Source organism: Sarcina sp. DSM 11001 (assembly GCF_900101015.1).
In the GTDB taxonomy this organism is placed as follows: domain Bacteria; phylum Bacillota; class Clostridia; order Lachnospirales; family Lachnospiraceae; genus CAG-791.
Map to the genome: position 1 here is coordinate 1 of NZ_FNFZ01000005.1, position 57,671 is coordinate 57,671.

Consider the following 57,671-nt stretch of genomic DNA (forward strand, 5'->3'; position numbering starts at 1 on the left):
GGTCGTTAATGACCTTCTAAATATAAGGAATATATTCAGGGTTGCATTTCTGTCTTGTTCTCATATAAGGTTGGAAATGTGTTCCGGAGCCTGCAGGGCAGGTCCCCGTTTTTGTTTTGCTGCCGCGCTTTTGTCTTGCGCGACAACTTCTATAACTTACCACAGCTTTTCGCTTCTGTCAACAACTTTTTTAAAAATTTTTTAAAAGTTTTTTCAGCGGCATTTCTTGCTGTGATTTGGGGAACAAAAAAATGAAACGAACCGTTCGGTTAGCTTGGATGGCTCATTTCATTTCTTTGAGCGGAGAAAGCGGGATTTGAACCCGCGCGCCGGTTTCCCGACCTACACCCTTAGCAGGGGCGCCTCTTCAGCCTCTTGAGTATTTCTCCAAGTACGTCTGAACTTCTTGCTTCCGTTTTATTTTTATCAAGCCCCCGTTTTTCAAAGGGCATATACTAATATATCAATGGTCATTCTGTTTGTCAACAAGTTTTTTCAGGTTTTTTGCCAGGCTTTTTTCAGGCTCCTCGACAGGTTTTTATCCAGAGCTTCATAAACTGTACCCTGTAGAATCACCAGTGTATTTTTCAGTGTTTAGCAGGTCTATTTTTTGTTCTTACGCTTGCATTCTTATTTATAATCAGCTATAAATAATATCAAAAATAGATACATTTTTTCTGTAATGTTTTCTGTAATGATGGTACAATGTATCTGTCGTTCGGAGTTCATGCTCTGCGGTGCGGTCATAATGTTATTTTCAGGCCGCCTTTTATCCCGTTTTATTCCCGCAGATCTCCGGCATCTCTGCCGCAGGGACCAGGAATAGCAATAATTATTTAAAGTAATTATTAAAATAAGTAACAAGTAGCATTAGGAACACTTGATAGAAACGGGCGCATCAGAGAACATCGGACAGCCTGCGCATTTAACCATTCACATTACCATTCACAAGTATTACAATTCGTTTCGGAGGTTTTTATGAAGAAGAAATTAGTCACATACCTGTTGATTTCCGCACTCGCTGTAACCGTTTTCGCCGGCTGCGGCAAAAAGGATGACGGCGGTGATGCTGCTGCAGCAGATGCTCCTGATGCAGGCGCCGTTGAGACTGTTGTTACCGAGGATGCTCCTGAGGAGACCGAGGAAGATATCGTTGAAGCAGTCGAAGAGACTGTCGAGGCCGATGCTGTAGAAGCCACAACCGCGATCGACGCTGCCGCTGCTGAGGCTGTTGAAGCTGCTGATACTGCAGTCGCGGCTGTAGCCGAAGAGTACACCGACGAGACCGAGGCAGAGGCTGCTGAAGCTGCAGATGCTGCTGTTACCGGCGAGGTTGCTGCAGACGAAACCGAGAAGGTCGTTCCCGCAAACGGCTCCCAGTACGAAGTCCGTTTCGGCGGAAACGTCTATTCCTCTCCTGAAGAGAACGATGCCAATATCCAGTACTTCGCAAATCCCGGCGATATCCTGAATATCGTTGAGCGCGTGGAAAATTCCAGCTGGTATAAAGTTACTTACTGGCTTGCCGGCGAAGGCATTGAGCATGAGGGCTATATCGAAATCGAGTAATCCCGCCTTCATTAGCTTCATTAGCAAAGATATTTCCACCATATTTTTGTGATAATTTATTTCGATTTATATCGGACTGAAGCCAAACGGCCGATGCAGCTGCCCAGAGCAATTGCATCGGCCGTTTTATTCTTCATCGCGCAATACCCGTGGCTTCAGACGTGGGATACAAGCGTAAAGAAGTTTTGTGGAACAATCCTGCCGGATCAGCAGCGGGAACTGCTGCAGGTAAAATAGATGATCTGGTATTTTCCGGCGGCTTCCTGTAAAAGCTGCAGGGCACCGGCAGTTTTTGCGTCGTCGAAGTTGGTAAAGGGATCATCCAGGATAAGGGGAGGGCATTCTCTCTGCCAGCCCTGATACATAGCGTCGGCCAGGGCAAAGCGAAGGCACAGGCCTGCGAGATCTCTGTATCCGGCGCTGAGAAGGGCTGTGTCGCGCTGTCTGCCCATTTCTTCCACGGTGACAGCTGCATTGGCATCTACCCGGATGCCTTCTGAAGATAATCCGGTGATCATCTCCCAGTATCCGGAAAAGCTCTCGCGGATCGGGTCTGCATAGCGCGCGGTCATTGCTTCTCTGGCCTTTTGCAGAAGGACAGCTGCTCTGGTGACCCGGCTGTATTTTGCGCGGTCTTCTTCCTGCTTTTTCTTCAGGGCGGACAGTCTCTGCAGGGCTGTCTCCTGCTCCTCCTGCTCTGTCCTCAGTTCTTCCAGTACATGGCTGTATTCCGCTGCCGCTTCTCTGCTTTTCAAAAGCTTTGCGTGGATTCTGTCAGCCCTGGCGCGCATCTCCGCAGAATCTCCCGGGAGCACATAATTTCCCGGCCGATCCTGCTCTCTTGGCCAATCCTGTTCTCCTGACCAATCTTGCTCTCTTGGCCAATTCGGTTCTCCTGGCCAATCCTGTTCTTCTGGTTGTTCCTGATCCTGGTTCTGCCGACATGTCTTTGCCGCCAGTTCCTCCTCAAATCCGCGCAGGTCCTCCTCTGCCTCCCTGACAAGGGAACAGGCATCCTCATAATCATCCGCGGCTTCGCGCAGGAATTCCAGCTGTGTTCTCAAATCCTCTTCCGGGGAAATTTCTTTTTGGGGAACTCCTGCTTCAAGCAGGAAAGCAGCGACAGGTCTGCGGGCTTCCGCCCACTTCGCATGGAGCTCTTCCAGCTTTCTTTCTTTTTCAAGCAGAATTCTGTACTCCCGCTCAATATTATCCCCGGAAGATAAAGCTTCAGTCCGGCAGCCGGCCGGATTCCGGCCGGGTTCTGAAGCACAATCTGAAAAAAGCCTTGAAACGTGTTTTGAACTATGCCTTGAAAAAGATTTTCTGTAAAACAGGTCAGCCGCCCCGGCTGCCGACAGGAGGCCTGCGGCTGCAATGAGTGCTCCGGCAAGCCTGAACGCAGGGAATTCCCCGGGAGAATGTGGAGCAAAGACCAGAACCGCGATTCCCGAAAGCAAAAGCACTGCTCCCACTGCTGCAAAGACAACAGCGGCCATTGTTCCGCGAAGTTCCTTTTCAGGTCCTTCCGCGAAGCTGTCCGCTCTGTCCGGTCCCTCCGCAAAGCCGTCCCGTCTGTCAGGTCCTTCCGCGAAGCTGTCCGATCTGTCCAGTCCTTCCGCGAAGCCGTCCGGTCTGTCCGGTCCTCCGCTGTTCTCGCAGATCTCCTCGAGCTCAGTCAGCCTGTTCTGTTCCTCCTCGCTGAGCATCATGTCCTCCATGCGGTCCTCGAGGCGCTCCATCTGCCTGCATTTTTTCAGGCATTCCTCCACTTCTTCCCGGGAGAGGATCCGGCCCGGAAAGAGGGATGCCGCCCGGGCGGCCTTCTCTCTGCGCTGTTCCAGCGTCCTGAGGAGCCGGTCTCTGATCTGACGCTCTCCCGCTGCGGCAGATTCTTTCTCCGCTTTCAGACGGGCATTTTCTTCCTTCTGCCGGATCCTTTCCATTTGAGCCTCGAGGTCCCGGAGCTCCGCTTCCAAAGACGCTGCCTCCCGGAGAGCGCCCTGGTGCCGTTCTGAGAATTTTCTGGTCTGTTCCCGTATTTCCTCACTGGCGGAAGCCTCTCTCTCGAGCCTTTTGATCTCTTCCTCTCTTCTGCGAATGCTCCCGGTCTGCCGCTTCGGGGAAAGTCTGTTTGCAGCTTCATGCAGGCGCTTCATGGCATCCTCATAACAGCCCATATCCCCTGCTGTATCTGTCAGATTCCCGATCAGGGCATTGATGTCATCGGTTGCTGCAGTGACACAGTCCTGCTGGCGTGTGTAGACAGTTCTGACAAAGGAGTCTCTGTCCATGCAGAAAAGCTCCTCCCCGATTCCTGTCGAATAATCAAAGCATGGGATGTTGGTATCCAGATCCCGCAGCTCAAATTCGTCCTCCGATTCGCGGCTGCCGAACATCCTGGTGATCTCATATCTCTTTCCATAGGCCTCGAAAGTGAGGCGGCCGCCGTACGCCCCGCCCTGCCAGGGTCTGTACCTGTGCCGCTCATTATCCTCCGGGCTTTTTTTCCTGGCTGCAGGAAGTCCGTAGAGCATTGCGCACAAAAAGGCGGCGAAAGTACTCTTTCCCCACCCGTTCTCCCGGCAGATCATATTCAGACCATCGGAAAAGCTGCAGTCAAGTCGGTGCAGTCGTCCGAAATTTTCTATATGGCACGAGATCAGTTTCATTGTTTTTCTATGTTTTCCTGGGTTGTCTCTGGGGTTCTCTGGGATTTTCTGGGGTTTTCTGGGGTTTTTCCGGGGTTTCTCTGGGGTTCTCTATGTTTTTCCGGGTCTCTCTGTGTTTTCCGGGTTTCTCTGCGTTTTCGGGTCTCTCTGTGTTTTCCGGGTTTCTCTGCGTTTCTCTAAAAGCCTGTCCTCAAAGTTTTTCTCCGTCCATTGCCTGGAATCCGCAGCGGATGACTTCTGTTTTTTCCTCCTCAGGAATGGAATCGTCTGCCATGACCAGGCGGACGAACTCCCCGCGCAGGGATTCGTCGTGGAGATAGTCTTCCGCGTCGATCCTGAAAGTCGTCTCATCGTGGAGTCTGGCAAAAAAGCAGCGCGCCTCCAGGTCTGTTCGAAGGTAGTCCGGATCCACCTCGCAGTCGACGTCCAGTTCTCCCCGGATCGTTATGTCCACCATGTCCTTTTCTGTACATGCCTTCGACTGGAGCGCGTCTCTGATCAGGTCATTGATCTGGGCTGTCGAGCGGCATCCTGTCACATCAACATCGACTGCATACAGGGTCCTCCGGGCAAAAGGGACAAAGCGGGCACTGAACCGGAGTTTCTTTTCATCGATGTCCAAAAGCACGAAGCCATGTGGTCCGCTTTCGTCAAACCCCCGTCCCTCCAGACAGCCTGGATAGCAATATACGCCGCGGCTGTCCAGTTTCGCGTATTTATAGGAATGAACATGGCCCAAAGCGAGATAATCTATCCCTTTTCCCTGCAGAGCACGGATGCTGATGGGGACTGCGTACGCGGAATGGCCGGAAGCCGCGGCTACGGTTCCTCCCGTCTCCTGCCCATGCAGCATTACGATATTGAACAGGCCGGGTTCCAAGCGAAGGGCGGACAGAGCATGGGAAAGGTTTTCCCGGGTCAGTTCTATACCGGTGATCATGATCCGTCCATTTGCCCCCTCCTGCCAGGATTTCCAGCGGTTCCCGAACAGAAACAGGTTACGGGGTCTGCTGCTGTCTGTATAATCTCCCTTGTCGTGATTTCCCCGCAGATAATAAAACCGGATCTGCGGATGGGCGGCGATCACGGACAAAACCGTGCTTCTCGCAAGAGCGGAAACCATATCCCTGTCGAAAAGATCTCCGGCGATGAGGACGGCTTCCACCCCGTTTTCCTCCGCATACCCGGCGAGGCGCTCAAAATTGCGCAGCAGCTCATCGCGGCGGCGCTTGGCCTGTTCCCGGCCCAAGTGTGTGTTCAACCTGGAATCCAGATGCAGGTCTGCACAGTGGATCAGTTTCATGGATCAGCAGCTCCTCCTGAACCTGCGGCGAAATTTGGACGCAGGTATGGTTTTCTTCTTTTTCTTCTTTTTCTTCTCTAAAACAGCGGACAGTATATTGAAAATAGCGGACAGTATATTGCGGGCAGTCTTATTGAACTTTTATACCGGCCGGACTGCGTCTGCAGAGGCCGTTTTTCAGACTGTTTTTCAAGCTGTTTTTCACTATGTTTTTCACTATGTTTTTTCAGTCTGATTTCAATCTGTTTTTTCAGTCTCTTATAGTTCCCGGCCGCGCTGTGACTGCTGGTACCTTCTGTCCAGCCCGGTCTCCTGGTCTTCTCCGGGAAGTTCTCTGAAAAACTTTATGACAAGGGGCGCACAGAGAAGGCAGGTCAGCATGTCGGACCACATCTGGGCACTCTGTATTCCGAGCAGGCCGATGAAGCGCGGCAGGATGATCAGAAGGGGGATGTAGCACAGGCCGCTCCTGAGGGTTGCCATAAAGGAGGCCTCCCGGCTTTTTCCGACACTCTGGAACATCATGCTGGCACACACGCTGAAGGGCAGAAAGAAGACCGCCGCGCACTGAAAGCGCAGAGCCAGGGCTCCGATCTCCACGACACGGGGATCGTCGCGGAAAATATGGACGACAGGCCCCGGTGAGATCGCTCCCAGCACACTCAGGGTCCCCAGGATCATAAGGCCCAGGCGCAGGGTGAAAAAGAAGGCTTTGCGTACCCGGGCATATTTTTTCGCGCCGTAATTATAGGCTGACACAGGCTGAAGTCCCTGGCCGATCCCGATCATGGCAGAGCCGATGAACATGGTGATGCGGCCCACAATGGCCATCGCAGCGATCGCCGCGTCTCCGTAGGGCATGGCACAGTTGTTGAGGGTCATGGTGGAAATACTGCTCAGCATCTGGCGGATCAGGCTGGGGAAGCCCACTCTGAGGATTTCCGCCAGCTCCCCGGGGTCTTTTGTGACCTTCCACAGGGAAATGCAGGTGATCGTTTTGTTGCTCATAAATATGAACAGGAGGATCCCGAAGCTGATATACTGGGAGATCGCTGTAGACAGACCGGCTCCATCGATCCCCAGCCCCAGGCCGAACATAAGGATGGGGTCGCCGATCATGTTCAGGACGCCGCCAGACACCAGGCCGATCATGGCCAGGGCAGCCTTTCCCTCATAGCGCATGACATTATTGAGGACACAGCTGCACATCAGGGCCGGGCCGGAAACGAGGATATAGGCGGCGTAATTTTTTGAGAAAGGAAGGATCGTATCCGTGCTGCCCATCAGGCGCATCAGCGGAGTCAAAGAGAGGAAGCAGACCGCACTCAGGACAAGGCTGAAAACCAGGGCTGTAAAAAAGGCAGTGGACAGCAGTCTGTCCGCCGTCTCCTTCTCCCCCTTTCCGAGATGAATACTGATCAGACTTCCGGAGCCGTGGCCGAGCATGAAGCCGAAGGCCTGGATGATGGACTGGACGCCGAGCACGATGCCGATGGCGGCGCTCGCACTGGTTCCCAGTTTTCCCACAAAAAAAGCATCCACCAGGTTGTAGATCATCGTGACCATCATACTGATGACGGTAGGCACTGCCAGAGACGGAATCAGCCGCTCCACTGGTGTCAGAACCAGCTTTTCATACTGTTTTAGCTCCTTCTGATTCATTTTCCATTCCTCTTGGGGTCCTTATTCATCGGGCATGCCGGGGGAGCCCGGCTCCGCCAGACGAGTAAAAGTCAAAGGTGATCTCCGTTTCTTTTCGTTTGCCTTTAGTCTGCCTTTGTTTATCATCCGGTTTACAGCCTCCGCAGTTCATAGAGGTCTGTCCTGCGGTGGGCGAGGAGGGGAAGCTCTCTGCGCACTTTCTCAAGATAGTCCAGATCAATTTCCACGATGCGGACATCTTCTTTCTCCTCCATCTGCATCATGACAGTTCCCCAGGGATCGACCACGATGGAGTGTCCCCAGGAAATATAAGAACTCCCGGGATCGCGGGCGGGCGCGGTGCCGATGACATAGCACTGGCTCTCGACTGCCCGCTGGCGGAACATGAGCTCCCAGTGGGCGGGTCCGGTCGTCATATTAAAAGCCGCAGGGACAAGGATCACTTTTGCCCCGTCCTGGGCCATGAGCCTGGCTGTCTCGGGAAAACGGAAATCATAGCACACGCACAGGCCGACGCGGCAGAATTCAGTGTCAAAACAACCGATCTGGTTCCCGGGCGTCAGGGTATCAGACTCTCTGAAGCACTGACCACCCGAGACCTGGATATCAAACATATGGGCCTTGCGGTGTTTGCCGATCTGCCTGCCGTCCCGGCCGAATACATAAGCGGTGTTGTAGACGAGGTCTGCCTTTCCCGCCGGCTCAGCCGGTTTCACCTGTTTCGCCGGTTCTGAAGACTCCGGGATGTTCTCTCCTCTTTCCGCAGACTCAGAACCGCCGGCTTCCCGTTTTACTGATTCCGGTATGCTCCCCGCGCTCAGATAGATCCCGTATTCTGCCGCCAGCGCGGAGAGTGCCTGCCAGGTGGGACCGCCCTCCGGTTCCGCATAGAGCGGGAAGTTTTTTGTCTCATAGGGACAGGCAAACATCTCCGGAAGCGTCACAAGATCCGCTCCTTCCGTGCGGCCGGAAGAAAGAATGTCCTCCAGCTGGCGGATATTTTTTTCCTTGTCCGCAAAAACCTTTGTCTGCAGAATGGCTGCTTTGATCTTCATAGGGTTTCCTCCTGCGGAAAATCATTTCTCTCCGGGGAACAATTCCGGACATTTTCAGGAAAAGGCTTAGGAAAAGGCTTACAGCCATCACATCCTTCTGTCCATCTGCCTGTCCATAAGAGCTTTTTCCTTCTGTTCCTTCGCGACACGTTCCATCACCTTTCCCACGACCCAGTCGTGAAAGCTGAGCGAGATATAGGCAAAGCCGAGGAGCATGAAAAGGGGCGGGATCACAAAAAGCAGAACGATAGTCAGGATGCTGTTCACGAGGCGGGACCTGGGTCCGAAGGCGCGGAGCAGAAACAGTACCGCAATATAGCCGAAACAGACCAGATACATGTAGGCGCACAGGCTCCCCACCTGTCCGACGACCCTCATGATCTCCTGTCTGCCCGTCATCTGGGGCATGGCAAGCGTTGAGTTTCCAAACAGGTAAAAGATAAATGCCGCGGCACCTGACCAGCGGGGCGGATAAAAGGAATGGACCGGAGCGGGCTTCTGGATGGGGAAACGGAGCCTGCGCAGGATGATGAGACTCAGCTGGCAGACGACGAAGCCCTCCACGATGCCCATAAAAATCATGGAAATGATAAACATGCGCATCAGGGTATCCGGTTTGAGAAGCATTTCCATTGCCTGTCTCTGCTCCTCGGGAATCCCTCCTCCCATAGCGCTCACACGGTCAAAGGCCTCTCTCATCGCGGTCTGCATGGCATTGAGGTCATCCTGGAGATCGATCCCGAACAGGGAAGCCAGGACAACGCTGCTCAGCAGATTTGAGATCGTACTCAGCACCATCACCAAAAGCATTGTCTTTGTGCTGTCCCGCTTTGCATGCAGGCAGCTCCCGTAAACAACACCGATGAAGGACTGGGAAGCCGCATAAAAGGCCGAAGTAAAAATTCCGCAGAAAATCGAGATCAAAACTGTGCAGACAAAGACCGGAATGCTGTCCTTCCATCCGTATTTCGCGGAAAAAGCGACCATGGGGATCGGAAACAGGAAGAGAAAAGTCCCCTCGAGCATTCCTCCCGTCTGACGGTTCAGAAGCAGCAGGACGCCGAAAACAGCGACGAGCAGCGCTCCAAAGGTTAGTTTTTGTGTGTTTTCATTCATATTTTTTAGGTTTCTTACAGGTTCTTATAGGTTTCTTATAGGTCTTTATTTGTTTTCCTTCTGTATCTGGCGGGTCTGGTATTTTTTTATACAGACAGCTATTTTACACAGACAGCTATTCAGTAAGCTTTTGTTTTCTGCACAGACAATTGCCCGGGCAGTTAGTTCTCCGCTTGCTGCGCAGGCAGGCATTCACGCAGCCCTCTGTCTTTCAAGGTACACTGAGGGTTCAGATCCTGGCCACTCCGCTGTCTCTGGCCGCCTGTGCCACTGCCGCTGCGACGGCGTCCTTGAGGCGGGGATCAAATGCCGTGGGGAGGATGTATTCGGCACAGAGTTTATCCTCTGTAACAAGACCTGCGATTGCTTTTGCCGCTGCGATCTTCATGGCATCATTGATATCAGAGGCGCGCACATCCATCGCCGCGCGGAAGATGCCGGGGAAGCACAGAACGTTGTTGACCTGGTTGGGATAATCGGAGCGTCCTGTGGCGATGACAGCGGCGCCGGCAGCTTTTGCCTCGTCGGGATAGATCTCCGGGACAGGATTGGCGCAGGCAAAAACGATGGGGTCCTTTGCCATGGAGCGGACCATGTCCTGCGTCAGCATACCGGGCGCGGAGACGCCGATGAAGACATCCGCTCCCTTTATGACATCAGCGAGGGACCCGGCTCTGCGCTCAAGGTTTGTGATCTTTGCCATCTCTTCCTTGATGGGATTAAGTCCGTCACGGCCTTCATAGATCGCTCCCTTGCGGTCAGTCAGGATGACATTTTTGAGGCCCATGGCCATGAGGAGGCGGATGATGGCGATTCCCGCAGCTCCAGCGCCGGAGGTAACGATACTGATGTCCTCGATCTTTTTGCCCACGACCTTGAGAGCATTGATCAGGGCGGCCAGCATGGTCACTGCCGTGCCGTGCTGGTCATCGTGGAAGATCGGGATATCGCATCTTTCTTTCAGTTTTCTTTCTATTTCAAAACAGCGGGGCGCGGAAATATCCTCCAGGTTGATGCCGCCGAAAGATCCCGCCAGAAGGGCTACTGTGTCCACGATCGTGTCCACATCTTTCGAGCGGATGCAGAGGGGGACGGCATCCACATCGCCGAAAGCCTTGAGCAGCACGCATTTGCCCTCCATGACGGGCATGCCCGCTTCCGGACCGATGTCTCCGAGCCCCAGGATCGCCGTGCCGTCTGTCACGACTGCAACCGTATTCCAGCGTCTCGTATAGATATAGGATTTATCCACATCCTTCTGAATCTCCAGGCAGGGCGCCGCGACTCCCGGCGTATAGGCAATGCTCAGGGCATCCGCGCTGTCCACGTTTGTCCGCAGCGCAGTCTCGATCTTGCCTCTCCACTCTTTATGCTTTTCCAATGCAACCTGAGTATAATCCATCCTGTTCTCCTCTCTGATATTAATAAAAATCTTTCATAAAAATCATTGTTCAAAACAATCATCCCTGAAACATCATTCTCAAAAATGATCATTCTCAAAAACTCTTATGAATATAGCACCTATTTTCTGACTGGTAAAGAAAAAACCAGTGGCTTCCGGAGGTGCAGAAGTCAGGAGTATTCATTCGGACAGAAAAATTGTCGGTTTCTGACAGAACAGAAATCAAGAGCTTTCATCCGGACAAAAAAATTGTCGGTTTCTGGCAGAGCAGAAATCAGGAGCTTTCATCCGGACAAAAAAATTGTCGGTTTCTGGCGGAGCAGAAAAAACCAACAGCTTCCGACGGGGCACTGATCATCCCCGGCCGGAAGCTGTCATTTTTAAAATAATTATCTCATCTCCAGTAAATTCCTGTGCGTTTTCTGCGGGATCCTTCTGCCAGATACAGGAACAGGTTTTTCCAGAGGATTATCTGGCTTCGCCCAGGACGTCGTCCGCGATGGATCTGACCGTCGCGGCAGATTTGCGGATCTCATCCAGCTCATCTTCATTCATGGCTACAGGGACCAGGCACTCGACACCATCCGCTCCTACTACAGCAGGCATGGAAAGGGCAATGCCATCGATATCAAAGGCGCCGTACATCAGGGACGAGACAGAAAGCACTGCCTTCTCGTCGCGGACGATCGCCTCGCAGACCCTGCGGGTAGCCATGGCAACGCCGTAGAAAGTGCTGTCTTTTCTTCCACTGAGCTCACCGGCATCCTTGCGCACATCCTTTATGATCTCTTTCAGGAAATCATCGGGGTCCTGATAGCCGCGCATCTCGAAAAATTCGCGGAGCGGCACACCGGACACGCGGGCGCTGGACCAGATCGGGACCTCGGACCGTCCATGCTCACCTACGATAAAGGCATGCACATTGCGGGCATCCACGTTGAGTTTTTTGCCCAGGAGATATTTGACACGAGCCGTATCCAGAATGGTACCGATACCCATAATACGGCTTTCGGGGATCTCGATATATTTCAGTGTGGAATAGGTCAGGATATCGTTAGGATTTGTGACGACCAGGAAAATCGCCTCGGTGTTGCGCTTTGCGACCTCCGGAATGATCGATTCAAAAACATTGACATTTTTGCGGATGAACTCCATGCGGGAATCGGTCTTGAGCCTGGGCTCACCGGCCGCCAGTATGACAATGCCGGCATCGGCCAGATCATCGTATCCGCCCGCGTAGATGTTCATGGATTTTGTAAAAGAGATTCCGTAGGCAAGATCCAGAGCCACCCGGTCCGCTCTCCCTGCAAGGGAATCGATCAGGACCATCTCTGAAAATAATCCGCTCTGCATCAGCGCAAAGCTCACAGCCGATCCGGAACGGCCGCATCCGACAATTGCCACTTTCCTATTATTTACTGCCATCGTATCTGATCCTCCTTGCATTCTCATTCGAATGAATCACAGGGACAGCATGCATCCCGGGCATGCCGCCATAGCACAGATTTTCCACCGGAGCGCCCTGCTGCCGGTATATACCCAGGTATAGTTACAATCTACAGTTTCTATGGAATGTGTACAGTGACTGTGTATATTTTATTATAGCAAATTTTAGTGAAATAGCATAATACAAACGCAGATTTCCTATATTTTTTGTGAAAAATAATCCATTTTCTGATGATTTCACTGTCTGTTCCTGAGTTATTTCAGAGTTATTCCAGATGGCGTGAAGCCATTTCTCCCCCCTGTCTGAAAGAGGCGGCAATGAAGGCCATAAAGACGATGCTGTTACCGCCCGGGGACTTAAAAAAGGCCGAAAAAAGGAACCTGGGCAGCCCCGGTTCCTTTTTACATCACTTATTTACATTGCTTATTATCCGGATTCTTATCCAGATCCTTATTTATATCAGACATGCCCGCAGATCAGATTACAATCAGATCTCGATCAGGCCAAGCTCGACATTGAGGTATCTGGCAACTTCCTCAGCGTCCAGGCCGTGTACCGCGCAGGCCTCGGCGAGGGATTCCATCTGAGAAGCGGGGCAGCTGACACAGCCCATGCCGCAGTTCATCAGAAGGAAGGTTGCATCGGGATATTTCTTGATGATGTTGGCAATCAGCATATCACCGGTAACGGGTTCTTTATTCATTGTTGTGTTTTCCATTGTTAACCTCCTCAGGAATTGTACTCTGTACGTAAACTGGCACTATTTTGTAAGATTATTCAGTCAGTAATAAGATGACGGCTGCCCCTGCCTGATCGGCCGGCTGCCTGATCTTATTTATATAAAGCGCTATACGCGAATGAAATTCTATCAGTCTATATACGTTTCTGTCAAGTCCCGGCCGGGAGCCGCGGGAATTCCTGGGCTGATCTACGCATGGCCGGCGGCCTCAGATCCCGTTTCCCAGAACAATAAGGTAATAGAGATAGTAGATTCCTGACAGCAGGTGCAGACCCAGCACTGCGCCGCACAGGGAAAAGGTCATTATTGAAACTGCCTTCTTCACGCCTCCTGCTCCCTCATTCAGGGAATGGGCCCACAGGGTAAACAGCCGGATGCCGGAAAACCAGATAAAGTACAGACCCAGGATATAGCCCCAGTTGAAATTGCCGTGGGTCATCCTGGATCCGCTCTCGGCAAGAAGGAATTTTTCCGCCATGCCGACGAGAAGCATGAGCCAGGCAAAAAAATCCGTCCAGTCAAAGGTGCGCCGGAAGATACTGAACAGGCAGGTCAGGAGCGGGAAAGCTATCACCAGCAGGGTGGAGACTGCGATATTATCCGTATATAGTCCCGCTACCTTGAAAGGGGCAAAGACCACCCCGGCCGCGTCGCTGTTGGAACCGCTGTAAAAAGCGGAAAAGAACTGGGCTCCCATCAGGGCGCAGGACGGCAGGCAGCAGACAAGGAGCTGCATGCCCAGCGGGAAATTGCGTCCGCGGTAAACAAAGAGCCAGAGGAACATCAGCAGGAAAATAGCGGGATAAAAAATCTGTACAAAACTGGGCTTGGAAAGGTTGGAAAGAAGCAAGAGGACTGCGATCAGCACTCCCTTCCAGACCCGCAGGCCGTTCTTTTTGCGGAAGCCCCCGCGCTGCACGCGAAGGCACTCTCCCATTACAATCATGACGATAAGAAGGCCGATCGGCCTGACGATCAAGGTCGTCGGATTATGCCAGGGATTGGGAGACCCCTGCCCGAGGTATGGTTTGGCATTAAACCAGGGCACATAGATGGCACTGGCAAAGCTCAGCGCTGTCGCGGCCAGGGCCGCACCCAGAACGGTGATCCTGCCTGTCCGTGCCCCCTTGCTTTTCACGGCTCCCGCGGCAGCAGTTCCATCTTTCGAAACAGGACCGGCCAGTGCGGGCTGTGAAGAGAGGGTGGAGCTCCCGTCGATCTCTGCAGTGGCGGTCAACGGACCGCCGGGCAGGGAGGAGTCGTCTGACCTGGGGGAAACATTTGGCCGGGATGCGGCATCTGACCCGGGCGAAACGTCTGACCGGGATGAAACATCTGACTGGGACAGCCCGTCTGGCAAAGGGGCTTCGTCTAACCTGGATGAAATTTCTGGTCCAGGCGAAAGGTCTGACCGGGATGGAGCATCTGACTCGGGCGAAAGGTCTGACCGGGATGTAATATCTGACTGGGGCGAAACGTTTGACCGGGATGTGGTATCTGACTGGGATAATCCGTCTGTTACTCCAGTGGATTCCCCGGAAACTATAAGGGAGCCTGCGTTTGCTTTTTTCCGGCGCCGTCCGCGTATACTCACCGGATGGTACAGAAAATGGGCTGCCAGCAGGCAGGTCAGGGCGCACAGGCCTCCCGACACCAGTCCCGCCGCTTTTTCAGCGGAAAATCCCGTGACATTCATCAAAGCGTGCACCAGGATGTGCCATACCGGCTCCGGGTGCTCCCTGAGCATGCGGACAGGATCGCTCCAGTCCAGATCCCTGGCGATCCCCACGTGGATCCCGTAGTCGACCGAAACATAGCTCACCTTGTAAGCCGCATAAAAAACTCCGGCAGCCCCGGCCAGCAGAATCAGGATCCCGATCACCTTTGACAGGGTCCCCTCTTTTCTGTCCTCTCTCTGTCCGCTCATAATCCCCTCCATGATTTGAATTCCTTCAGTTCAGCCCGGTTCTGCCCTCAGTCCAGTCCTTTATGCCCTCAGTCCAGACCTTTGATCCTGGCAATTATCGAGTAGATAAAAAATGCCGCCATATTGCACAAAACAATGCTTGCGCCCGTGGGTGTCGCGTACAGATACGAAATCACCAGGCCAAGCAGGAGGCAGACAACTGAGACCACTGCCGCGCTGATCATGACACTTCGAAAAGTTTTGCACAGGCGCATGGAAGTCATCGCAGGGAAAACCACCAGGCTGGAAATCAGGAGCGATCCCATCATGCGCATTCCGATCACGATCACAAGAGCTGTCAGGAGCGCGATCAGGGAATTGTAGGTCCCCGCAGGAATACCGGTCGCCCGTGTAAAATTCTCATCAAAGGTCACTGCGAAGATCCTGTGATAAAAGAAAACAAACAGAGTCAGGACGACCAGCGAAACTGCCACTGTGATCCACACGTCACTGCCGGACATACTCAGTATACTCCCAAAAAGGTAATTATACACGTCTGTATTCATCCCGGTTGTCATGGATACGACAGTCACACCTACCGCCAGAGCCCCCGTAGAGATCAGAGCGATGGCAGAATCCCCCCTGACATGGCTGGTCTCACGCAGACGCAGTAGAAAAAAGGCGGCGAGGACGACCACCGGAATCGCTATAACAAGCGGGGCCGCGTTCATCGCGGAGGCAATGGCAAGCGCCCCGAACCCTACATGGGACAGGCCGTCTCCGATCATCGAATAGCGCTTGAGAACCAGAGTGACCCCCAGGACCGCGGCGCACAGGGCGATCAGCGCGCCGACCAGGAGCGCGCGGACCATAAATGGATAGGAAAACATTTCTGTGATCAGGTATAACAATGTTCAGTCCTCTTTTTCCGGTGCGGTTTTTTTATCAACTGCTGTTTCAGCTGTTTCAGCGATTGTTCTGACAGATGCAGTTTTGGCTGTTTCAGCGGTTACTTTATCAGGTGCAGTTTCAACTGTTCTATCGTTTGTTTTATCAGGTGCAGTTTCGACTGTTTCATCGGCAGCTTTATCAGTTACAGTTTCAACTGTTTTATTGGCTGCGTTATCAGATGCTTTTACGGCTGGTTTTTCAAATAACTTTTTCAAACTGCTCTTCCTGCGTTTGCCAACCGGGATGATAACCTGCTGTTCTGTCCGGGTCGGTTCCGCCGTCTCCCTCGGCGCCGCACTGCCTGAGCGGTTGGGGAAATCGTGTTTCCACATAGGCACCGCGCGGTCGCCCAGAAACTCATGGTAGACAGCGCTGCGCCGGTACTCTTTCTGCGTTCCGAAAAACAGCTGTCCCTCCTGCCCGAGATGCAGGATATGGGTGGCATAGCGAAGAGAAGCATCGATATCGTGGGAGACCATGATGACAGTGATGCCTGTCTGCTCATTGATACGGGCGATCTGCGCATACAGGCTCCGGGTCGCGACCGGATCGAGACCCGACACGGGCTCGTCCAGCAGGATGAGCTTCTGCGCTGCGCACATAGCCCGCGCCAGCAGGACGCGCTGCTGCTGCCCCCCGGACAGGTCCCGATAGCACTGGTCCTGCAGGTCCAGGATCTCAAGCGCCTCCATGTTCTCTCTGGCGCGTTCTTTTTCCGCACGGGAATAAAAAGGGCGCAGCCCCATCCGGTTCAGACACCCGGAGAGCACCACCTCCCGCACACTGGCGGGAAAATCCTTCTGAATCTGCGTCTGCTGAGGCAGGTATCCGATCTCGGATGCCCTGAGTCCCTCTCCCATTTCCACAGTCCCCGAGGAAGGCTTTTTCAGTCTCAGCAGTCCTTTGATGAGGGTGCTTTTCCCGGCTCCGTTCTCCCCGATAATGCACAGATAGTTTCCTTCTTCAACCGTGAAATTCAGGTCCTTGACCACTGTGATACCGTCATAGGAAAAGCATAGATTTTCGCATTTCAGTAAACTCATAAAAAATACCCTTTTGCGCGTAATCAATGACCCCGGTGCAGATCTGTATCCACCCGGTCAGTTCAGTGCTTCGCGCAGAGCCTCAAGATTTTTATTCATCAGGGACAGACAGGTCTCTCCGGAAGCCATTTCATCCCTTGTCACGTTGTGGCAGGAATGAAGCTGCAGGGTCCTGACCCTGGTCTGCCCGCCGGTCTGCGGGCTGTTTTGCGGGCTGTTTTGCAGGCTGCCCTGAGGATCCATTTCTTCCGCTGCCGCAGGGGCTGTGTCTCCCTGATCCGGGATTTTGCCGGACGTTTTCTCTTCCTTCCGAAGCTTTTTCTCCGCGGCCTCACTGACAGCCGAAGCTATATTTCCGTTGGAAAACTCGATCTTAAAGACTACCGGCAGTTTTTCTTCTACTGCCTTATCGATCAGAAACGCTATGGTCGCGGCGCTCGGCTCCGATTCGGCGGAGCAGCCGGAAAAAGCCGCATAACAGGTCAGGTCCAGTTCCCGGGCCAGATACAGAAAAGGAAACCTGTCCCCGAAAAGGATCGTCCGGCGGGCGGCAGAATCAGCCATTTGGCGATACTCCCGGTCCAGCTGTTCAAATGCTGATCTGTATGTGTCTCCGTTTCTGCGATATGCCTCTTCATGGGAAGGGTCTGTCCCGCAGATAATATCTGTCAGTTTTTCGATCAGGATGACGCAGTTTTCCGGAGAGGTCCAGACGTGTTCATCGGGTTCCTCTTCGAAGTGGTTATGGCCATGGTCTTCCGCATGATCGTCGGATTCGCCATCGTGGTCATCATGATCGTGGTCGTCCGCATGGTCGTCGGATTCGCCAGCGTGGTCATCATGATCGTGGTCGTCCGCATGGTCGTCGGATTCGCCGGCGTGGTCGTGGTCCCCTTTTTCTGCCATCATTCCTTCCAGATGCACTTCCGAGCTGGTTTCTACAAGATCCAGAAGCCGGACTGAACGGGGGCCTTCATCGCCCAGAGAAGACAGTATATTTTCAACCCAGACGTCGTTTTCGCCTCCGGTATAAATAAACAGATCGCTGTTCTGGATCATTTTGATGTCCTGCGGAGTCGGTTCATAAGAATGTATCTCTTCGCCGGGTTTCAGGAGCATATATACATCCGCATAATCCCCCACAATCTGTCTCGCAAAATCATATTGGGGAAAAATCGTGGCAACGATCTGCATGCGGTTCCCAGGCTGCTCCTCAATGCGGTTTTCTTCTGCCCTGGCCGCCCCTGCTGAACCGACAGGTCTCGCAGAAGTTCCCTGATTCCCGGCTCCTGTGCTCTCCTGCCCGGAGCACCCGGAGAAAAGCAGGATCGGGAGCAGAAGGAGCACCGGCAGTATCGGTAACGCCGGTGGTATCGGTGGTATCGGCAGAAAAAATGCGGATCGGGGTCTTCTTCCCGTAATTAGTTTTATTATTTTCATCTCATCAGTTTTCCCTATGCTGGCTGAATCCACCAGTCTGCGGATTTTTATTTCCCGGAATTTTCAAGAATGTCTCAGAATTTTCAAGAATGTCTCAGAATAAGATATATTCCATGACTTGTCTGCAGTACCTGCATTATCTGCATTACCTTCGTTTTCTGTATGGCGTACTGCGGCTAAAGACCGGATCAGAAGCCCTTCTCCTGGTCTGCTCTGCAGTCTCCGCACACGCCGTACAAAACTGTCTGGGCACTGTCCATTCTGAATCCGCTGCGTTCTTCCAGAAGGCGGGTCATGTCCTGGATCTCGCTCTGGTCTATGTGAAGGATCTTTCCGCACTTACCGCATTTACAGTGGATGAAGCGGGCGCAGCCCTGGCGGGCACCGATGTATTCAAAGCAGGCCGCACTGCTGCTCTCCACAACATATTTTCGCATCTGGCCTTCGCTCACAAGCTGTTCGAGCTGGCGGTAAATCGTGGCAACTCCCATGGAGCTGCCGGTCTGGCGGAAGTGGTCATGGATTTCGCTGACTGTCACATGCTCGCCTTCCCTGCTCCGGAGATAGGCCAGAAGTGCTTCTCTGTTTTTTGTCCTGTAATGCGTCACTGCCTTTACAGCCATTTTATTTCTCCAATTTCATTAAAAATCGTCATTTTGAAAATGATTATCATTTTCGCACTTGAGCATTATACCTGTGCCTTCCTGCCGTAGTCAAGAAGCAAATTATTCAGACAAAAATCTACTGAAGTAAAGGATGACCGGAACTGGAGGATTAGTGCACAAAATAAACCCCTTTCAGACAGGACACTTATGCGCATGGATGAGATCGAACTCCTGAGTGAATATTAACGTAACAGGAGCAGCTCACAGTCTTACATACAGAAATCCGGGACATGCCAATTAACATGTCCCGGATTTCTTAGCTGATCAAGTTATTGCTCCTGGTCAGGTGTGACTTATAACAGCTTTTTCAGATACTTCGAAGCCGGCGGAAGGAAACGCAGATTTTTCTCCCTGGTCAGTTTCCTCATGATCAATCCTCCGGCCCGAAAACATCATCATAAGTGGAGTATTCTCCTTTTCCCAGTGCTGCTTCCCTTGCATCTTCAAGCAAAGCTTCAATTGCAGGTCTGATTTTTGCCTGCCTGGTTTTAAACTCATCCAGCAATTTAGTTCCGGAATATCCTTCTGCAATTAAATCAGCTAATATCTGTTCAGCAAATTCCCGTCTGACTAACAATCGCCAGTCTGACCGGGGACTTGATATGCCGGGAAATCCGGGAGCATTTTCCCTACTTGGAAATCCTGTCGGCGATGGTGCTGGCCACAAAGCTGTCAGGTTTGACGCTGCAGTCATAGCCGCAGGCCCTGATCCAGCCGACCAGCTCGGGGATCAGTTCTCTGGTCTTTCCGTTTCTGCTGTTGCCCGCATCCACGTGGATGGCGATCGGGCAGTTGAGATACATCTCTTCGTATTTCTTGTCATTCTCCATGATTTCGACCAGGGTCTCGGCAACCTTCAGGCTGTCGTTGGTCTCAGTGTGGAGCTTGGTCCTGACATCCCTGATCAGGGCACGGCGCGTGATCTCATAAAAGAACATACCGCCGTGGCCCTCGCAGATCACAGCAACGACCGACACTATCTTTGTGTCGTCAAAGTTCTGGGAATCCGTGCCCACGATGATGTGGACAGGTGCGTCATATTTTGTGTGATCCAGGTAAAAAGTCAGGATTTTGTCGGGAATCTGCTCGATGTGCAGCTTCCCGTAAGTAGGACTCTTGAACATCTCGTGCCTCCCTCCTGACTGCCTCACGGCAGCAGGAAGGGCTTATTTCGCTCCCGCCGCCGGAGAAGGGAAGGCTCTTCAGCCTGTCCTCTTTCCACCGGCGGGTGCGAACTCAGCACTTATCCAGCCACCGTGATGGCTTCATATCGTTCAGAATTTATGATTTTTTCCATTGCTTCTACAGGATTCATGCCGACTGTCTGCATGATCTGGCGGAAAACGGCAGCAGACTGTCCGCTGGCAAGCTGGACTCCCCTGCGGCTCTTATCCGCGTGGAATATGTCGTGACGGCTGGCTACGTTCCAGAAAATAAGGTTGGGGATCTGATATCCGTTGATCCGGTACAGTCTCTCCATCTGCTCATAGAAGGTCCAGCTGCGGTCTCCGCAGTAGTCGATCTCCATATCAGAAATGACGATCAGAGACTTGGGCATCACATCCTGGGGAACGTGGTTGAGCAGGGCGATTCTGAGCACGTGCTTAAAAGCCGCCTGGAGATTCGTGTTGTTCTCCCAGTCGCTCATGTTGATGCTGTTGATCTTCTGAGCCAGGGTCTCACCGCGGATCATCTGGATCCGGGATGTGCCGGAAAAGGACATAAACATGTTGTGGTAAGCGCCGTGGTTGCGCTCGGCGAAGTAGACCGCAAGGCCTACAGAAGATGCCAGAGGTCTGCCGCTCATGGAACCGGACGTGTCGGCAATGACGAGGGCATTTGTCCCCGGCTCAACATAATCAGGGAGCTGGCGCCACTGGGCCTCAAGGGCGGGATCTTCGATCACGGCTGCGGAGGAAACTCTGAAGCCGGGGTAACGGGGCATAACCTTTTCCACGATGTCGTAAGGATACAGTGTATCCGCGTGGATCTTCTCTTCACCGGCGGCCGCTCTGTTGATAAACTGCCCGTATCGCTCTCCGTCATGTCTGAGGAAAGCCTTGCGGTAGATCATCATAGCCCTGGAAGGGACCTCCGGATAGCGGATCTCATCCCAGTGTCCGGCAGACATCAGTGTCTCAATGACTCCGATCTTTCTGCGCAGGGCACGCACGATGCGCTTGAACTCGTAAACGGAGTATCCCAGCTTCTGTGCGGTCAGGATACCAAGCTTTCTGGTCGCTGCGGAGGAAGCGTCTGCGGTCTTGATCCACTTTGCCAGAAGAGATACGGCATTTCCTGCCTCCAGATTCCGACGATCCTCCTCAAACTGCGCCTTCATGGCCTCCCACATTTCACTTTCCAGCCGGGTTCCGACCAGGCAGTAGAGGTCATCGTAACGGCCGTATACACCGATCAGATCAAGGTTGGGACGAAGTGCTTCCGGATGTCTCTGCGCCATGTAGCGGATAATCGTGCGGAAGGTCTGCCGCTCACCCAGGCCGCCCCTGACATCACGGGCATAGAAAGCGATCTTGGCGGCAAAAAGCGGATCCACCTTGTACGCTTCGGAGAAGAGTCGCTCGATCCTTACGGTTTCCGCGCCGCGGAGAGATCCGATCGTGCCGAACAGATCGAGCCTTGCGTCTCCGGTCGTATTCAGGGCGACTGCCCCGTTTTCTGTGCGTGTGAACACGCTGTCATTTCTTGCTGCCTGTGCAAAATTCATAGCCTCTCCTCCTTTCTTTTCAGATTTCTTTTTAAAAATTACCTGAATCCGTGAAGTTCATCATTTTTGATAACCAACTTGCCTATTGCAAGCTGGTTTAATAATAAATCGTGCTTACCAATGGTTTCCCAATAGCGAAAACTATATGTAACGCGTTGATCGGGTCAAAAATGGGTACACGAAATAAGGCTCTAAAGAATGATTGATCTGTCATATGGTGGCTACGGCATATTTCTGGCAGATATCTGCAAATGTGTGCCGCCAGGTATTACTCCTGCCCAGACCCATAATCAATTGGCGGGCATGGGTCGTTATATGGCTTGCCATCATAATAAGGTTGCCTATAACTGTACGTAACCTGCGTCGCCTGACATCGCGTTTTTGGCGGGGCGTTCTTCCGCCTATCGTATGCTGGCCGATCATGCGGAGAATATTGTATGCAATCATCCCTAATTCAAGAATGAGGGCATTCGTTGCGAACTTTCCGGAGGGAAGCCGTTCCAGATCCATGTCGGTCTTCACTTCACTGTGAAACTGCTCGCATTCCCCGTGGGCATGGTACAGTTTGATGATCTCCCTGTCCGGATCGCCCAGGTTGGTCCACCAGGTCTCAACTTCTACTTCCGGAACGAGGTTGAACTGCCCATATTTGTCAATGGTACGTTCCGTAATCTCGTATCCGGCGCGAAGTGTGAAATCCCGGTCGAAGCGCTTGCTGGAAGCTGTCTTCCAATCGCTGCCGATGTATACGGTTTTCCCGTCCCGCGGGCTGCTGATATCCTGGCAGTACTGCTTCGCCATCTCAAACCAGCCGTCCCTGCTTTCACGGCGGAGATTTCTTTTGATGATGAAGAAACAGCCTGCGTCTATAAGGACGGCAACATTGTCAATGGAATCATTTCCGGAATCCAGACGTACCAGCAGGGGCTTATCGGTCAGCCTGCGGCATAGTTCTACCGTCTCCTGAAGGAATTCTACAGTGCCGTTCTGGCAATGCTGCTTTCCTTCGCGGAGCTCGAAATTAATGGCGTATCCTTCCGTACCGATATAGGCCATCATGGGCGCATAACCGTCAAACCCTTTATAGGTTCTTGAAACGCCTTCCTTTTTGGACTTTGAATTGTCCATGGGGGTTACGTCAATATCCACGGGTATCAGACCGTTGGGAAGGGGTGTCGGCTGTATCCTGTTTGCCAGGAGCATATCGACATTCTCTTCCAGGATAGTTTTGCGGAGCGAATCGCCGATATCATCCATACGCTGGCGCAGAGTTTCCTCAGAAGGGATGGAGCGGGTAATGCCAAGGGCGGCTTTATAAAAGTCCCTGTCATCGTCCATCTCATGTACTGCTTCGAAATAAGGCTTGCCCATACACAGCATGCCCAGGTAGGTCAGGACAATATCACCATTCTTGATCTGGTGCTGTGAACGATTGGCTGTGACATCCATCCGATTGAGCTTTTTAATAAAATCGCTTTTACCGAGGATCGCACCGACAACAGCCAGACCACCGGCAGGAATGATGCGTTCATCAGTGAATTCAACGACAATGTTCTTTTTGGTGTTCAGCGTGATCCGGCGATTATTATTCATGGTAAATGACCTCACAGAAAAAGTTTTGATAAGTCTATTTTACCATGCGATACATTCACCTGACAGGTGAATGGCTATCTTAGACAAAAACATACGATAAACACTGTAACTATGGGCTTTTACGAGCCTTTGAAAGAATCAACTTCACGGATTCAGGAATTACTTTTATAAGATTACCTTTATAAGAATAAAGCCTCTGTCCGGTGCTGTCATTCAACCATGGGTATAAAGCATACTACTGCTGGTATAAAAAAGCTGGTGTAAAGCATATTAATGATGGAATAAAACAGCGCTGGTATTAAGCAGTATCGGACTTCGGTAAAAAACCCCGCCGGAAAACTCCGGCGGGGTGGTATTTTGTGATAATGCTATATGGAAAAAACTGCAAGGCATTGACTGCCCTGATTTTTGGTACTTCCCGGTATGAAAGACCGGTGGTTTGTGTGACCGGCTTCGGGATGTTCTTGCGGTTCATGAGACCGGTCTCAGGATATTATTCGGTACATGAAGCCGGCTTCAAGACATTTTTGCAGTTCGTAAATTCAAGACTCGCTCGCGAGTCTTGCGTTCTTTGAGCGAACGCCCGGGTTTAACGATTTTTTGACTTTTTACTCCAGAATCGCCATATCTGTGATCAGAGGAAGCCCTTCCTCTGTATCATAAATAACGCCTTCAAGGTCAATGACAGCATCTTCTTCGACATAGGTCACTTTGTCATAGATATCTGTCCCTTCTCCGCAAAGGTCAGATTCCACTTTAAACAGATAGACTGTACCATCTTTTTCCGCGCTGAAATAGAGGTCATCTCCCGGATCCCCGTTCCCGTCGGGGCCGTAGAAGAAGCGCAGGAGGTCGCCGCCCGCATCTTCGGTATCCACGGCTTTCAGGCCTTTGAAGGATACTATATGGTTTTTATAGGCGGCAAGGTCATCCTTTCCGAGCAGGTCAGACGCATCGTCCACCTCGGGGGCATAACTGCCGTCCGCGATCATGCCGGTTGCATTCACGATCCTGACCTCCCCGGCTTCTTCATTTTTATCTCCGCTGACCCTGATCTTCTGTCCGGCCTCAAGAGTGTCGTACTGTTCCTGAGTGATCGGCAGATCACAGATCAGGTATGCGCCTTCCTCGTCCTGAGCATACAGTGTCACGGCAGACTTCTGCTCATCAAAAGCATTCTTTACCTGAACATAACTCTCGATCGTAACAGGGCTGCCGGCCTGAGCCGCCGCAAATTCCCCATAGGTCATCAGGGGTGCGAGCTCATTGTACCCGGTGCCCAGCGACTTATCCTGGTTTTCGGCAGAGGGTTGATCTGTATTACCAGGAGTCTCGTCCTCTTGTGCTGCCTCACCGCCTTTTGCAGGTTCTTTTGAAGCACTGGAACCGCCTCCGCAGCCTGCTATAGCAGCTGCCAGAGCGAAGGTCAGCATCAATGCCACTACTTTCTTTTTCATTAAAATGCTCTCCTTTTTTTCATACGATTTTATCTTTTTTTATGCCGCGGTCCGCGGTTTATGCTATGATCCGCAGCGTGATCAATGGTTCTCTCCGCAGATCTTTATTCTGCTGCGGTCTCCTCAGCTGTTTCTTCCTCCGTGGCAGCTTCTGCGGCTGTTTCTTCTGCAGCGGCTTCCCCGGCTGTTTTTGTAACCGTCACTTTTGTAATGTGAGGAAGTGCTCCCTTTTCCCAATATAGAAAACCTTCAAGATCGAAGACACAGTCTTCTTCAAGATCTTCCACTGCTTTATAGAGTTTGCTTTTGGAATCAAAAAACCGGGATTCGATCACAAAGGTGTAGGTCTCGCCATCTTTTTCCGCGCAGAAATAAAGATCATCACCCTGTTCTCCGTTTCCGTCAGGACCATAGGCATATCTGAGCAGGTCTCCGCCCGGATCTTCAAAATCCACAGACTTCAGGTCTTTAAAGCACACCTTCCGGTTTTTGTATTCCGCAAGGCCGTCTGTCCCGAGGAGGTCTGTCACATCCTGCGCTTCGGCAACGTAACTGCCGTCCAGGACTTCGTAAGTGGCTTCCGCGATCTCAATATTGCCCAGCCACTGGTGCTTCCGGCCGCTGACCCTGATCTTCTGCCCTTCCTTCAGCTTTTTATATTCTTTATTCGTCATAGGCAGCTTGTAAATAAAATAAGCCCCTTCTTCATTTTGTGTATAAAGATTCGCCGCGGAAGCGTCCTTGATCCAGGCCTGTTTTGCCTGGACATAAGTTTCGACTGTCACAGGGGCGTCCAGCTCAGCCTTCATAAACTCGTCATAGCTCATCACAGGCGTGAGTTCCCGGTAGGAAGTGGCGGAAACAGTCTCTTCTGCGAAAACCGGCGCCGATGCGCAGAAGATCGACGCGGATGTCAGGGACATCGCAAGAAAAACAGCTAAAGCTTTCTTTTTCAACTTTTTTCCTCCTATGAATAAATTCTTTTTCTGAATAAATACTCTTTTTGAACAGACTCTGCTTTTGAATAGATTCTACTTATGAACAGACTCTGCTTTTAAATGGATTCTACTTATGAACAGACTCTGCTTTCGAATAGATTCCACTTCTGAACAGGTTCTCCTTCTCAAAGAATTTTCCTTCTCTGCAGTAGTTAAGTATATATCAAAAACTGGTTTCTTGTCTCTTTTCTAATGTAGAAATCACGAAATATTCGCAAATGCCGAAGGGTTGACAGGAAGGGGACGACAGAAAAGGGACGGTTCTTTGTCTCCTCCCTGGAGCAGATAAAGAACCGTCCCCGTCTCCTGTCCCCGGGTTCACTTTCCCGGGTCCAGTGTCTTACTACGGCGAGGCAACAGCTTTGCGATAGCAAAGATGTTGTCGACAACAATCGGAAAAACAGACAAGCAAGATGTACAAGTCATTCTGTAACAAGTCCTTAGTTTCTCTCAGTTTCCGCGCAGGTCTCTCTGAGGGCTGATATAGAGTGCGTCCCAGCCGTGTTCAGTGTAATAGGCCTTAGCCGCATCGGCGCCGGCTGTGGTATTGATGTATTCGATCCCTCGGATATAGATTCCCTTGTTTTTGCACCAGTCGAGATATTCAGTCAGGTAACTGCGTTCAGATGCGGGCTGCTGCCTGTTGTTGTCATAGACAACACCCTCCTGATTGACGGTCTTAATGACTCCCGGGTATTCCGCGACGAATCTGCGGACAAAAGTGTCTCCGCCATTGGGCATGACCGTCAGTCCAATTGTATTTTCGATCGTCAGGACCACTTCGCTCAAGGCCTGGTAGACTTTTCCGGCGGAAGGTGCTGTGCGGAGCATAGCAGTTTTTTCCTCACGGAATCCGGTCTCCACCATGTAGAGAATGTCGGCGTTGTCAAGATACACTCCGGAGGCCCCTGCGGCTTTCAGTTTTTGTGCCTCTTCGATCAGATGGTCTTTCCAGATCTGGCTGGTGACGTCGACCCAGTATTCTCCCGGCCAGCCATCGTATTCAGCCAGTCTGATACTGGAAAAACGGCTGTAATAGGAACGTTCCTGTTCCAGTGAGCCGGCATTGAGGTAGGCGTAAATCTGCACACCGCGGCTCAGGGCGTTATTGATCATGTTCTGACTGGCTCCGTCAAAATCGATGACGATAAAGTCATTTTCTCCGCATCTGTTCAGGGCGGACTGGACGCTGTCTTCTTCCAGGCAGTATCTGGTATTCATCAGCGGAAGCCCCGAGGAGGAGCCGGGCTGTGATCCGGTACCGGGAGTGCCGGAGGGCGTTGATCCTGAACCCGATGTTCCGGATCCTGAACTGCCGCTGGAAGAAGAACCGGAACCGGATGTCCCGGAGGATGAGGAACCGGATGTCGAAGAGCTGGAAGAAGTACCTGACGATGGTTTGCCGGACGACTGGGGATTCCCCGACGAAGAAGCAGTTTTTCTGGATGTCAGGGAGCGGACAATGGAGACCACCCTTGCGAGGGTGCTCTCTCCGGTCGAGGCTCTGGCGACCAGCTTGTACACATATTTTTTTCCTTTGGCATTTGCCTTCTTATCCAAATAGCTCACTGTTCTGCCTTTTTTAATTGTAGTAATCTTTTTTCCGTTTCTGTACAGGACATAGCCGGTGGCTCCCGGAACCTTATTCCAGGTGATCCTGATTCCCTTCTTCTGGTTGACTGCGGTCAGCTTCTTTGTCGCGCCGGGAACAACTTTAATGGTAACATAGCAGCTTCCCGACTTATAATTCTGCGTCTCCGCAGTAGAAACCGTGATCCTGACTTTCCCGACTTTTTTCGCCGTGACGACTCCGGCAGAAGAAACGGAGGCGACACTGCGGTCTGATGTTTTATAAGTATATTTTTTTGTTTCTTTCGCTCCGGCCGCCTTCATTTTCACCGTTTTGCCAACAGAAACGCTGGATGCGGCTGCAGACAGTGTCAGTTTTTGCGGAGCTTTATTGATGGTGAATTTTCCGGATGTGCTGCCTTCATAGCTTCCTTTGCCGGTAATCTTCACAGTCGCTTTTCCGGCTTTGGTGTTGTTGCTGTAAGAGACTGTGTAATCGGTTCCTTGTTTCAGGATCCGGTTCTCATAATACACCGTAACGGCAGGGGTCCGCGCTTTGCCGTTATAGGTATAGCTGCGGGGGCTGATTTTCACATCCGCGTCCTTGATCTTTCTGGACCAGATCGCATACAGGGTCACCGAATCTGTCACTGTATACTTTTGAGGAAGAAGCTCTGTGCCTTTTTCCGACAGGCTCCACCCCTTGAACTCCTCCCATCCGGCCGGTCTGGGCTTGTAATCGCTCAGGTCGATCCTCTCGCCGGTTTCAAAGTTCACCTTTTTTTCGGACAGTCTTCTTCTTCCGATATATCCGCCGTTAGCGTTAAAGGTGATCGTCTTGTACTCAGTCCAGACCGCATACAGCGTAACGTTTTCCGTCACCCTGAAACGCCGGTCGGACACAGTCTGCACGCTGTCCTTTTCCAGGCTCCAGCCTCTAAACCGGCACGCTTCTTTTTGGGGTTTGTCATGATCACTGAGACGAATCACCTCCCCTTTTCTAACTGTTTCTGTGAGCACACTCTCCCCGCCGAAAAACTGACCTCCGTCAGCGTCAAATGTGACGGTGCACTCTGCAGGCTGATCATCGTGTTCATCATTGGATAGCGCAGAGCTGCCGGTCTCTTCAGAAATTTCCTCATCCGGATTTATTCCGGTTTCGTCTTCTGCAGGCTCTCCGGCTTCCGCTTCTGAAGGACGGGGAACTTCCTCAGCAGAATCTTCCCCAAGTAAATCTGATCCGGCTTCCATTCCCGTTGCCGGATCTGCTTCCGGATTTGTTTCCGCTTCTAAATCTGCATCATTCCCGCTTTCTGTATCAGTATCGGTATTTGTAGCGGTATTTGTTTCTGTATTTGTTTCCGGAAAAAGATTTGCTTCTGTTTCAGCTTCTGTCGGAATATCTGTTGGAATATCTATTCCGCCTTCCGGTTCTGTCCCCGTTTCGGCATCTGTCTCATTTTCCGTTCCAGTCCCTTCATCAGGCCAGCCTTCTTCATCCGGGTTCTTCTGTTTCCAGACCGCAAAAACCATCTCATCCCTGAAGACCTCGAGCCCTTCCTCAGGAATCATCTCCGCCCCGTCTTCCTGCAGACTCCATCCCAGGAATTCATTTCCATCATCCGCAAAGAGTGCAGCTGTTCCAATCTTGTACACAGCTTCCTCTATGTTTCCTGTTTCAGAAGGATCATTTCCAGAAATATCATTTTCAGGAAGATTACTATCAGGAAGATCATTTTCAGAAAGGTCATCGGAAGGATACTCGAAAGAATCCCCGGACAGATCAGTAGAATTCCTGCTGCAGATCACTGTTCCTGTTCCGACTGTCTCAGTGAAATCTATATACTGCCCGTCACTCCAGGAAGGATCTGCAAAATGCCCGCCCCCGTTTGCGGAATAGGTGATCATAAAAACTTCCTGCCCGTCTTCTGATGCCCGGTCTTCCGTCCCGGCTTCTGTCTGTGTTCCCAACCCGGAATCTGCTTCGGTATCTGCCAGGGCAGGATCTGCGCAAGCTTCTGTCGCAGCAGGATCCGTTTCCGCTTCCGGCACTGCCGAATCCGAATCTGCTCCAGCTTCCATAGCTGCGGAATCTGCTTCGGACTCCATCGCTGTAGAATCTGCTTCGCCTTCCAGAGTTGCAGCATTTGCTTCGGACTCCATCGCTGAGGGGTCCGCGTCGCCTTCTTCCAGTGCAGGCTCCGTCCAGACTTCCACCGCTGCTGCGGGATCTGCTTCTGCCGCATACGCCGCACAGACAGGCCCTGAAACGGATCCTGTAAGCATAAAAACAGCCAGTATCACTGCAAGATACCGGCTGCTTCTCCTCACCTTCATCTGTTTAAATAAGTTTCCCATTCTCTCTCCCCTGTTGAAACGCTGTGCAATGTGATACCCGGTTTATTCTTCATCGAGCAAGACTCGCGATCGAGTCCTGAATTCACACGGGCGGTTTCAGGAAACTGTCTGCGCAGATGATTCTATTTTCACAAAAACAGTTCTCCCGGTACGATCAGAAGTCACTGCCGTCATAAAATGTCAATTCCGTTCACTACGCAATTGTATATCAAAAAAGGGGTATTTACAAGGAGACAAGGGGATGGTTCAGTGGCTCCTCAATCTAATCTCTCCGGATCCGACTGCAGAAGCATGATTGCGGACGGGTCGACAGAGAGGGAGGGCGGAATGCCGCCCTGAAAATCATGGCTGTGTATATCTTTGGGAATTTTCCACCAGAGGCCGTTTCGCAGTACGACGTACCACTCAAAGGGCAGTTCAGTGAGGGCAGGTTCCTCGACGGGAATCAAGTTTACAGGTTTATTGGACGAAGGGAATGTTCCGAAAGAAGAAAGTTCCCCGGTCGGAGACCGTTCTGCTGATGCAGGAAAAAAATCGTGGGCGCGTATCCCGATATGGGTGATTTCCGGTGAGACTTCCTCCGCTACTGTCAGTTGGAGGTTTCCCCAGTCTTCGGCGCAGACGAGGTGCGGGCCGAGCGGACGGATGCGGGAAATATTTTTACAGCCGGTCAGGCGGGCAGCCTCCACGGTCCGGGGCTTAGCAAAGACCTCTTTGACCGGGCCTTCGGCGATGATCTGTCCTTCGTGCATGAGCAGGAGATAATCGCAGAGCTGATAGGCTTCGTCCCGGTCGTGGGTCACGAGTATGGAGAGGCCTTCATATTCGCGGAGGACCTGGATCATTTCCAGCCTGAGGCGCTCCTTCAGGAAATAGTCCATGGCGGAAAAGGGCTCGTCCAAAAGGACGGCTTCCGGCCGGTAGGCCATGATGCGGGCAAGGGCGACGCGCTGCTGCTGGCCGCCGGAAAGTTCATCGGGGCGGCGCTTCCCCAGTCCCTCGATCTGAAAAGCGCGCATCATTTCCCGGGCCCGGCGGAGTTTATCAGCCTTCGGTCCCTTCAGGCCCGCCATGATGTTCTGTTCCACAGTCATTGAGGGAAACAGCGCGTAATTCTGAAAAAGATAGCCCACCCTGCGTTCCTGGGGGCGCATATCGATCTTTTTTCCTGAATCAAACAGAATCCTCTCCCCCAACCGAATGCTTCCGCTGTCCGGTCTTTCAATCCCGGCTATGCTTCGCAGCGTCATGCTCTTTCCGCAGCCCGAGGCCCCCAGGATACCGATCCTGCGGGCCTCTCCTTCATAACGGACACAAAGATGAAATCCGTCCAGCTTCTTTTCAAAATCCAGTCCCAGATACATAAAATGACCCCTGCTGAAAAAGGTCTGATTCCCGGATCCTCAGGTCTGCCTGCAGGATCCTCAGGTCCCTACCACCGCTTCACTGACTTCATCGCTTTCCCGGAGATAAGATTCATCAAAAAGATAAAGACAAAGGCGATCAGAATCACAATGACAGTCCATACACCGGCTGTCAGATAGTCGCCGTCCTGAATGACCATGGCGATCCTCTGGGAGACGGTGGCCGTCTTGCCGGGAATGTTGCCCGCCAGCATGCTGGTCGCGCCAAACTCGCCGAGCGCTCTGGCGAAAGTCAGGATCGTGCCCGAGGCTATGCCCGGCCCCGCCGTCGGTATGACAACCGTCCAGAAGATCCTTATCTCCGACATGCCCAGCGTCCTGCCGGCATAGACCAGGTTCGGGTCGATCTGTTCAAAAGCCGCGCGCGCGTTCCGGTACATCAGCGGGAAGGCAATGACCGTAGCCGCAACGATGCAGCCCAGCCAGGACTGCACGACCTTGATGCTGAACTGCTCATACAGAAGTATTCCAAGCGGTCTCCTCCTGCTGAAAAGGAGCAGGAGGAAAAAGCCCGCGACCGTCGGCGGCAGTACCATCGGAAGTGTCAGCAGACCGTCTGCGATCGCTTTGACCCGGTTTGATGCCTTCACGACTTTTCTCGCCGCGAATATTCCAAGGAAAAAGGAAATAAATGTCGCGACGAGACCAGTCTTCAATGAGATCAGGAGGGGACTCCAGTCAAGTTTTCCCAGTACACGTAATACGTCTTCCATTGAACTTCCACCTTTTTCACTATCAGTTGATATTAGTGTCAAAGTAGTAAGAATCAAAGATTGCCTTCGCGGTATCAGATGTAATAAAGGACACAAAATCAGCTGCGGCGGCTTTCTGGGCGTCGGTGGCTTCATCGTTAACAACCTGGCAGACAGGATAGATTACGTTGCCGGTCAAATCATAGCTGACTTTTTCCAGAATATCAACCTGATCCTCAAAGCCGTAGGTGTCGGAGTAGTAGGTGGTTCCGACTTCGCAGGAACCCTCGACGACTGCAGTCAGGACCTGGGAGACGTTGCCCTGTTCGGAGATCTCGACGCCGCCCAGCGCGTCGGAAACCTCGGCGGTAGTATAGACGGATGCGTCCTCGACTTCCGGAAGGATGCCCAGATTCATCAGAGCGGTACGTGTGTAGCGCCCGACCGGAACAGAGCCGTCCGCGAGGGCAATACTGGAGGCCTTGCCGATATCCGCAAGACCGGTAACAGCGCTCTCTGTATCCTTGCGCTTGATCACGACCACCTGGTTGTTGACGACATCAGCCCGGGTGCCCTCCACGACAAGTCTGTCTTCTTCCAGCTGGTTCATCTGCTTCTGTGCGGCGGAGAAAAAGACATCGCAGGTATAGCCCTCTTCGATCTGGGTGAGAAGCTTGCCGGAGGAATCCGCATTGAAGGTGATCTTTACATTGGGGTGCTCTTCATTGTATTTTGCTGCCACTTCCTGCATGCTTGTGTTGAGAGAAGCCGCGATGAAGACCTGCAGTTCTACGGGTTCCTCTGAAATCGCATTTTCTGCTGCGGGGGCCTGGGTTGACGCGGCTTCTTCCGCCGCGGAAGCCTGGGTCGATACCGCTCCCATCTCCACAGCTTCAGTCTCTACTTCTGTTTCTGTGTCGGAAGGGGCTTCGGCGTCCTCCACTGCTTCTTCCGTCTCCTGCGGGGCAGCTTCTTCTTTTTTCTGTTCAGGCGCCGCACTGCCGGCTGAACTGCCGCATCCCGCGGCCAGTATACCCGCCATCATGCCTGCCAGGATTACTGCCAATACTCTTTTTCTCATCTTTACCTCCTTAAATTAAATGTAATAGTGGTTTAAATGCAGCTATACTTCTCATAAACCAGTAGTTGCATGAAACAGTGATTGTATGAAACAGCATTGTTCATAAAACAATGTTATGCATAAAACAGCGTTATGCATGAAACATTCGTTATGCATACAACAGTGCTATGAATAAAATAGTGACCGGGAAAGCTGGTATCATCGTTATGTTTTCAAAAACCGAACGGTATTATTCATAGAGGGGAGAACGCCTCTCCCCTTCCATCACAAAATAATATCAAAAACATTGCGGGAAAAATGTGGGTTGACCTCCTCCCGGCACATTCTGTATGAATTCAAAGCACTGCCACGCAAGGTCCATCTCCTGGTGCAGTCCATAGCGTTACCCCACAGGATCCTCCTCCCGGCACATTCTGTATGAATTCAAAGCACTGCCACATAAGGTTCATGTCCTGGCGCATTCTGAAGCACTGCCCCGCAGGATGCGCAGGCCGTGGTCCAGAGCATTCAGGATAAATCCAAGGCTTTCTTTCACGGCCTTTGGACTGCCTGGCAGGTTCACGATCAGGGTGCCTCCCCGGATCACGGAGACTCCGCGGCTGAGCATGGCGCGGTCTGTGATTTCCGCGGACCGCATGCGGATGTATTCCGCAATGCCGGGAGCGTTCCTGTCCGCGACTTCCATAGTTGCCTCCGGCGTCTGGTCGCGCATGGAAAAACCAGTCCCCCCGCTGGTAAGAATGAGGTCTGCCTGGCGCTGGTCTGCCAGCCGGATGAGGGCCTGTTTGAGCAGTGCAGGTTCGTCGGGAAGGATCAGGGTCTCGATGACTTCATAGCCGGCCTGCTCCAGCATCTGCACCGCCGCGGGGCCGCTCTGGTCGACCCTGTCTCCCTTCGCTCCCTTATCACTGAGGGTAATGACCGCTGCCGTGAAGGGGCGCTCCGGATCCGGAAGCTGTGCTGTCAGCACATCACCGGGGCGGATCATCCCTTCCTCCAGGACTTCAGCAAAAACACCTTCCCTGGGCATGATGCAGTCGCCGACGCGCATGCGGATCGCGCAGCTCGTGTGACATTCCTTGCCAATCTGGGTCATTCTCATGACAACTGTCCCGGCCCGGAGGATCGAACCGACGGGCAGGCTTTTGAGATCAATGCCTTCCACCAGAATATTTTCTCCGAAATCACCGTCCTGAACCTGTGCCCCGAGGGCATTGAAAGCTTCTACCTTGTCATAAGAGAGGAGACTGACCTGTCTGTGCCATTTTCCCGCGTGCGCGTCTCCCTCGATGCCGAAATCCTTTTTTAAAATTGCTTCTGGTACCGGTCTTTTCTCCGTTCCCTTCTCTGAGCTGATACAGACAGCGCGTATGATTCCTCTGATCTCAGTTTCCTGTTCCATTTCTGTTCTTCCCTGTTCTATTTGTTCAAGTTTTTTAATTTTAATTCCTGTTTCCCTTTTCTTCTCGTTTTCTTTTGATTCTCGTTTTCTTTTAACTCTCGTTTTTCGTTTTCTTTTAATTCTCGTGTCTCTTTCTGTTCGATCTCTCTTGCCAGCCGGTTTCTTTTTTGAGCCGTTTTTCTTTCTGGCAGGTTTTTCCCACTATCTGGTTTCTTTGTCCGGCAGGTTTCTTTTTATCATCCACCGATCGCGCTCATTCCTGCTTTCTCCGTAATCTTTTCCGGCACTTCAAAGCAATGCGCGTCGGGTTTTTCATAGATTGTCTTGCGCATCTGCTCCCGCAGGGTTCTGCGTATTTCTTCTTCTGAAAGTCCTGCGCGCAGCACCGCCCGCAGATCAGTTCCTTCGTTATAACACAGGCAGGTTTTTAAAAAACCCTGCGAGGTGAGACGGACGCGGTTGCAGGAATCGCAGAATTTGCCGTGGATCGCGCTGATGAGCCCAAGGCTGCCCCGGTAACCGGGGATTGAATAGTAGACAGCCGGTCCGAAACCATGGACACTGTCCTCTTTTTTCATACCGGGATACATGCGCTGAAGCTGGTCCAGGAGGGTCCTGTGATCCACGACCCCGAAACGGCTTCTGCAGATTCCCTCCGGGTCCTCGTGAAAATCCTTCGGACGGGCTTCTTTTTTTTCAGACTTTGTATTCTCCCTGTCCCCGTAAGACCTGTAACTGCTTTCCAGATTTCTGTTTTCACTGTCTCTGACAGGGAAATCTTTTCCATACCCGATGGGCATCATCTCGATAAATCGGATGTCCACCGGCAGGTCTTTCGCAAGGGAAATAAGGGCGCGGATATTGTCTTCGCCGAGTGCCAGCGATACGGCGTTGACTTTCACGCGCAGACCTGACGCGCAGGCTGCGGGGATGGCACTGAGCACTGTATCCAGTCCGTCTGTCCCGGTAATGGCCCGGTACTGTGCGCGGTCCATGGTATCCAGGCTGATATTTACGGCATCGAGACCGGCGCCGGTCAGCGCGGGGAGGTTCTCCTGCAGCAGAATGCCGTTGGTGGTCATGGTCACTTTTTCGATTCCGGGAACCGCTTTCAGTTTCCTGACCAGATCCGGCATGCCCAGCCGGACAAGGGGCTCTCCTCCGGTCAGTCTCACGCAGCGAATACCGATGGAGGCGGCCTCTCTGACGATTGCGAGGATCTCCTCGAAAGTCAGGATCTGCGACATGGGCACACTGCGGATCCCGTCCGGCATGCAGTATTTGCAGCGCAGGTTGCACCTGTCTGTAACAGAGACCCGCAGGTAGTCGATTTTTCTTCCATTATGATCTATCATGGCTGGTCTCCGGGATCCAAATCTGTATCTTATGGTGCTCGTTATGGTACCTGCAGGGGCAGACGGTGTTTTTTGACAACAGTTTTTTTGACAACAGTTTTTTTGACAACAGTTTTATTTGACATCAATATTTTTTGACATCATCAATAATGAATAATGTAAAAAACAAGGGTTCTCCCGCATCTGCTTGTATTATTCCGTAACCCCCCAAATCATTTACGGTAAAACACTAAAAAACTGTTGAAAGCCATAACAAGGAGGATTTCTCAGTGTCCCTTGCCGAATCCGCAGTTGGGGAAGATGCAGACGGGGCAGCTCAGGCAGAGCCCGCCCTCGCCGAGGGAAGAGAGATCTCCAGCAGTGATCTCATCGTCTGCCATTACGTGAGGCAGCACCAGGTCAAAGATCGTCCGTCTGGCGTACATGACGCAGCCGGGCAGGCCCATGATCGCGACAGTGCGCGGATTCGGGCCGTCTTTTACTTCATAATAAGCGAGCATGAACATGGCGCCCGGCAGGACCGGCGCGCCGTAGGAGACAATGCGGGCTCCGGTGTTTTTAATGGCCAGAGGAGTCCTGTCATCGGGATCGACGCTCATTCCGCCGGAACAGCACACAATGTCCGCTCCCGCTTCTATCATCCTCATGATCGCGGCGGTCACTTTTTCATTGTCGTCATTCCACATTTCGCGGGCAATAATCTCTGTGTCGTATTCCGCAAGTTTAGCCTCGACGACAGGAGTGAAAGTGTCCTCGATCCTGCCATAAAAAACTTCATTACCGGTCGTCACGATGCCGGCTTTTTTATGGACAAAGGGATGGAGCGAAAGGATCGGCCGGCCGCCCGTGACTGCCATGCAGGCTTCGGAAGCAGCGGCCATTTTTTCCTCTTCGATGACAAGGGGAATGATACGGGTTCCCGCCAGCTTATCTCCTGTTTTGACCGGAAAACCGCCGTGGCGGGAGGCGATCATCATCTGTCCGAAGCTGTTGACTGCTTTGAGTCCCGCGCGGTTGACCTTGAGGAGGCCATCGCAGGCAGCGGTGATCTCGATCTTGCCCTCCTTCGCCCGGGAACGTTCCATGTTTTTCACGGGAGCTTCCGCGGCCGCGTTTTCGTCGAGTGTATTTTCCTGCGGGCCCGGGCCGATGCACAGACGGCACAAAATCTCCGCTGCTTCGTCTTCGTGCAGTATGCCTTCCTGTTTCTCCCATACATAAAGCTGGTCTTTCCCGACTGAAAGGAGGACAGGGATATCTTCTTTTGTCACAATATGTCCCTTGCGGAAGACCGCGTCCTTTGTGACTCCCTTAATGATCTGTGTAATATCATGGCAGAGGACCGCGCCCTCCGCGTCTATTGTCCTGATAAGTTTCATAGCTCTTTCGTCTCTTCTCTTCTTTCTTCTATCTCTTATTCTTTCTTCTGTCTCTTATCTCTTATCTGTCTCTTATCTCTTATCTCTTTGCCGTCTCGCTTCAAGAGTCTAAGCTTTGTCTCTTCTATCATTTTTTTGATATATTTTTTATGATAAAAAAATCTCCCTGAAGGCCTTGTCCGCATCCTCCCGAACGCGTTGAACGAGGGCCTGATATTTTTTCAGAAGGTCTTTGGCCTCCGGGGTCAGTCTGGACCCGCCTCCGCCGCTGCCTCCGATCCTGCGTTCCAACAGGCGGAAGCCCAGCTGTTTTTCGGCTTTTTTGATCATCCGGCTTCCCTTGGAGTAAGACAGTTCCATCCGGGCACATGCTTCCTGGATGGAGCCCGTAGCTTCAATATATTCCAGAAGCATGGCTTTACCCGGCCCGAAAATAATATCCTGCGCCGTCAGACGAACCTGGACAGAAGTTCCCAGAGGTCCCTTTTTATTTTCACTTGAGAGGTTATCCATATCTGTTTCCCGTCTTTCTGTCAACAGCTCACGATCTTAAGTCACGAGCATCCTTCGCTAAATGATGAAAGACACCGGTAAAGACATAAAGCCCGGCCAGCTTCTTCCTGGTCTGTGCTCTGATGCCCGGTTCTTGAAGTACAGCGTTCTGTTTTTTGATACCGAACGGCTGCAAGTGTATTGTAACATATTCTCCGGGATAAAAAAATCAGGGAATTCCCTGTATTTGCTACAGTACACGCCCTATCGAGGGCGTGTACTGTAGCTTGCGAAAATCCCATTCCAAATCGCTTCGCGATGGGATTTTCGCCGTAAAACTCGGGTTTTTCGCGAAAAAGCCGCGAAAAACGCCTCGAGTTTCGAGCCGGTCTGTACTGTAACCTGTATTTTCTCTATAAGGATACAAACAAAAAAGAATGTTGTTCTGTTTCGGGCAAAATGTTAAACTATTAATATATTCAATAAATGATTCGAAGAGTGAACTCCGGGATCTGATCTTATAAAATATTGATTTTCAAAGGGGGAGAAGTAATCGCCCCGCCTGGTCCGTACTGGCGTGCCTGTGCCGATTGGACTGCGCCGGCGTGTTTGATACTGGCGGTTCAGGGAACAAGGTAAAAATCAAGGCAGAAATCATTGTTGTTTTGAGCGAGGTATAAGCCCATGGACAGGACAGACTAATCTTAGGGTAAAGAAAAAATGGAGCATGGATGTATTCAATGACGGAGGAAAAGGAGAGCATTTTTATGAAGCGGAAGAACCAAAAGACATTCAAACTGCTTGCGATGGTGTTATCTGTGGCCTTCATAGTCGGAACACTGACGAATCCTGCTTACGCATACCAGGAAAAGCAGACATCCCCGGAGTCCGGTCATACGGCCCTTGCTGCTGCATCCAGTTCCCTGCTGTCAGCATCTTCGGTCAGGACCTCGATTGCGACAGCGACCGTGACTGGAATCAAAGACAAAGCCTGGACGGGGAAAAGAATCAGGCAGAAACCCAAAGTGTCCGTCAGCGGCTATTCTCTTACCGAGGGATCGGATTACACGATCAAGTATTCCCATAACAAAAATGTCGGAAAAGCAAAAATGGTCATTACCGGCAAGGGAATATACAAGGGCTCAATTACAAAACACTTTTTTATCTATCCGAAGGCTACAAAAATCACAAGTATCAGACGTTCCGGGTCGAAGATGACCATAAAATGGAAAAAAGTCGATCATCAGGTGTCGGGATACCAGATCGCCTATACTGCTGCGAAAAGACAAGGCGCAAAGATCCGCTATGCGGACATTACTGAGATAAAAGACCGGAACAGGACATCTAAAACTATGCGGATCACATCTACCTATGTAAGATACAGGGTCTGGATCAGGGTCTATAAAAAGACCGGCGGCAAGACCTATTATTCCGAATGGAGCGATTCTGTAGAGGCCTGGCGCGACTGATCCCGCCGTTTGACTCCTATACATTCCAGTTGTTTAAAATCCTATACGACTGGAAGTCTGGCTCTGTTTATTTATAAAAAAAATCCGGCCGAAGCCGGATTTTTTTCATTTATAAGTGGACTGTAAGTGGACTGCTTGTAAGTGGATTACTGTTCGCTTAATGCGGCAGCATCGTTCAGATTTTATTCTGGTCAGGTCTGGTTTTAACCCGGTTTTGGTTGATCTCAGTTGTTCAGTATTGTACTGAATTGTTCAGATCTGGTAGCCGACGCTCTTGAGGTAGTCTACGCTGGCCTTGATGTCACGCAGAGAGGTCTCCTGGTTGCGGGGATCGCGCTCCTGCTCAATGGTGATGTAACCGCTGTAGCCGATCTCTTCGAGGGCGGTCTTGATGCCGGGATAATCCAGTGCGCCGGTGCCGACAGGGCACATGGTGCCCTTGCCGCAGCCGTCAAAGAAACGGATGTGCTCGCTCATGACCTGCTCGTAAACCTTCTGGTCGACATCCTTGAAGTGGACGTAGTCGAGGACATCAGCGTACTTCTTGAGGTAGGTCACGGGATCCATATCGCAGTAGTAGAGGTGGCCGGTGTCCAGGCAGAGGCCGGCGATCTCATAAGGCATGTCCTGTACGTAGCGGGCGATCTCATCGGAGAACTCGATGTAAGTCCCGGAGTGGGGATGGATCACAGGGCGGACACCCCAGCTGTTGGCGCGCTCGCAGACTGCGCGGACATGACCGAGGAACTGTTTCCACTCCTCAGCGTTCATGCGGGGGGCGCGGTCCACGTGGCCTGCGTTGAAGTCACGTTCATCGTGGCCCCAGTCCATGACAGTCATGTAGGGGGTGGGGAACTTCTGTCCCTCGAGGACAGGAAGCTTGGGAAGTCTGTCATCGGTGATCAGTTTGCAGATATTGTCCACTGCTTCAAGGACGGAAGGCTGATTCGCGGGATCCACAAGGTCATGGAAGATTGTGCCGGCTACGATGGCGAGCTGGTTTTTCTCCAGTTCTTCCGCAACGACAACAGGATCGATGGGCATGTAGCCGTAAGGTCCCAGCTCGATGGCGGTGTAGCCTGCCTGATGTGCCTCGGAGAGCACTTTTGTCCAGGCGGGAAGGTAGGGATTCTCAGGATTGTCTACGCCCCAGGCTGCGGATTCGTTTCCCTTAAAGAGCATCTCCCATTTATCCACCCGGTCTGATACAGCGCGGTAGGCGTGGGGCTTATGAAAATCCAGAAGCACGGCTTCGTTCTGCCTCACCTGGAGGATCTTCCCTTCATATTCCACCTCCAGCTGTCCTTCCAGGACATAGATGACAGAATAGAAATCAAGATGTTCGCGCCGGACACTGTAGATCCTGTTGCATTCATATCTCCCGCTCCAGGCCGTATAAAACATGTGCCGGACAGCGGACTCCAGAGGGCTGTGGAAACCTCCGCCGCTTTCTCTGATAATTCCCTTTTCGTTGTTGATCCTGATCCGTTCTCTCGTTTCCTGATCCATGCTGTTCCCCTGTTGATTGGCTGTCTTTGTTTTGATGATGTGATTTTAGCAAAGCAAAAAGAGCAAAAAAAGACATGTCTTTGCTTAGAAATGTTCTCTTTTTGCTCTCTGTTTTAAACTGTACGCTTTCTGCTGTTTTATATAGAATTCCGGCTTGAAAACCAGAAAAGGAATGGAAAATCCATCGTTCTCTGTCATCCGACGTAAGTATTTGTGTTAAATACATACCGGTGACTGTTCATTTTTTGCCTGTATATGAACTTCCTGTCTGAACAGGGATCTGCGTCTGCCGGACCCAGCCCTTTTTCAGCGGAGTTTTACTCTCTTTCTGCCGGGTGTGACCGCCCTCTGGGGACAGACGAGTACGCAGAGATGGCAGCCGACACATTTTTTGCCGTTGAGCCTGGGCCTGCGGTCCTCTCCAAGGGTGATCGCCTGGTGGCCGCCGTCCGAGCAGGAGATCATGCATCTGCCGCAGCCGATGCATTTGTCCCTATTGAATTTGGGATAAATCACTGTATCGCGCTCGAGCACGTCAGTGGTATCACTGACGTTTTCCAGAGCCTGACCGCGCATTTCATCGATACTGCCGGCACCTATTTCCGCCAGGTAGAGGTTCAGCCCTGACTTGAGGTCTTCGATGATGCGGTAGCCGTACTGCATAACGGCAGTCGTGACCTGGATGCTGCCTCCGCCCAGCAGGATATATTCGAGCGCATCCTCCCAGCTTTCCACACCGCCCATGGCGCTCAGGTGCATCCCGCTGAGGGCAGGGTTGTCGCCCAGCTCCTGAATGAAGCGGAGTCCAATGGGTTTGACTGCATTTCCGCTGTAGCCGCCCACTGCGGACATGCCGTGGACCGCGGGCTCCGGAACATAGGTGTGAAGCCCCACTCCGGTAATGCTCTTGATGGTATTGATCGCGGAGATTCCGTCTGCTCCTCCCCGCAGGGCCGCCTCGGCAGCAGGGCTCATGTTCGCGACGTTGGGGGTCAGCTTGGCCAGGATGGGAATGTCCGTCCCCTTTCTGGCAGATGCCGTGAAGCGCTCCACCAGCTCAGGAATCTGGCCGATGTCGGAGCCCAGGCCGCCCTCCGCCATATTGGGACAGGAAAAATTGAGCTCTATCGCGTCTGCACCGTTTTCCGCGCAGAGCCGCGACAGCTCCTCCCACTCGGCTTCGTTCTGGCCCATGATGGATGCGAGGATGACTTTGGAAGGATATTTCTTTTTCAGTTCCCTGAAGATCTCCATGTTCTCGGCCACACTGTGATCCGAGAGCTGTTCAATGTTTTTGAAGCCGATGATGGTACCGGTGTCCGACGTGATCGCCGAAAACCGGGGTGAAGCCTCATGGATGTCCAGGGAACAGATGGTCTTGAAGGAGACCCCCGCCCATCCCGCTTCGAATGCTCTCGCGCACATGTCATAGGTACTGCCGACCACGGATGAGGAAAGGAGGAAAGGGTTTTCAAGAGGGACCCCGCAGATCTCCGTGCGGAGCCTCTCCTCGTCAGCCGGAGGATCGACCTCCAGCTCCGGTTTCACCTCTTCCTGCAGCCGCAATATGAGCCTGCGGATCGGGACCTCCTGTGGTCTGACGCAGGCCTTTTCGCAGGGCGCCGCGCAGTCTCTGCAGGGAATTTCGACAGGCAGACGCGCTGCAGCCTGCTTTTCATTGTCAAACCAGATGCTGCGCAGAAGACCTGCGGGATCCAGCCTGCCGCAGGCGCTGGTGCAGGGGGCGTCATGGCAAAGAACACACCGCAGCATGTCGGAGCGATACAGTGTTTTTGTAAGCATTTCCGGGCCTCCTCTCAATTCGATGATAACTTTGATGATAACATCAATTTGTCAATGGGATGGGGGTCAAAATATGTTCAGGTCAGTTCTGTTGTTTCCGGTCACTCATTAACAAGTCTGAGATGTTTTTTCGTGAAATTTCAATGCACTGCGCGTCTGCCTTCTTCCTTTTTTCCGGACGAGGCTTCAGAGATGGAGCAGGGCAAAATGCAGGTCAATACTGTGCGCTTTTGCCTTCTCCCGGGCGCCTGATCGCAAAGGAAATAAGGAAGGACAGGACGATCGCTGCCAGCAGAAGCAGGAGGGCTCCCAGGGCATAGCCCATCATATCAATGGTAAAGGTCATGGAGAGAGTCCGGGCGGTCCAGTCCGGATACGTCGCAGAGATCGATTTCGCGATGATGGTCCAGGTATAGACCGTTCCCGCCAGAAGGATGATCATGAATCCTGTGAGTAAATAGAGTATTCTTCTGTTCTTCAAACCGCTTGTCTCCGATGTTTATGCGCTGTGTTTCTGTTGGTTCTCCGATTTTTTCCTGCTGGTTCTCCGGTATTATCCGGCTGTTTCTTCGTTGCTTTCCAGCTTTTTACGTTATTGTCCGCTGTTTTTAGTTGATTTTCTATGTTTCTCTCAGGGAAGGAGTTTCCTGCCCGCCGGCTGGTCCGTCCGGTCAGGTTTTTCCTTCCTTCCATCGTTTTTTAACCCGGGCGAGACAGATCAGGCCCATGATGATCTGCAGCGAGGAGGAGCAGGGTGTGGCCAGTCCGATGTGGAAGAGGGAGACCGGCACGCGGCGACTCATGATATAAGACACGGGAACTCGCACGCAGAAGGCGCTGACGATCCCCTGCAGCATGACAAAGCGTGTCATGCCGATGCCGTTGTAAAAACCGATGAAGCAGAAAAAGATCGGCGTGAGCAGGCAGTCAATGGCATAAGCCTTCAGATAGTCCGCGCCCGCCGCGGCCACATCCATATCCTTGGCGAAGAGCAGAGCCAGTGATGTTCCATGAAAAAATGAAAAATAAAACATGACCGTACCGACTGCCAGCGACATAAGGATCCCGTAGCGCAGGGCTTTTTCCGCCCGGTCAAAGCAGCGCGCGCCGGCATTCTGGGCCACAAAAGCGGACATGGACTGCATAAAGGCCAGGGGCACAAGCATGATGAAGGCGCAGACCTTCTCCGCGACGCCGACTCCTGCCGACGGGATGACTCCCAGGCCGTTGACGATAGCCTGAATGATCAGAAAGGAGACACTGACCATGAGATCCTGGGCTGCGATGGGCAGGCCCAGGCGGGTAATGCGGCCCATGATCTCTCCCTGGAACCGGATGTGCGACCTCTCAAGGGTAAAGGGCATCCGGCCTTGCTCCATTCTTTTTTTCATCAGGAATAAAGAGATCACAACGCTGAGTCCCTGGGCTCCGACTGTGGCGATGGCGGCGCCGACAGTGCCCATATGAAAGACAGCGACGAGAAGCAGGTCGCCGGCAATATTAAAGACACAGGCGATGGCGACCGTGACCAGGGGCGTGACGGAATCACCGATCCCCCGGAAAATACTGCCGATCAGGTTGTAGGCGATGATCACCAGCATGCCCGCGCCGCAGATCCGCACATAGGCGGTCGTGAGGGCAAAGGCTTCCGGCGGCGCATGCATAATCCCGGCAATAGCCCCGGCCCCCGATACGCAGAACACCGTGAGCACAATCCCTATGCAGGCGAAAAGCACGATACAGGCCCCGATCGTCTCGCCGCCCTTCCGAGCCTGCCCCTTCCCGATCTGCTGGCCCAGAAGGATCGTAGCCCCCATAGCAAAGCTCGCCATCAGGTCGGTCAGTGTCAGCATGATCTGCGAACCCGTCGTGACTGCCGACACATGGGCTGAGACAGCGCCGGCCTCCGTAAAGCGGCCGACGATCATCAGGTCCACCGCCCCGTACATGGCCTGCAGGAAGAGCGCGGCCAGGACCGGCAGGGCAAACCTGACCAGCGGAAGCAAAATCTGCCCCTCGGTAAAAGTCATGACCTGAGCCTGTCCCCCGCTGTGTATTTCTCCTTCTTTCTCCATCTCCGTGCTCCGTATCAATTTATTCTTCTTCGCCTGTCGGTTCTCAGCCTTGTACTATCCGGATAAACGGACGATTTCCCGTTTCATGTCTTTTCTGTCAATATTTCAAAGTTCTTCAAAATCCAGAAACATTTCAAAGCTGTGCTTATATATTATATCACGATTCCATATGTCAGGGGGATCCAATGGCGCATTCAGCACTGTACGCTTCAGCACTGTACCTTTTATGTGATTATTTCTAAAAACCTGCTTCAAGATATTTAAATATACTTAAATATTTGAATAATATGCCTTTTAGCTGTATACTTTTTTCATTATTTTTTAATTGAGAGAAAACATCCATATCTGTTTTTCTCTCGACGGTTATCCCTGTACATGTCCCCTTATCAGATATTTCCGCCGACAAAAACTGAATGCCTGTTTCCTCTCTTAATAAACCAGCTACAAGGAGGAGGACATGAATAAGCTGTTAAAGAATCTGCTTGCATTTGCCCTGGTCATTTCACTATTGTCAGGCAATGTGCTGGCCTATGCCCCCGCAGTCCGACAGAATGCAGAACATGTGAACACTGATGCATCTGCTCCATCGGAACTGTCCGTATCAGAGGGGGGACTCATCAGCGCAGATGAAGAACTCATGGCGGGAGAGGAAAATACCTACAGTTTCGTGACTGCAGATCCCGCACAGGAAGCAATGACTGCCGCGGGAGCCGCAGAATGGCTTCAGGAAACAGAACAGGGGACAACAGCACTGGCCGCGGAGGAGCAGTCCGCAGATGAAAGCGGAGGATCCTTTGAAGGCGTTGATATTCCCGGCAGTGATCTCACCGGTGAATCCTCGCAGGATCAGGAAAATGATTCTTTCGCACAGGATCCGGCTGTCCCCGGAGAGACTTTTGAAGAAGACGCGGAAGCAGACGGTCAATATGGCACCGGTTCTGAGGCCGATGAAACCGCCGAACAGTATGACGCCGGTTACGCGGCCGATGAAGCCGCCGATCAGTATGACACCGGCTACGTGGCCGATGAAGCTGCCGAACAGTATGACACCGGCTCCGTGGCCGATGAAGCCGCCGATCAGTATAACACCGAGGCCGCAGCCGATGAAGCCGCCGATCAGTATGACACCGGGGCTGCGGGCGATGAAGCCGCCGATCAGTATGACACCGGGGCTGCGGGCGATGAAGCTGCCGAACAGTATGACACTGGCTCCGCGGCCGATGAAGCTGCCGAACAGTATGACACTGGCTCCGTGGCCGATGAAGCCGGCGATCAGAGTGATACTGAATATACAGAAAATAGCGGAGAGGATACGTCAGGACAAGAGCTTCCCGGGGAAGAGGTTGCTGCAGAAGGCAGTCAGAGTGGCGAAACCGAAGCTCAGGAAGAAAGCAGCCTGAATGTAACAGCCGCTGCTGCCGCAGCTGAAAGTGCTGAGCCCGCTGAAGAGACCACAGAGAAGATTCTGACCTGGGAACAGTACCGCGATCAGTACGCCCCGGATTATGAATCGCTCTCAAAGGAGGAAATCGTCGCCCTTTATGCTGACTATGAAGCCTATCGCGCGCAGGCAAGGATGACCGCAGAGGGCGAGTATCCGGAAGGCGCCTCTTCAGGCAGCATCAGTAATGATTACCTGGATGTGTCTGTGGGCAGTGACGGTAGATTTTCGATCGGGAATATCGAAGGAAATCCCAATTACAGCAGTGATAATGGACGCAAGCTTCTATATGGATATCCGGATACCGGAACGTCCTCAACACTCTTGTATATAGATGGGGACGAAATGGTTTTTACAGCCGATTCCATTTCATATAGGAACAATGTCGCTTTGGCGACAATGCTTCTGGACAGCTACGGGATCGCAGTGACACAAAAACTGTCTTTCGTCTCGAGCGGAACTGAAATAGGGGGCTCGACAATCGATGACTGTGTGAAAATAGAGTATAAAGTGACGAATACCGGAACGGAAAGCCATCGTGTTGGTATAAGGATCATGATCGACACCATGCTTGCTTCCAATGATGACGCCCCTTTCAAAGTCAAGGGCACCGGAAATGTCACAACGATCAAGAACTATGATGCATCCACAGGAATCCCGGATTCCTATCAGGTCTATGACAGCCTTACGAATCCCACAACGATTGCTACAGGCTATCTCGTCAGCAATGGGGAAATCCCCCCTGACCGCGTCCAGTTCACGAACTGGAGAGAGATCTCCAATAATTACTGGAGTTATGTAGGTTATGAGGGTGGCTACCTGGGAGATTCGGCAGTTGGAATCTACTGGGATCCGGCTTCTCTTTCAAGCGGTAAGAGCAAAACCGTTTCCACCTACTATGGGGTCGGCGTAGGTGCGAGTATTGACTCCTCATCCAATACATCTTCTAAAATAGGGAACAAAGAAATCGGAATAGAGGTCAAAGACTCCCAGAGCGGGGAAGGTGTCAAGGATGCCAGTATTACAATGACCGGACTGACCGGCGGAACCACATCCGGAACGACCGATTCCAACGGATTTGCCAGACTCCCCTTAAATTCTCAGGCAAGCACCCAGGTTTCTATCTCCGTGAAGGCCGCTGGATATACAGATGGCTCCTTTACGAGATTTGTAAAAGGCGGCGACCGGATCTCTGTCTCGATCAAGCGCGAAGATGACGACCAGCCTGCGGTGACATCAGTCACATTGGACGGACAGGATGTCATGAACGGCACGGTCCATTATATCGATAATTCCGGAAAAGACATTGACCATGCCAAAGATTCCGATATCAAAAAGATCAAACTGATCGTGAAATCAGATACAGCGGACTGTATCTATTATCTGCTTCAGGATAATGCGGTCGTCGAGAAGAACACGACCGGTGAATTTGAGCTGAAAACAGTGGAGACTAAGAGCGGAACCGTAATCGACAAATTTTCCTCCGGAGGAATCCGTAAAGTCTACTGTGTCTCCAAAGACGGGAAAACATCCAGAAAGATCCGTCTCGGCATTAAAGTCAGCATACCTTCTGTCGCGACGACAACAATCGCGGATCTGAACCTGTGGCCGTATTCCAGCAAAAACCTCGCTACCGGAACTCTTGGAGCCCTCCTGTTGGGAGACAGCGTCAGCTTCGGTCTCAAAAACAGCGCCAAGCTGAAGGTGGAGATCAAAGAGAATGGAAAAGTCAAAGTCAGCTACAACCTGAACAGGATGCCCAACACAGAGGAATCCTACAGGATTCAGGAGGCAAAGAGAGAATTTGCAACCACAGACGCGGCAAAAGTGAACGCGAAAAAGGTTTTCGGGGGACTGCTCGAAAAAGGAGACAGAACAGCCAGTCTGGGAATCCCGAAACATATCGAATTTGATTATGGCGGTTACGGGGAAGGCATAGTCAAGAACGGCAAAGTGGATGTTTCTCTTGCCATTATGGGAACCGCTTCGGTCAGCGCTTCCTATACAGTTAATTATTACTGGGTGGTGCCTCTGTACATCACGGTCAGCGGAAAAGGGAGCATCACGGTTCAGATTTCCGGAGATGCGCATCTCACAACAGATGACGGAAGACTCGGTATGAGACTGAACGGAAGCTTTAACCCCTCTCTCTCTGTCGGGATCGAAGGCGGTGTCGGCAGCAAGGGAGTCGCAAATCTGGGCGTAGAAGGACGCGGAACTCTCTCTTATACCTTCACGCTTCCGGCCGTTCACCATCTGGCCACTCTGACTGGTGAAGCAAATCTGAAAATGGGTTTGTGGAAGTTTGAAAAATCTTTGTCACTGGCTAAAGCGACAGTAAAGCTGCTGGACAGTGAGGATTGGAACGGTTCTCCCGGAGATGAAGGAGAAAACCTGTATGAAGCCCTGGCGGAACAACCGTTTAAACTGAAATCCAGAGACTACATGAACAACGAACACCCGGTCGGTCTTCCGGAGGACGCGGATGTTTTCATTACGAACAGAAACGTCTCTGCGGACGCGGAACCGCTGTTCCTCAATGCTTCAGGCAAAAAATTCAAATTCTGGATCGATGAAAATATGGACCGCAGTGTCGCCAATGGAAGTGATCTGATGTACTCCGTCAATGAAGACGGCTGGTGGAGCGATCCGCTTCCGGTCGATGACGACGGGACTGCTGATTTTTCTGTAAATGCCGCATATGACGGAAGCGGAAAAGTATTTGTTGTCTGGGAAAACAGCAGCAAAGTCTTTGATGATAATACTGTGACTGTCGACGAAATGGGAAATGCACAGGAAATCTGTATCAAAGTATTCGACACAGCCTCAAACACCTTCGGCGAAACGGTTTCTCTCACAAATAATAACGTTGTGGATGCGATTCCAGCGGTTGCTGCTGCAGACGGCACAGCTTATGTTGTCTGGAACAGAATCGATGGAAGTATCGAAAGCGGTGATACCCAGAGCTCTCTGTGCAGCCTGAGCTATCAGAACGGGACCGCGTCGGCTGAGTCGGTCAGGAATATCGGAACAATCGATGTGGCGGAACTGAGCGCCTCCATACAGAACGGAAAGCCTACAGCTGTTTACACAGTCTTCAATCTCTCGGAAGGACTGGATGCAAAGCAGACTACCTACACCTTTGCCTTTGAAGGCGGAAGTCAGGAAAATGAAGAACTCCTTTCCGGAGACGGCTCTGTCGTGCGCGGAGCTTTGAATTCCTCGCTGAACGGCAGTGATGCGCTGTTCTGGTATCAGGATGGCAATATTTGTTACAGGCTCTCGGGAAGTACGGAAATCGGTAATGTTTTTACAGACTATACGACAGATATTTCCGAATACACCGTAGCGGATCTGGGCGACACGACATACGTCATCTGGAAAGGAAATGATGTCGGAGAAGCATATGAAGAAGAGCTTCCTGATAACAGCGCTGTACTTTATGCAGCCCATTACAGGAACGGTGTCTGGAGCAAGCCTTATGAGCTGCTCAATTGCGAATGTGATTACATCCATGGGATCCATGCGGAAAGCCAGGACGGACAGTTGGTGCTCACTTATGTAGCGATCAATTATGACGAGGAGGGGAATATCTCTTCCAGTGAGATGATTGAGCGCTCATTCTATGGCAGAAATGACGCAGTTCTGACCGGATTTGTCTATGACGCTGACCAGGCCTTTGGGTCCGAGGCACTGCCCCTGTCGCTCACAGTGGCCAATAATGGAACAGGTCTGTTGGATCAGGTAACTGTGGAAATAAGCGGATGGGGAGACACCTACAGCAGAGATATCAGCGGACTGGGTCTTGATCCCGGTGAGTCAACGGAAATCAGTATCGATGACTTTATAGTTGATGAATCTGTGGGTGATGGCACCGTTGTGGACTATGACGTCTGCGTGTATGCAGAGGATGATGACAATTATGATAATGGGCGGGAAAGAATGGTGCTCGGATATGCGGATATCATTGCTGAGCAGCTGGAGACGACCGTCAACGATGGAAGACTCTATTACCCCGTCAGCATTAAGAACTACAGCCGTATTCCCGCTGTAAATGTAAACGTTAAATTCCTGGCGGATTCCGAGGACGGAAGTATCATTTATGATACTACACTGGAGAGCCTTGACGGCGGAGAATCACAGATCATCTATATTCCGGAAACCGATCTGGAGGGTTCCGCGCAGTTCTATGTATATCTTTCCTCGGATACTCCACTGAACAATGAGGGACTGGAGTATACCAGGATGACTTGCAGCGGAGAGACCATCAGGGTCCTTTCGGATATCAATGTCAGCATTACAGCCGGTGAGGGAGGCAGCATTGAAGCCGGCGAGAGCGGTACTTATACATCGAATGATGCGATTTCTCTGACCGCATCGCCCGCCGACGGCTATGTATTTGACAGGTGGGAATCCGACTTCGGTTTCTTCGAGGACGAGAACAGCGAGAGCACAATTTTCTATGTGCCCGAAAAAGACTCCGCTGTCACAGCTGTCTTTGTCCGCGCCGATGAGATCACCGGGCTGCAGCTGGATCAGTCTGCGCTCACATTAAAGGTCGGTGATTCCGCAAAGCTCAACACTACAGCAGATCAGGCAGTGGCAAACAGCCTGTTTGACTGGAGCACTGATAACGCTGAAGTTGCGAAAGTCAATACTCGCGGTAAAGTGACCGGGGTCTCGAAAGGAACGACAGTTATCACTGCGGCTCTGAAGAGTAATCCTGAAATCAGCACGAGCTGTGAAGTACAGGTTGTTGAACCTGAAATCACCAGTATCCGCATGGTATACCCCAGGGTAAAAATGACCTCTGTCGGAGAACAGAAGCATCTGAAGGTCGACATGGTCACCTCCCCTTCAAATCTGGAGGATATCGTCAGTCTGACCTGGGAGTCTCAGAACACTGCTGTCGTAGAAGTAGATAATGACGGTGTGATCACAGCCAAAGCGCCCGGAACAGCAATCGTGTCTGTCAGACCGGCTGAACAGCAGAATGATGATGTGAGCGCCCAGTGCGAGGTCACTGTAAGCCTGGCGATCGAAGACATCACTCTTACAGATGCGGACGGAAACAGTGTGTTTTCTGTCACAGTGCGAGGCGGAGAAGGGATTGTGATCAATGCCGCACCGGTTCCGGAGGACACCGTTCTATCCGAGGATTTCAAATGGTCAGTCTCCGATGAGGACCTGATCTCTATTGAAACGGAGGGAGAAAACAAGAGGACTGCCAGGATCAAAGGACTCCAGGGAGGCAGTGCGATCGTGACTGTATCCCATGGAGACGTGGAAAAGAGCTTCCGCGTGAACGTCGAGATACCCGCTCAGGCTATTGCGCTTTCCAGCACAAACCTGTCGATCCGCCTCGGGGATTCCTCCAACTTGTCAGCGACAGTCACTCCTGAAAATACCACCGATGAGCTGACATGGGAATCCGCAGACAGTTCGATCGCTTCCATATACAACGGAGAAGTCTACGGTAATTCACCCGGGAAGACAACGATCACAGCCAAAGCCGGGAATATAAGCAAATCCTGTAAGGTAACTGTCTATACGGTACCTGCGACAGGAGTGACGCTTTCCGAGACCAGTGTGACGATCACAAAGGGCGACAGCCACTATCTGTCCGCATCGGTCACTCCTTCAGACACAACAGACAATGTATCCTGGTCCAGCAGCAATACGGAGGTTGCGTCCGTATACGACGGAGACGTCTATGCCAACAAAGTCGGAACTGCGACGATCACGGCTTCAGCCGGTAAGTACAAAAAGACCTGCAAGGTCACAGTAAAGCAGAAACAGTATGAAACCAAAACAGTCACTTCGACGAAGGGATTCGAGTCTGACTATACCGATGCTGCGACACATTATTACAGCTCGAATGTTGACAAAGTCTGGAAGCTGAGCACTGCATCCTATGTTCGTGGAGTGCGGCTCAAATTTGACAGCCGGACAGAATTTGAAAACTCTTATGATTACCTGGAAGTCCTGGACAAGGACGGCGAGCCTGTCGCCCTCAACGTAAACGGACAGACCGGAGTCACCAGACTGACCGGAACAATGCTGCAGGGACAGACGATCACAGTCACCTCACTACCGGTCCGGATCCATATGCATACCGACGGCTCTGTCAGCAAATTCGGTTTTAAGGTGTCTTCCATCAAGTACTTGTACAACATCGGGAAATCATCCGTAAGCCTTGCAAAAACAAGCTGTCCTTACACCGGCAGCGCGATCAAGCCCGCGGTCACTGTCAAAGCAGGTAACACAACACTTAAAAACGGAACAGACTATACAGTCACCTACAAGTCCAACAAGGCAATCGGAACGGCCACAGTCGTAGTGGCCGGTAAATCACCGAACAACGGCAAGAAGACACTGACATTCAATATCGTTCCCAAAGCGATCAGCGGATTAAAACAGACAGCCACAAAAACGACCTCCCTGAAACTGACCTGGACTAAACAATCCGGAATCAGCGGATACAAGGTTTACAAATACGCTTCCTCAAAATATACACAGCTCAAGCAGACCACTGCCAACAGCTATACCGTAAATTCACTAAAAGCAGGAACCGCCTATTCCTACGCAGTGGCGGCTTACAAGAAAGTCGGCTCCAAAACACTGGTCGGGCCAAAGAAACTGCTGAAGGTTTATACGGCACCGGTGATGAATAAACCTGCTGTTACGGCGGGAAGCAAAAAGGCTGTCCTGAAGTGGAAGAAAGTGACAAACGCCACGGGATATGAGATCTACACCTCCAACTCGAAATCCTCGGGTTTCAAGAAAGCGGCAACGATCACAAAGGGATCCACTCTCACTTCCACGATCAAAAACCTGACAAGCAAAAAGAAAAAATATTTCAAGATGCGCGCCTACATCAAGACCGCATCCGGCAACGTCTACAGCTCGTACAGTGCTGTGGTGTCCTGCACCATCAAATAACCCTATACCATGCCAATAAGGACAGACACTGCGGCAGGCTGATCTGCTGACAGACTCCTGCACGTAACAGGGCAGCGGCAGTGCCTGCCCGGCAACTGTTCAAAAACATGGTATGATATGTTGAACCGCAGCGAAGGAGACATCAGCTCTTCGCTGCGGTTTTCGTAAAAGAACATGAAAAAGAAGGGCAGCTTTGATTGCGATTTCCATCGACGGCCACGCAGCAAGATGATAAACTGTCAGATAAAATGGTATTTCGTGAAATTCTTAAGGAACCCCTGAAAAACTGCTCTTAAGCGCATAAATGATATACAATCTAAATTCTGTTTATGAAGAAAAAAGAAGCAAAAACGCTTGTGCTTATCTTAACTTTCCTTATGTTCGTCAGTGTGATTTTTCCCCCGATTCCGGAATGCGCCTCACTGGCTTCGGTGCTGACTTCTGCAACGGTAGCAGAAGCTGCTATGACAGAAGCAGATGAGACAGAAACGGCGGAAACGCTCTCTGAAGAAGAAACAGCACAGGAAAACACACAGCCCGAAGAGATATCCGCTCCGGAAAATTCAATTCCGACAGATGAAGTTCCGGCAGATGACATTCCGGCAGGCACAGTTCCGGCAGAGGATGTTCCGGCAGACGCAGTTCCGGCGGATGATGTTCCGATAGACGCTGGTCCGGCAGAAGCAAATTCAGCATTTCCGGAACCAGAAGAGGCTCCGGAATCGACCATAATCGAAGCTTTTGAACCCACCCCTGACCCTGCGTCCGGGGATTCCGGTCTTGAACCTTCAGAGCCTGATTATGAATCAGTGGAGACGACCGGGGAACCGGATACGTCTGAAGAAGCTGCTGCAGATTCTGAACCTGATGTAGACATGGAACAGGAAGCGGATGCGGAACCGGATGAAACCGGCGAACCGGGTTCAGGGGAAATCATAAGTCCGGCTGACTACGAGCAGCCGCAGGAGACCTCAGGACCTGCAGAAGGCCCGGAGACGGAGGAAAGCGTTGAACCGGCTGACGTGGAAATCACGGAGCCGGCTGACGACACGGAGCCGTTGGAAGCCTGCGGACCTGCAGAAGAACCAGCGTCGGAGGCGGCAACGGCTGCAGAAACGTCTCAAAATCCTCCTGCTGACTTTGAGCGCGAAACAGAAGGGATCATAGAAGATGATTTTATTGTTCCAGCTGCGGTCGCCATAAACCCGGCTTCCGGCAGGAAATTCAGGGCAAAAGTATCTCTTCCCTCTTTTTATGACAGCCGTGAAAAAGGGCTCATCACAGAAGCAAAGGATCAGGGAGATTCGGAGATATGCTGGGCTTATTCCGCTGTTTCGTGTGCGGAAACATCTGCCATTTTGAATGAAATTGACCCGGCTCCCGATTTTTCAGAGAGACATCTGGCCTGCTTTTTTTCCGTTCCCACCTATCACGAATCGGGAATGTGCGGGGACGATGCGGTCTATTACATCAGCATGGGTGATGATTACATGTATGGCGGAGGGAATAACAGATATACGACCTTCTGTATGGCCAACTGGACAGGGGTGTCGTCGGAAGAGGATTATCCGGGAGAAGGGGCCTGGGACGGGGACAGGAGTCTTCCGGACAGCCGGGCTTTGGATGACCGCGTCCATCTGGAAAACGCCGCATGGATCTCCATGACGGATACGGCCTTTATCAAACAGGAAATCATGAGGCTGGGGAGCGTGTCGTCCGCTTATTATTACAAAAAAGGCGCATATTACAACAGTGAGACACACGCTTATTATAATGATCGTTTCACGGCGACCAATCATGCTATAACGATCGTGGGATGGGATGACAACTACTCCGCGGATAACTTTCTGTCTGCTCCCGGCAAAGACGGTGCCTGGCTGGTCAAAAACAGCTGGGGAACATCTTTTGGTGAGGAAGGTTTTTTCTGGATCTCTTACGAAGATCTGGCCATGAGTTCCGCCTCCAATACTGCGTATACTTTTGAATTCGGAAGAGCAGATAATTACGATAATACCTATTTTTACGATGGAAGCTGCGGAACCAGAACATACTCTGTAGAAAATGGAGGATCTTTTGCCAACGTTTTCACCACAGGTCAGAATGACGGCTGCCGGGACGAACTGATCGGGGCAGTCGGTGCCGCTTTTTCCGAGTCCGGAATCTCTTATAAAATACAGGTTTATACAGATCTGAAAGATCCCGGTGAGCCAACAAGCGGAGAACCTGCAGGCGAGGCCATAACCGGGGTCACGCAGACAGCCGGCTATCAGACATTTGTTCTGGACGATCCGGTCAGGGCAGTATGCGGGACTTATTTTTCCGTTGTGATAACTTTGCAGGGATACAGTGATTCGGTCTCTATGTTCGCAGATCAATCGTATGAAAATGGTGACTGGATCGGATTCAGAAATGAGACGGCAGCAGGACAGAGCTTTGCAAAAAACAGTGAGGGATCCTGGAAGGATCTCCATGATGTGGGGGCCACACCCAGAATCAAGGCATTCACACAGAACCTTGACACAGTTACGATACAGAACATAGGCTTTGAAGGATCCGACAGGATCACATTGGGAAGAGGCCTCACAAAGAAGACCGCGATCACCGCGATTCTACAATGCGGCGCAGAGATGCCCTTTGAGGCAGCGTTGTCTGCTAATGATACGATTCCGGCTGGCGGGGGAAGACCTGTCTGGACCAGCAGCAATCCTTCTGCCGCGGTGGTCTCTGAAACCGGAGAAATCACGGGTAAAGGCCCGGGTAGTGCCGTCATCCGGGCAGAGATATGCCAGGGCGGGCGGAACTTATCTGCTGAACTTTTCGTCGATGTCACTGTACCTGTCAAGGAATGTAAAGCTTCACTGTCCGAAACTTCCTTTACCTATACAGGAAGACGTATAGTCCCTGCCATTTCGGTCTCCGATGGGAACATCCCGCTTACAGAAGGCCGGGATTACAATCTTGCTGTTTCTTCAAATCTGTACGCAGGAAAAGGGAAGATCACTATAAACGGAATGAAGTATTACACCGGAAGTACTTCCGTTACTTTTACGATCAATAAAGCAGCGCAGTCTCTCAAAATCAAAAAGTCCCAGACATATGTCTCAGTGGGAAAGACAGCATCCGTCACTCTTACGGGAGCCAAAGGCACGAAATCCTTTCTTTCTTCAAATGAATCGATTGCTGCAGTGTCTGGTTCAGGAATAATCACTGCGAAAAAAGCAGGCAGGGTCAGGATCACTGCAAAATCCGCGTCAACATCCAACTTTAAAGCAGCATCCGCCTCGGTAGAGCTGAATATCGTTCCGGCTGCGACTGCCTCTTTCAAAGCAGAGAACCGGCCGGACGGCATCCAATTGAAATGGAAAAAAGTGACCGGTGCCAACGGGTATTATCTGTATCGCGACGATACCAGGATCGCTGTGATCAACAATGGAGCGACCGATTCATACATTGATAAAAAAGCCGATTCAAACGGCACCAGTTATACTTACAAAATTACAGCAAAAGCGAGTTCCGGTAAAAGCACTCTTTCAAAATCAGTTTCAATCTTCAGGATAAAAGCGCCTGTACTGAGTTCCCTGAAAAACAACGCAGCCGGAAAAGCTTCCATGACCTGGAAAAAGAACGCAAAAGCAACAGGATACGAAATCCTTTACAGTACAGATCAGTCTTTTAAATCCGGGAAGAAGATAAAGAAGTTAAAAGGCGGGAATACAGTGACCGGTGTTATCACGGGCCTGGTAAAGGGGAAAAAATATTATTTCCGGGTCCGGGCAGTCAAAACAGTCGGTACTAAGACAATCCGTTCCTGTTGGAGCGGAACCAGAAGCATCATAATCAAGAGGTAACAGCAAAATAATAATTCAAAAACGAATCCTCGCTGTATCGAATTCCCTTCGAAAAGAGCGAAAAGGAACGGGCTGTCTGCTGCCCGTTCCTTTTTTATTTGCATTTTTATTCTGTATTTTACTATGCCTTTTTATTCAATACGCTTTTTATTCAATACGATTCTTATTCAATACGGTTCTCCCAGAGCTGGGGATCGGCGGGATCACATTCCTGGGGGATGAGCGGGGCCTGGATCAGGAGTGTGCGGCCTTCGTCGCAGTAGGTGTTTTCTATGACCTTGGCGGGAGACCAGAGCGCGCCCTCCTGCTCGACTGTGTCGCCGATCTCGGGAAGTGCTTTGCCTTCAAACATGTCGTGGATATATTCAACCGCAAGGATCGCCGCGTCCAGGGCAGGCTGCTCGACGACCGCGTAGAGCTTGCCTTCCTGCAGCAGGCCGATGCCTTCCTTGCCGATGCAGATGCCGGAGATGAAATAATCCGCCGGGTTCAGATTTGCATTCTCCACGGCGTTGACAACGCCGGAGCCCATGATGTCAGGAGTGTGGACATAAATGCCCAGGACCTTGTCGCCGTGCAGGTTCAGCAGGTCGCTGGCGCGCGCATAGGAATCGTCGTTGTTCCAGTTGCCCTCGCCCTGTGCGACGGTCAGCTGGGGATACTGGTCCAGGACAGACATCAGTCCGGTGTGGCAGTCTGTCGTGTACATATCGACCAAGGCGCCCGTGATCTCGATGATGACGCCCTCCGGGACCTCGCCGCCGTGGGCTTCCTTGATGCCCTCGATCATCTGGGCTGCCGCCTTGGCAGAGGACTCCACGATGTCATTGGTGATGAACATCTCGACCTTGCCGCCCTCCGGACATGTGTCCAGGGCAAAGACAGGGATCCCTTCCTCATTGAGGCGCTCGATGCCGGGAACCAGGGAGACCAGGTCTTCCGCTCCCGCCATAATGAAGGCATCAATATCCTGGGTGATGAAGTTGTCGATCGCGTTCAGGATCTGGTCTGTGTTGGCCTGGGCGTCCACGACCTTCAGTTCATAGCCATACTTGTCGCAGGTGTCCGTTGCTCCGATCACGAATG

General features: G+C 51.8%; 36 protein-coding genes and 1 tRNA gene (1 of these 37 running past the window's edge). 4 read left to right on the plus strand and 33 right to left on the minus strand.

The annotated features are described in order from the left end of the window. Positions 1–301: 301 nt before the first annotated feature. Positions 302–389: transfer RNA gene (locus BLT02_RS03385), tRNA-Ser, on the minus strand. Positions 390–978: 589 nt separating this feature from the next. On the opposite strand from BLT02_RS03385, the gene BLT02_RS03390 reads away from it, so the two are divergent. Beyond that, complete coding sequence (locus tag BLT02_RS03390) at positions 979–1,569, plus strand: hypothetical protein (protein WP_092991573.1); 591 nt, start codon at positions 979–981, stop codon at positions 1,567–1,569. A gap of 206 nt (positions 1,570–1,775) precedes the next feature. On the opposite strand, the gene BLT02_RS03395 is transcribed toward BLT02_RS03390, so the two are convergent. From BLT02_RS03395 to BLT02_RS03530, 27 genes are all read right to left on the minus strand, one after another. Further along, positions 1,776–4,241 carry an ATP-binding protein gene (locus tag BLT02_RS03395; RefSeq protein WP_092991575.1) on the minus strand — a complete coding sequence of 822 codons (2,466 nt, stop codon included), beginning with the start codon at positions 4,239–4,241 and terminating at the stop codon, positions 1,776–1,778. Between the two features lie 190 nt (positions 4,242–4,431). After that, positions 4,432–5,544 carry a metallophosphoesterase family protein gene (locus tag BLT02_RS03400; protein ID WP_092991577.1) on the minus strand — a complete coding sequence of 371 codons (1,113 nt, stop codon included), beginning with the start codon at positions 5,542–5,544 and terminating at the stop codon, positions 4,432–4,434. 258 nt (positions 5,545–5,802) lie between these two features. Next, entirely contained in the window at positions 5,803–7,206 is a 1,404-nt protein-coding gene (locus BLT02_RS03410) for an MATE family efflux transporter (protein WP_092991581.1), read from the minus strand. A gap of 131 nt (positions 7,207–7,337) precedes the next feature. Beyond that, the gene (locus BLT02_RS03415) at positions 7,338–8,261 is read right to left on the minus strand and encodes a carbon-nitrogen hydrolase family protein (RefSeq protein WP_092991583.1); all 924 of its coding nucleotides are present in this window, start codon (positions 8,259–8,261) and stop codon (positions 7,338–7,340) included. An 87-nt stretch (positions 8,262–8,348) separates the two neighbouring features. Then, a complete protein-coding gene (locus BLT02_RS03420) occupies positions 8,349–9,377 on the minus strand; it encodes a DUF2232 domain-containing protein (RefSeq protein ID WP_092991585.1) in 1,029 nt (342 codons plus the stop codon). A 229-nt stretch (positions 9,378–9,606) separates the two neighbouring features. Continuing rightward, positions 9,607–10,779, minus strand: a complete 1,173-nt coding sequence (locus BLT02_RS03425) for an NAD(P)-dependent malic enzyme (protein WP_092991587.1) — start codon at positions 10,777–10,779, stop codon at positions 9,607–9,609. Between the two features lie 468 nt (positions 10,780–11,247). Next, positions 11,248–12,204 (minus strand): lactate/malate family dehydrogenase, encoded by a 957-nt coding sequence (locus BLT02_RS03435; protein ID WP_092991591.1) that lies wholly within the window; start codon positions 12,202–12,204, stop codon positions 11,248–11,250. Between the two features lie 509 nt (positions 12,205–12,713). Further along, the gene (locus tag BLT02_RS03440) at positions 12,714–12,944 is read right to left on the minus strand and encodes a DUF1858 domain-containing protein (RefSeq protein ID WP_092991592.1); all 231 of its coding nucleotides are present in this window, start codon (positions 12,942–12,944) and stop codon (positions 12,714–12,716) included. A 229-nt stretch (positions 12,945–13,173) separates the two neighbouring features. Continuing rightward, the gene (locus BLT02_RS03445; protein WP_092991594.1) at positions 13,174–14,892 is read right to left on the minus strand and encodes a hypothetical protein; all 1,719 of its coding nucleotides are present in this window, start codon (positions 14,890–14,892) and stop codon (positions 13,174–13,176) included. 68 nt (positions 14,893–14,960) lie between these two features. After that, positions 14,961–15,782, minus strand: coding sequence for a metal ABC transporter permease (locus BLT02_RS03450; protein ID WP_175453669.1), 822 nt, complete (start codon positions 15,780–15,782; stop codon positions 14,961–14,963). A 3-nt stretch (positions 15,783–15,785) separates the two neighbouring features. Next, complete coding sequence (locus BLT02_RS18180; RefSeq protein ID WP_092991596.1) at positions 15,786–16,865, minus strand: metal ABC transporter ATP-binding protein; 1,080 nt, start codon at positions 16,863–16,865, stop codon at positions 15,786–15,788. A gap of 57 nt (positions 16,866–16,922) precedes the next feature. Then, the gene (locus BLT02_RS17690; protein WP_242869688.1) at positions 16,923–18,212 is read right to left on the minus strand and encodes a metal ABC transporter substrate-binding protein; all 1,290 of its coding nucleotides are present in this window, start codon (positions 18,210–18,212) and stop codon (positions 16,923–16,925) included. A 281-nt stretch (positions 18,213–18,493) separates the two neighbouring features. Continuing rightward, complete coding sequence (locus BLT02_RS03465; RefSeq protein WP_092991600.1) at positions 18,494–18,928, minus strand: Fur family transcriptional regulator; 435 nt, start codon at positions 18,926–18,928, stop codon at positions 18,494–18,496. Between the two features lie 412 nt (positions 18,929–19,340). Then, positions 19,341–19,547, minus strand: coding sequence for a hypothetical protein (locus tag BLT02_RS16750; RefSeq protein WP_139187400.1), 207 nt, complete (start codon positions 19,545–19,547; stop codon positions 19,341–19,343). Positions 19,548–19,599: 52 nt separating this feature from the next. Further along, positions 19,600–20,094 (minus strand): ribonuclease H-like YkuK family protein, encoded by a 495-nt coding sequence (locus BLT02_RS03470; protein ID WP_092991602.1) that lies wholly within the window; start codon positions 20,092–20,094, stop codon positions 19,600–19,602. A gap of 119 nt (positions 20,095–20,213) precedes the next feature. Next, the gene (locus BLT02_RS03475; protein ID WP_092991604.1) at positions 20,214–21,698 is read right to left on the minus strand and encodes a DUF2828 family protein; all 1,485 of its coding nucleotides are present in this window, start codon (positions 21,696–21,698) and stop codon (positions 20,214–20,216) included. 210 nt (positions 21,699–21,908) lie between these two features. After that, positions 21,909–23,291, minus strand: coding sequence for an IS1380 family transposase (locus tag BLT02_RS03480; protein ID WP_092991606.1), 1,383 nt, complete (start codon positions 23,289–23,291; stop codon positions 21,909–21,911). A 608-nt stretch (positions 23,292–23,899) separates the two neighbouring features. Next, a complete protein-coding gene (locus BLT02_RS03485) occupies positions 23,900–24,748 on the minus strand; it encodes a hypothetical protein (RefSeq protein ID WP_092991608.1) in 849 nt (282 codons plus the stop codon). A 104-nt stretch (positions 24,749–24,852) separates the two neighbouring features. Continuing rightward, the gene (locus tag BLT02_RS03490; protein WP_092991610.1) at positions 24,853–25,704 is read right to left on the minus strand and encodes a hypothetical protein; all 852 of its coding nucleotides are present in this window, start codon (positions 25,702–25,704) and stop codon (positions 24,853–24,855) included. A gap of 492 nt (positions 25,705–26,196) precedes the next feature. Then, a complete protein-coding gene (locus tag BLT02_RS03495) occupies positions 26,197–29,673 on the minus strand; it encodes an endo alpha-1,4 polygalactosaminidase (RefSeq protein ID WP_092991612.1) in 3,477 nt (1,158 codons plus the stop codon). 257 nt (positions 29,674–29,930) lie between these two features. Next, a complete protein-coding gene (locus BLT02_RS03500) occupies positions 29,931–31,037 on the minus strand; it encodes a sulfate/molybdate ABC transporter ATP-binding protein (RefSeq protein WP_092991614.1) in 1,107 nt (368 codons plus the stop codon). Between the two features lie 68 nt (positions 31,038–31,105). Next, a complete protein-coding gene (gene modB, locus BLT02_RS03505) occupies positions 31,106–31,810 on the minus strand; it encodes a molybdate ABC transporter permease subunit (protein ID WP_092991616.1) in 705 nt (234 codons plus the stop codon). Between the two features lie 22 nt (positions 31,811–31,832). Beyond that, a complete protein-coding gene (gene modA, locus BLT02_RS03510; protein ID WP_092991618.1) occupies positions 31,833–32,870 on the minus strand; it encodes a molybdate ABC transporter substrate-binding protein in 1,038 nt (345 codons plus the stop codon). 445 nt (positions 32,871–33,315) lie between these two features. Continuing rightward, positions 33,316–34,272 (minus strand): MOSC domain-containing protein, encoded by a 957-nt coding sequence (locus tag BLT02_RS03515; protein ID WP_092991620.1) that lies wholly within the window; start codon positions 34,270–34,272, stop codon positions 33,316–33,318. 236 nt (positions 34,273–34,508) lie between these two features. Then, positions 34,509–35,627, minus strand: coding sequence for a GTP 3',8-cyclase MoaA (locus BLT02_RS03520; protein WP_092991622.1), 1,119 nt, complete (start codon positions 35,625–35,627; stop codon positions 34,509–34,511). A 266-nt stretch (positions 35,628–35,893) separates the two neighbouring features. Continuing rightward, the gene (locus BLT02_RS03525) at positions 35,894–37,006 is read right to left on the minus strand and encodes a molybdopterin-binding protein (RefSeq protein ID WP_092991624.1); all 1,113 of its coding nucleotides are present in this window, start codon (positions 37,004–37,006) and stop codon (positions 35,894–35,896) included. A 147-nt stretch (positions 37,007–37,153) separates the two neighbouring features. Continuing rightward, the gene (locus tag BLT02_RS03530) at positions 37,154–37,519 is read right to left on the minus strand and encodes a winged helix-turn-helix domain-containing protein (protein ID WP_092991626.1); all 366 of its coding nucleotides are present in this window, start codon (positions 37,517–37,519) and stop codon (positions 37,154–37,156) included. A 746-nt stretch (positions 37,520–38,265) separates the two neighbouring features. Between BLT02_RS03530 and BLT02_RS03535 the strand changes: the two genes are divergently transcribed. Continuing rightward, positions 38,266–38,967, plus strand: a complete 702-nt coding sequence (locus tag BLT02_RS03535) for a hypothetical protein (RefSeq protein ID WP_139187402.1) — start codon at positions 38,266–38,268, stop codon at positions 38,965–38,967. Between the two features lie 252 nt (positions 38,968–39,219). On the opposite strand, the gene BLT02_RS03540 is transcribed toward BLT02_RS03535, so the two are convergent. The 4 genes from BLT02_RS03540 to BLT02_RS03555 all read right to left on the minus strand — a co-directional run bounded on the left by BLT02_RS03540 (position 39,220) and on the right by BLT02_RS03555 (position 44,354). Beyond that, a complete protein-coding gene (locus BLT02_RS03540; RefSeq protein WP_092991630.1) occupies positions 39,220–40,476 on the minus strand; it encodes a TIM barrel protein in 1,257 nt (418 codons plus the stop codon). Between the two features lie 306 nt (positions 40,477–40,782). Continuing rightward, positions 40,783–42,279, minus strand: a complete 1,497-nt coding sequence (gene preA, locus BLT02_RS03545; protein WP_092991633.1) for an NAD-dependent dihydropyrimidine dehydrogenase subunit PreA — start codon at positions 42,277–42,279, stop codon at positions 40,783–40,785. Between the two features lie 214 nt (positions 42,280–42,493). Further along, entirely contained in the window at positions 42,494–42,760 is a 267-nt protein-coding gene (locus tag BLT02_RS03550) for a hypothetical protein (protein ID WP_092991635.1), read from the minus strand. A gap of 190 nt (positions 42,761–42,950) precedes the next feature. Further along, on the minus strand, positions 42,951–44,354 hold the full coding sequence (locus BLT02_RS03555) for an MATE family efflux transporter (protein ID WP_242869689.1): 1,404 nt from the start codon (positions 44,352–44,354) through the stop codon (positions 42,951–42,953). A gap of 457 nt (positions 44,355–44,811) precedes the next feature. On the opposite strand from BLT02_RS03555, the gene BLT02_RS03560 reads away from it, so the two are divergent. Together BLT02_RS03560 and BLT02_RS03565 are read left to right on the plus strand one after the other, a co-directional pair. Continuing rightward, positions 44,812–52,737: an Ig-like domain-containing protein gene (locus tag BLT02_RS03560; RefSeq protein ID WP_092991638.1), complete on the plus strand. Its 7,926-nt coding sequence runs from the start codon at positions 44,812–44,814 to the stop codon at positions 52,735–52,737. Positions 52,738–53,201: 464 nt separating this feature from the next. After that, complete coding sequence (locus BLT02_RS03565) at positions 53,202–56,585, plus strand: C1 family peptidase (protein ID WP_139187404.1); 3,384 nt, start codon at positions 53,202–53,204, stop codon at positions 56,583–56,585. A gap of 163 nt (positions 56,586–56,748) precedes the next feature. Here the strand turns inward: BLT02_RS03565 and BLT02_RS03570 are convergent, their stop codons facing one another. Beyond that, on the minus strand, positions 56,749–57,671 hold the 3' portion of the coding sequence (locus tag BLT02_RS03570; protein ID WP_242869690.1) for a sugar ABC transporter substrate-binding protein. The gene runs 253 nt beyond the window's last position; only the last 923 of its 1,176 coding nucleotides appear in the window; its start codon lies off the right edge, out of view; it ends in the stop codon at positions 56,749–56,751.

What these genes read in the sequence shown, in the direction of transcription:
- BLT02_RS03465 (WP_092991600.1), bottom strand. Translation starts at nt 18,928, where the DNA reads ATGGCTGTAAAGGCAGTGACGCATTACAGGACAAAAAACAGAGAAGCA.
- BLT02_RS03440 (WP_092991592.1), bottom strand. Translation starts at nt 12,944, where the DNA reads ATGGAAAACACAACAATGAATAAAGAACCCGTTACCGGTGATATGCTG.
- BLT02_RS03500 (WP_092991614.1), bottom strand. Translation starts at nt 31,037, where the DNA reads ATGTATCTGGGACTGGATTTTGAAAAGAAGCTGGACGGATTTCATCTT.
- BLT02_RS03415 (WP_092991583.1), bottom strand. Translation starts at nt 8,261, where the DNA reads ATGAAGATCAAAGCAGCCATTCTGCAGACAAAGGTTTTTGCGGACAAG.
- modB (WP_092991616.1), bottom strand. Translation starts at nt 31,810, where the DNA reads ATGGAAGACGTATTACGTGTACTGGGAAAACTTGACTGGAGTCCCCTC.
- BLT02_RS03560 (WP_092991638.1), top strand. Translation starts at nt 44,812, where the DNA reads ATGAATAAGCTGTTAAAGAATCTGCTTGCATTTGCCCTGGTCATTTCA.
- BLT02_RS03535 (WP_139187402.1), top strand. Translation starts at nt 38,266, where the DNA reads ATGAAGCGGAAGAACCAAAAGACATTCAAACTGCTTGCGATGGTGTTA.
- BLT02_RS03395 (WP_092991575.1), bottom strand. Translation starts at nt 4,241, where the DNA reads ATGAAACTGATCTCGTGCCATATAGAAAATTTCGGACGACTGCACCGA.
- modA (WP_092991618.1), bottom strand. Translation starts at nt 32,870, where the DNA reads ATGAGAAAAAGAGTATTGGCAGTAATCCTGGCAGGCATGATGGCGGGT.
- BLT02_RS03390 (WP_092991573.1), top strand. Translation starts at nt 979, where the DNA reads ATGAAGAAGAAATTAGTCACATACCTGTTGATTTCCGCACTCGCTGTA.
- preA (WP_092991633.1), bottom strand. Translation starts at nt 42,279, where the DNA reads ATGCTTACAAAAACACTGTATCGCTCCGACATGCTGCGGTGTGTTCTT.
- BLT02_RS03410 (WP_092991581.1), bottom strand. Translation starts at nt 7,206, where the DNA reads ATGAATCAGAAGGAGCTAAAACAGTATGAAAAGCTGGTTCTGACACCA.
- BLT02_RS03525 (WP_092991624.1), bottom strand. Translation starts at nt 37,006, where the DNA reads ATGAAACTTATCAGGACAATAGACGCGGAGGGCGCGGTCCTCTGCCAT.
- BLT02_RS03470 (WP_092991602.1), bottom strand. Translation starts at nt 20,094, where the DNA reads ATGTTCAAGAGTCCTACTTACGGGAAGCTGCACATCGAGCAGATTCCC.
- BLT02_RS03420 (WP_092991585.1), bottom strand. Translation starts at nt 9,377, where the DNA reads ATGAATGAAAACACACAAAAACTAACCTTTGGAGCGCTGCTCGTCGCT.
- BLT02_RS03530 (WP_092991626.1), bottom strand. Translation starts at nt 37,519, where the DNA reads ATGGATAACCTCTCAAGTGAAAATAAAAAGGGACCTCTGGGAACTTCT.
- BLT02_RS03445 (WP_092991594.1), bottom strand. Translation starts at nt 14,892, where the DNA reads ATGAGCGGACAGAGAGAGGACAGAAAAGAGGGGACCCTGTCAAAGGTG.
- BLT02_RS03485 (WP_092991608.1), bottom strand. Translation starts at nt 24,748, where the DNA reads ATGAAAAAGAAAGTAGTGGCATTGATGCTGACCTTCGCTCTGGCAGCT.
- BLT02_RS18180 (WP_092991596.1), bottom strand. Translation starts at nt 16,865, where the DNA reads ATGAGTTTACTGAAATGCGAAAATCTATGCTTTTCCTATGACGGTATC.
- BLT02_RS03515 (WP_092991620.1), bottom strand. Translation starts at nt 34,272, where the DNA reads ATGGAACAGGAAACTGAGATCAGAGGAATCATACGCGCTGTCTGTATC.
- BLT02_RS03435 (WP_092991591.1), bottom strand. Translation starts at nt 12,204, where the DNA reads ATGGCAGTAAATAATAGGAAAGTGGCAATTGTCGGATGCGGCCGTTCC.
- BLT02_RS03565 (WP_139187404.1), top strand. Translation starts at nt 53,202, where the DNA reads ATGACAGAAGCAGATGAGACAGAAACGGCGGAAACGCTCTCTGAAGAA.
- BLT02_RS03400 (WP_092991577.1), bottom strand. Translation starts at nt 5,544, where the DNA reads ATGAAACTGATCCACTGTGCAGACCTGCATCTGGATTCCAGGTTGAAC.
- BLT02_RS03425 (WP_092991587.1), bottom strand. Translation starts at nt 10,779, where the DNA reads ATGGATTATACTCAGGTTGCATTGGAAAAGCATAAAGAGTGGAGAGGC.
- BLT02_RS03540 (WP_092991630.1), bottom strand. Translation starts at nt 40,476, where the DNA reads ATGGATCAGGAAACGAGAGAACGGATCAGGATCAACAACGAAAAGGGA.
- BLT02_RS03495 (WP_092991612.1), bottom strand. Translation starts at nt 29,673, where the DNA reads ATGGGAAACTTATTTAAACAGATGAAGGTGAGGAGAAGCAGCCGGTAT.
- BLT02_RS03520 (WP_092991622.1), bottom strand. Translation starts at nt 35,627, where the DNA reads ATGATAGATCATAATGGAAGAAAAATCGACTACCTGCGGGTCTCTGTT.
- BLT02_RS03555 (WP_242869689.1), bottom strand. Translation starts at nt 44,354, where the DNA reads ATGGAGAAAGAAGGAGAAATACACAGCGGGGGACAGGCTCAGGTCATG.
- BLT02_RS03475 (WP_092991604.1), bottom strand. Translation starts at nt 21,698, where the DNA reads ATGAATTTTGCACAGGCAGCAAGAAATGACAGCGTGTTCACACGCACA.
- BLT02_RS03480 (WP_092991606.1), bottom strand. Translation starts at nt 23,291, where the DNA reads ATGAATAATAATCGCCGGATCACGCTGAACACCAAAAAGAACATTGTC.